The organism is Pseudomonas sp. 22085, from assembly GCF_052045815.1.
Taxonomy (GTDB): Bacteria; Pseudomonadota; Gammaproteobacteria; order Pseudomonadales; family Pseudomonadaceae; genus Aquipseudomonas; species Aquipseudomonas glycinae.
Genome location: NZ_JBQEQA010000030.1, coordinates 1 through 55,486, shown reverse-complemented (window position 1 = coordinate 55,486; position 55,486 = coordinate 1). Strand labels below are relative to the sequence as shown.

At 60.6% G+C, this 55,486-nt stretch carries 54 protein-coding genes and 4 tRNA genes (1 of these 58 cut by a window edge); 31 read left to right on the top strand and 27 right to left on the bottom strand.

What is annotated here, in order from left to right; genetic code table 11:
- The 3 genes from ACTJK7_RS27325 to ACTJK7_RS27315 form a co-directional block, all read right to left on the bottom strand.
- Positions 1-54, bottom strand: partial view of a PA4570 family protein gene (locus tag ACTJK7_RS27325; RefSeq protein WP_039771721.1) — the start only. 204 nt of this gene lie to the left of the window's left edge; only the first 54 of its 258 coding nucleotides appear in the window; it begins with the start codon at positions 52-54; its stop codon lies beyond the left edge, outside the window.
- A gap of 207 nt (positions 55-261) precedes the next feature.
- Positions 262-603 carry a zinc ribbon domain-containing protein YjdM gene (locus tag ACTJK7_RS27320; protein ID WP_007950963.1) on the bottom strand — a complete coding sequence of 114 codons (342 nt, stop codon included), beginning with the start codon at positions 601-603 and terminating at the stop codon, positions 262-264.
- Between the two features lie 125 nt (positions 604-728).
- Positions 729-1,697, bottom strand: coding sequence for a polyprenyl synthetase family protein (locus tag ACTJK7_RS27315; protein ID WP_007950962.1), 969 nt, complete (start codon positions 1,695-1,697; stop codon positions 729-731).
- Between the two features lie 241 nt (positions 1,698-1,938).
- Here ACTJK7_RS27315 and rplU point away from each other — a divergent pair, with 241 nt between their 5' ends.
- The 5 genes from rplU to ACTJK7_RS27290 all read left to right on the top strand — a co-directional run bounded on the left by rplU (position 1,939) and on the right by ACTJK7_RS27290 (position 5,691).
- Positions 1,939-2,250: a 50S ribosomal protein L21 gene (gene rplU / locus ACTJK7_RS27310; protein WP_003228361.1), complete on the top strand. Its 312-nt coding sequence runs from the start codon at positions 1,939-1,941 to the stop codon at positions 2,248-2,250.
- A gap of 35 nt (positions 2,251-2,285) precedes the next feature.
- Positions 2,286-2,543, top strand: a complete 258-nt coding sequence (gene rpmA / locus ACTJK7_RS27305) for a 50S ribosomal protein L27 (protein ID WP_003228360.1) — start codon at positions 2,286-2,288, stop codon at positions 2,541-2,543.
- 193 nt (positions 2,544-2,736) lie between these two features.
- Positions 2,737-3,960 (top strand): Obg family GTPase CgtA, encoded by a 1,224-nt coding sequence (gene cgtA / locus ACTJK7_RS27300; RefSeq protein WP_039771717.1) that lies wholly within the window; start codon positions 2,737-2,739, stop codon positions 3,958-3,960.
- Between the two features lie 137 nt (positions 3,961-4,097).
- Positions 4,098-5,216, top strand: coding sequence for a glutamate 5-kinase (gene proB / locus ACTJK7_RS27295; RefSeq protein WP_323150555.1), 1,119 nt, complete (start codon positions 4,098-4,100; stop codon positions 5,214-5,216).
- A gap of 10 nt (positions 5,217-5,226) precedes the next feature.
- Complete coding sequence (locus tag ACTJK7_RS27290; RefSeq protein WP_323150556.1) at positions 5,227-5,691, top strand: CreA family protein; 465 nt, start codon at positions 5,227-5,229, stop codon at positions 5,689-5,691.
- A gap of 123 nt (positions 5,692-5,814) precedes the next feature.
- On the opposite strand, the gene rpsT is transcribed toward ACTJK7_RS27290, so the two are convergent.
- Positions 5,815-6,087: a 30S ribosomal protein S20 gene (rpsT, locus tag ACTJK7_RS27285; protein ID WP_011336008.1), complete on the bottom strand. Its 273-nt coding sequence runs from the start codon at positions 6,085-6,087 to the stop codon at positions 5,815-5,817.
- A gap of 252 nt (positions 6,088-6,339) precedes the next feature.
- Here rpsT and murJ point away from each other — a divergent pair, with 252 nt between their 5' ends.
- From murJ to ispH, 6 genes are all read left to right on the top strand, one after another.
- Positions 6,340-7,878 carry a murein biosynthesis integral membrane protein MurJ gene (gene murJ, locus ACTJK7_RS27280; protein WP_440780343.1) on the top strand — a complete coding sequence of 513 codons (1,539 nt, stop codon included), beginning with the start codon at positions 6,340-6,342 and terminating at the stop codon, positions 7,876-7,878.
- A gap of 129 nt (positions 7,879-8,007) precedes the next feature.
- Positions 8,008-8,946, top strand: a complete 939-nt coding sequence (gene ribF, locus ACTJK7_RS27275) for a bifunctional riboflavin kinase/FAD synthetase (protein ID WP_007959537.1) — start codon at positions 8,008-8,010, stop codon at positions 8,944-8,946.
- 13 nt (positions 8,947-8,959) lie between these two features.
- The gene (gene ileS, locus ACTJK7_RS27270) at positions 8,960-11,791 is read left to right on the top strand and encodes an isoleucine--tRNA ligase (protein WP_108563284.1); all 2,832 of its coding nucleotides are present in this window, start codon (positions 8,960-8,962) and stop codon (positions 11,789-11,791) included.
- The gene (gene lspA, locus ACTJK7_RS27265) at positions 11,784-12,296 is read left to right on the top strand and encodes a signal peptidase II (RefSeq protein ID WP_108563283.1); all 513 of its coding nucleotides are present in this window, start codon (positions 11,784-11,786) and stop codon (positions 12,294-12,296) included. Before ileS ends, lspA begins: the two co-directional genes overlap by 8 nt.
- A 7-nt stretch (positions 12,297-12,303) precedes the next feature.
- On the top strand, positions 12,304-12,741 hold the full coding sequence (gene fkpB, locus ACTJK7_RS27260; RefSeq protein ID WP_170928297.1) for an FKBP-type peptidyl-prolyl cis-trans isomerase: 438 nt from the start codon (positions 12,304-12,306) through the stop codon (positions 12,739-12,741).
- A gap of 155 nt (positions 12,742-12,896) precedes the next feature.
- The gene (ispH, locus tag ACTJK7_RS27255; RefSeq protein WP_039771704.1) at positions 12,897-13,841 is read left to right on the top strand and encodes a 4-hydroxy-3-methylbut-2-enyl diphosphate reductase; all 945 of its coding nucleotides are present in this window, start codon (positions 12,897-12,899) and stop codon (positions 13,839-13,841) included.
- Here the strand turns inward: ispH and ACTJK7_RS27250 are convergent.
- Positions 13,813-14,367, bottom strand: coding sequence for a GspH/FimT family pseudopilin (locus ACTJK7_RS27250; RefSeq protein ID WP_108563282.1), 555 nt, complete (start codon positions 14,365-14,367; stop codon positions 13,813-13,815). The genes ispH and ACTJK7_RS27250 overlap by 29 nt on opposite strands.
- 127 nt (positions 14,368-14,494) lie before the next feature.
- On the opposite strand from ACTJK7_RS27250, the gene ACTJK7_RS27245 reads away from it, so the two are divergent.
- From ACTJK7_RS27245 to thiO, 7 genes are read left to right on the top strand one after another with little or no spacing between them, the layout of a single operon-like run.
- On the top strand, positions 14,495-14,968 hold the full coding sequence (locus ACTJK7_RS27245; RefSeq protein WP_108563281.1) for a GspH/FimT family pseudopilin: 474 nt from the start codon (positions 14,495-14,497) through the stop codon (positions 14,966-14,968).
- A complete protein-coding gene (pilV, locus tag ACTJK7_RS27240) occupies positions 14,965-15,414 on the top strand; it encodes a type IV pilus modification protein PilV (RefSeq protein WP_064382101.1) in 450 nt (149 codons plus the stop codon). The genes ACTJK7_RS27245 and pilV overlap by 4 nt, the downstream gene beginning before the upstream one ends.
- Positions 15,411-16,124 (top strand): PilW family protein, encoded by a 714-nt coding sequence (locus tag ACTJK7_RS27235; RefSeq protein ID WP_064382100.1) that lies wholly within the window; start codon positions 15,411-15,413, stop codon positions 16,122-16,124. The genes pilV and ACTJK7_RS27235 overlap by 4 nt, the downstream gene beginning before the upstream one ends.
- Before the next feature lie 9 nt (positions 16,125-16,133).
- The gene (locus ACTJK7_RS27230; RefSeq protein WP_064382099.1) at positions 16,134-16,613 is read left to right on the top strand and encodes a pilus assembly PilX family protein; all 480 of its coding nucleotides are present in this window, start codon (positions 16,134-16,136) and stop codon (positions 16,611-16,613) included.
- Complete coding sequence (locus ACTJK7_RS27225; RefSeq protein ID WP_323150557.1) at positions 16,600-19,692, top strand: pilus assembly protein; 3,093 nt, start codon at positions 16,600-16,602, stop codon at positions 19,690-19,692. The genes ACTJK7_RS27230 and ACTJK7_RS27225 overlap by 14 nt, the downstream gene beginning before the upstream one ends.
- Positions 19,693-19,707: 15 nt before the next feature.
- On the top strand, positions 19,708-20,109 hold the full coding sequence (locus ACTJK7_RS27220; protein WP_064382097.1) for a type IV pilin protein: 402 nt from the start codon (positions 19,708-19,710) through the stop codon (positions 20,107-20,109).
- 57 nt (positions 20,110-20,166) lie between these two features.
- Positions 20,167-21,267, top strand: a complete 1,101-nt coding sequence (thiO, locus tag ACTJK7_RS27215) for a glycine oxidase ThiO (protein WP_108563279.1) — start codon at positions 20,167-20,169, stop codon at positions 21,265-21,267.
- Positions 21,268-21,409: 142 nt separating this feature from the next.
- On the opposite strand, the gene ACTJK7_RS27210 is transcribed toward thiO, so the two are convergent.
- From ACTJK7_RS27210 to ACTJK7_RS27195, 4 genes are all read right to left on the bottom strand, one after another.
- The gene (locus ACTJK7_RS27210; protein ID WP_108563278.1) at positions 21,410-22,756 is read right to left on the bottom strand and encodes a sigma-54-dependent transcriptional regulator; all 1,347 of its coding nucleotides are present in this window, start codon (positions 22,754-22,756) and stop codon (positions 21,410-21,412) included.
- A complete protein-coding gene (locus tag ACTJK7_RS27205) occupies positions 22,753-24,342 on the bottom strand; it encodes a sensor histidine kinase (RefSeq protein WP_108563277.1) in 1,590 nt (529 codons plus the stop codon). Before ACTJK7_RS27205 ends, ACTJK7_RS27210 begins: the two co-directional genes overlap by 4 nt.
- Positions 24,332-24,565: a PP0621 family protein gene (locus ACTJK7_RS27200; RefSeq protein WP_011335992.1), complete on the bottom strand. Its 234-nt coding sequence runs from the start codon at positions 24,563-24,565 to the stop codon at positions 24,332-24,334. The genes ACTJK7_RS27205 and ACTJK7_RS27200 overlap by 11 nt, the downstream gene beginning before the upstream one ends.
- Before the next feature lie 125 nt (positions 24,566-24,690).
- Positions 24,691-25,707, bottom strand: coding sequence for an outer membrane protein assembly factor BamD (locus tag ACTJK7_RS27195; RefSeq protein WP_007959566.1), 1,017 nt, complete (start codon positions 25,705-25,707; stop codon positions 24,691-24,693).
- Positions 25,708-25,859: 152 nt separating this feature from the next.
- On the opposite strand from ACTJK7_RS27195, the gene rluD reads away from it, so the two are divergent.
- From rluD to ACTJK7_RS27155, 8 genes are all read left to right on the top strand, one after another.
- Entirely contained in the window at positions 25,860-26,822 is a 963-nt protein-coding gene (gene rluD, locus ACTJK7_RS27190) for a 23S rRNA pseudouridine(1911/1915/1917) synthase RluD (protein WP_011335991.1), read from the top strand.
- Positions 26,819-27,541 (top strand): peptidoglycan editing factor PgeF, encoded by a 723-nt coding sequence (pgeF, locus tag ACTJK7_RS27185; RefSeq protein ID WP_108563276.1) that lies wholly within the window; start codon positions 26,819-26,821, stop codon positions 27,539-27,541. Before rluD ends, pgeF begins: the two co-directional genes overlap by 4 nt.
- A 130-nt stretch (positions 27,542-27,671) precedes the next feature.
- Entirely contained in the window at positions 27,672-30,236 is a 2,565-nt protein-coding gene (gene clpB, locus ACTJK7_RS27180; RefSeq protein ID WP_011335989.1) for an ATP-dependent chaperone ClpB, read from the top strand.
- Between the two features lie 298 nt (positions 30,237-30,534).
- Positions 30,535-30,610, top strand: a tRNA-Asn gene (locus tag ACTJK7_RS27175).
- Positions 30,611-30,619: 9 nt separating this feature from the next.
- Positions 30,620-30,696: transfer RNA gene (locus ACTJK7_RS27170), tRNA-Pro, on the top strand.
- 5 nt (positions 30,697-30,701) lie between these two features.
- Positions 30,702-30,777: transfer RNA gene (locus ACTJK7_RS27165), tRNA-Lys, on the top strand.
- A gap of 97 nt (positions 30,778-30,874) precedes the next feature.
- Positions 30,875-30,951 (top strand) — tRNA-Pro (locus ACTJK7_RS27160).
- A gap of 159 nt (positions 30,952-31,110) precedes the next feature.
- Complete coding sequence (locus tag ACTJK7_RS27155) at positions 31,111-32,736, top strand: methyl-accepting chemotaxis protein (protein WP_440780347.1); 1,626 nt, start codon at positions 31,111-31,113, stop codon at positions 32,734-32,736.
- A 73-nt stretch (positions 32,737-32,809) separates the two neighbouring features.
- Here ACTJK7_RS27155 and ACTJK7_RS27150 read toward each other — a convergent pair whose 3' ends face one another.
- From ACTJK7_RS27150 to ACTJK7_RS27130, 5 genes are all read right to left on the bottom strand, one after another.
- Positions 32,810-33,217, bottom strand: coding sequence for an HvfA family oxazolone/thioamide-modified RiPP metallophore (locus tag ACTJK7_RS27150; protein ID WP_108563274.1), 408 nt, complete (start codon positions 33,215-33,217; stop codon positions 32,810-32,812).
- A 210-nt stretch (positions 33,218-33,427) separates the two neighbouring features.
- Positions 33,428-34,726, bottom strand: coding sequence for an NAD(P)/FAD-dependent oxidoreductase (locus ACTJK7_RS27145; protein ID WP_440780348.1), 1,299 nt, complete (start codon positions 34,724-34,726; stop codon positions 33,428-33,430).
- 63 nt (positions 34,727-34,789) lie between these two features.
- A complete protein-coding gene (locus tag ACTJK7_RS27140; protein WP_003228304.1) occupies positions 34,790-34,963 on the bottom strand; it encodes a DUF3094 family protein in 174 nt (57 codons plus the stop codon).
- Between the two features lie 51 nt (positions 34,964-35,014).
- Positions 35,015-35,542 (bottom strand): MOSC domain-containing protein, encoded by a 528-nt coding sequence (locus tag ACTJK7_RS27135; RefSeq protein WP_440780349.1) that lies wholly within the window; start codon positions 35,540-35,542, stop codon positions 35,015-35,017.
- Positions 35,539-36,165, bottom strand: a complete 627-nt coding sequence (locus tag ACTJK7_RS27130; protein WP_007959580.1) for a DUF1780 domain-containing protein — start codon at positions 36,163-36,165, stop codon at positions 35,539-35,541. Before ACTJK7_RS27130 ends, ACTJK7_RS27135 begins: the two co-directional genes overlap by 4 nt.
- Before the next feature lie 130 nt (positions 36,166-36,295).
- Here ACTJK7_RS27130 and ACTJK7_RS27125 point away from each other — a divergent pair, with 130 nt between their 5' ends.
- From ACTJK7_RS27125 to ACTJK7_RS27115, 3 genes are all read left to right on the top strand, one after another.
- The gene (locus tag ACTJK7_RS27125; protein ID WP_108563272.1) at positions 36,296-36,763 is read left to right on the top strand and encodes an FAD/FMN-containing dehydrogenase; all 468 of its coding nucleotides are present in this window, start codon (positions 36,296-36,298) and stop codon (positions 36,761-36,763) included.
- On the top strand, positions 36,760-37,449 hold the full coding sequence (locus ACTJK7_RS27120) for an energy-coupling factor ABC transporter permease (protein ID WP_011335984.1): 690 nt from the start codon (positions 36,760-36,762) through the stop codon (positions 37,447-37,449). Before ACTJK7_RS27125 ends, ACTJK7_RS27120 begins: the two co-directional genes overlap by 4 nt.
- Before the next feature lie 65 nt (positions 37,450-37,514).
- Entirely contained in the window at positions 37,515-37,730 is a 216-nt protein-coding gene (locus tag ACTJK7_RS27115) for a hypothetical protein (protein WP_064382081.1), read from the top strand.
- A 6-nt stretch (positions 37,731-37,736) separates the two neighbouring features.
- On the opposite strand, the gene yacG is transcribed toward ACTJK7_RS27115, so the two are convergent.
- The 5 genes from yacG to pilB are packed head-to-tail and all read right to left on the bottom strand — an operon-like array spanning position 37,737 to position 42,348.
- Positions 37,737-37,937 (bottom strand): DNA gyrase inhibitor YacG, encoded by a 201-nt coding sequence (yacG, locus tag ACTJK7_RS27110; RefSeq protein WP_011335983.1) that lies wholly within the window; start codon positions 37,935-37,937, stop codon positions 37,737-37,739.
- Entirely contained in the window at positions 37,934-38,557 is a 624-nt protein-coding gene (gene coaE, locus ACTJK7_RS27105) for a dephospho-CoA kinase (RefSeq protein ID WP_064382080.1), read from the bottom strand. The genes yacG and coaE overlap by 4 nt, the downstream gene beginning before the upstream one ends.
- Positions 38,554-39,426, bottom strand: coding sequence for a prepilin peptidase (locus ACTJK7_RS27100; RefSeq protein ID WP_064382079.1), 873 nt, complete (start codon positions 39,424-39,426; stop codon positions 38,554-38,556). The genes coaE and ACTJK7_RS27100 overlap by 4 nt, the downstream gene beginning before the upstream one ends.
- A gap of 1 nt (position 39,427) precedes the next feature.
- On the bottom strand, positions 39,428-40,645 hold the full coding sequence (locus ACTJK7_RS27095; RefSeq protein WP_440780352.1) for a type II secretion system F family protein: 1,218 nt from the start codon (positions 40,643-40,645) through the stop codon (positions 39,428-39,430).
- Positions 40,646-40,647: 2 nt separating this feature from the next.
- Positions 40,648-42,348, bottom strand: a complete 1,701-nt coding sequence (gene pilB, locus ACTJK7_RS27090) for a type IV-A pilus assembly ATPase PilB (protein ID WP_108563271.1) — start codon at positions 42,346-42,348, stop codon at positions 40,648-40,650.
- Between the two features lie 226 nt (positions 42,349-42,574).
- Between pilB and ACTJK7_RS27085 the strand changes: the two genes are divergently transcribed.
- Entirely contained in the window at positions 42,575-43,012 is a 438-nt protein-coding gene (locus tag ACTJK7_RS27085; protein ID WP_064382076.1) for a pilin, read from the top strand.
- Positions 43,013-43,310: 298 nt separating this feature from the next.
- Positions 43,311-43,667, top strand: a complete 357-nt coding sequence (locus ACTJK7_RS27080; protein ID WP_011335977.1) for a BON domain-containing protein — start codon at positions 43,311-43,313, stop codon at positions 43,665-43,667.
- Between the two features lie 166 nt (positions 43,668-43,833).
- Here ACTJK7_RS27080 and ACTJK7_RS27075 read toward each other — a convergent pair whose 3' ends face one another.
- The 8 genes from ACTJK7_RS27075 to ACTJK7_RS27040 form a co-directional block, all read right to left on the bottom strand.
- A complete protein-coding gene (locus ACTJK7_RS27075; protein ID WP_064382075.1) occupies positions 43,834-44,130 on the bottom strand; it encodes a DUF2845 domain-containing protein in 297 nt (98 codons plus the stop codon).
- Positions 44,130-47,081, bottom strand: coding sequence for a DUF748 domain-containing protein (locus ACTJK7_RS27070; RefSeq protein WP_323150565.1), 2,952 nt, complete (start codon positions 47,079-47,081; stop codon positions 44,130-44,132). The genes ACTJK7_RS27075 and ACTJK7_RS27070 overlap by 1 nt, the downstream gene beginning before the upstream one ends.
- Positions 47,082-47,190: 109 nt before the next feature.
- Positions 47,191-48,207, bottom strand: coding sequence for a class I SAM-dependent rRNA methyltransferase (locus tag ACTJK7_RS27065; protein WP_064382073.1), 1,017 nt, complete (start codon positions 48,205-48,207; stop codon positions 47,191-47,193).
- Positions 48,208-48,289: 82 nt separating this feature from the next.
- Positions 48,290-50,227, bottom strand: a complete 1,938-nt coding sequence (gene acs / locus ACTJK7_RS27060; protein WP_440780353.1) for an acetate--CoA ligase — start codon at positions 50,225-50,227, stop codon at positions 48,290-48,292.
- A gap of 114 nt (positions 50,228-50,341) precedes the next feature.
- Positions 50,342-52,006 carry a glucose-6-phosphate isomerase gene (gene pgi, locus ACTJK7_RS27055; RefSeq protein ID WP_064382071.1) on the bottom strand — a complete coding sequence of 555 codons (1,665 nt, stop codon included), beginning with the start codon at positions 52,004-52,006 and terminating at the stop codon, positions 50,342-50,344.
- A 348-nt stretch (positions 52,007-52,354) separates the two neighbouring features.
- Positions 52,355-53,215, bottom strand: coding sequence for a pantoate--beta-alanine ligase (gene panC / locus ACTJK7_RS27050; protein WP_108563268.1), 861 nt, complete (start codon positions 53,213-53,215; stop codon positions 52,355-52,357).
- A complete protein-coding gene (gene panB, locus ACTJK7_RS27045) occupies positions 53,212-54,012 on the bottom strand; it encodes a 3-methyl-2-oxobutanoate hydroxymethyltransferase (protein WP_011335970.1) in 801 nt (266 codons plus the stop codon). Before panB ends, panC begins: the two co-directional genes overlap by 4 nt.
- A gap of 306 nt (positions 54,013-54,318) precedes the next feature.
- The gene (locus ACTJK7_RS27040) at positions 54,319-55,281 is read right to left on the bottom strand and encodes an IS110 family transposase (RefSeq protein WP_440779566.1); all 963 of its coding nucleotides are present in this window, start codon (positions 55,279-55,281) and stop codon (positions 54,319-54,321) included.
- Between the last annotated feature and the right edge of the window lie 205 nt (positions 55,282-55,486).

Sequence of the window (55,486 nt, the reverse complement as noted above, 5' to 3'; positions counted from 1 at the left end):
GATCCTGAGGTACGGGTGCGGGCGGTCCAGCCAGGCGTCGATCAAATAAGTCATGGGTCTCATCTCCATTGAAAGGGTTTCAATGAGAATAATTCTTATTCGTCAAATAGCAAGCGCCTATTGGCGGTTTGTGATTTTTTGCGGGTAAAGATTGCGTAAGGTCAAAACGGCTGGCGTTTGGCTACTGCGTGGATTGGCTGGGGATTGCGGGGGAGGGCGAAGCTCCATCCCACGGCGGGCGCGGGATGGAAGACAGCAGACTCAGACTTTTCTGACGAACTCGGATTTGAGTTTCATCGGGCCGATGCCGTCGATCTTGCAGTCAATGTCATGATCGCCATCGCACAGGCGGATGTTCTTGACCTTGGTGCCGACCTTGACCACCAGCGAGGTGCCTTTCACTTTTAGGTCCTTGATCACGGTGATGGTGTCGCCGTCCTGCAGGACGTTACCCACCGAATCTTTCTTCACGGCATCATCGGACGCCACTTCGGCTTCACCGCCGGCAGACCACTCGTGGGCGCACTCCGGGCACACCAGTTGGGTGCCGTCTTCGTAGGTGTATTCGGAATTGCATTTCGGGCAGGGTGGCAACGTGCTCACTAAGGCTCCTTGGAGAGGGGATCGCTAAAAGTCGCACATTGTATAGGGTTTTAACCGCTGATGGCAGGCAACAAAAAACCGCAGGCTCCAACGGAGGCTGCGGTTTTTTGATGACGCGATGCTGATCAGTGCGTGCGGGCGACCGCGAACTCGCTCAGCTCAACCAGTGCATCGCGGTATTCGCTGGCTGGCAGCGCGTCGAGGCACTTGATCGCGCGAGCCACGTAATCACGGGCCAGTTGCGCGGTGTATTCCAGCGAACCGGAGGCTTCCACGGCGATGCGGATGCTTTCCAGGTCTTCGATCCCGCCTTTCTGGATCGCCTGGCGTACCAGGGCGGCTTGCTCCGGCGTGCCTTCGCGCATGGTGTAGATCAGCGGCAGGGTCGGCTTGCCTTCGGCCAGATCATCACCGACGTTCTTGCCCAGGGTTTCGGCGTCGCCCTTGTAGTCGAGCAGGTCGTCGACCAGTTGGAACGCCACGCCCAGGTGATCACCGAAGGTGCGCAGGGCTTCGCTCTGTTCGGCGGTGGCACCGGCCAGCGCCGCGGCGCTGTGGGTCGAAGCCTCGAACAGCATCGCGGTCTTGCCGCGGATGACTTCCATGTAGGTTTCTTCGGTGGTGCTGGCGTCGCGAACCTTGGACAGCTGCAGCACTTCACCTTCGGCGATGATGCGCGTGGCCTGGGACAGAATCTTCATTACCGGCATCGAGCCCAGTTCGACCATCATCTCGAACGAGCGCGAGTACAGGAAGTCGCCGACCAGTACGCTCGGAGCATTGCCCCACATGGCGTTGGCGGTCGAACGGCCACGGCGCATGCCGGACATGTCGACCACGTCGTCATGCAGCAGGGTGGCGGTGTGCAGGAATTCGATGGTGGCGGCCAGCAGGCGCATGTCGTCGCCTTCGCGACCCAGGGCCTTGCCGCACAGCAGCACCAATAAAGGACGCAGGCGTTTGCCGCCGGCCGACGTGATGTAATCGCCGATTTTCGATACCAGCGGCACTCGGGAAGTCAGCTGCTTCTTGATGATGCCGTCGACGGCGCTAAAATCGTCCGCCACCGCGCGGTAGAAAGCTTGGGGTTGCATCAGCGACAGGTGCTCCAGAAGGGTTGCGCGGCATGCTAGGACCCGCGTCCGGGCCTGTCAAGGCGCGATGGACGGCCCCTTGCATGACTTCGAAGGCTTGCGTACAATCGCGCACCCTGAACTTCCTGGGCAGCACCTGCCTTACGCAATTGCACTTGGGCCGTTCCAGCCCCATGCAGCCATGCCAGCCAATACCTCTTCTTATAAAGAGCTGGGTGAGCAGGATTATCGGAGAAATACCATGTACGCAGTAATCGTTACCGGCGGTAAGCAATACAAGGTCGCTGAAGGTGAATACCTGAAGATCGAAAAACTGGAAGTCGCCACCGGCGAATCCGTGACTTTTGACCGCGTTCTGTTGGTCGCCAACGGCGACGACGTGAACATCGGCGCACCTGTTGTTGCTGGCGCAACCGTCAAGGCTGAAGTGATCTCCCAAGGTCGTCACGATAAAGTCCGCATCATCAAGTTCCGTCGCCGTAAGCACCACATGAAGCGTATGGGCCACCGCCAGTGGTTCACCGAGATCAAAATCACCGGTATTCAGGCTTAATTACAGCCTAATTCCTCACTAGGAGAATTGAACTCATGGCACACAAAAAAGCTGGTGGTAGTACCCGTAACGGTCGCGACTCAGAAGCCAAACGCCTTGGCGTGAAGATGTATGGCGGCCAGGTCATCAAGGCCGGCAACATCATCGTGCGTCAGCGCGGCACCCAATTCCACGCTGGCTACGGCGTTGGCATGGGTAAAGATCACACCCTCTTCGCGAAAATCGAAGGCGTGATCAAGTTTGAAGTAAAAGGCGCCTTCGGTCGTCGTTACGTGAGCGTTGTCGCAGCCTAACTGCGAGAGTGCTGGAGAAGCCCTGTCTTGCGACGGGGCTTTTTCGTTTGTGGAGTGAGTCTCTTGCAAAGCTGTTTGTATGGGCTGCCGGCGTGCGATGCAGGTCGTGGATTGGGGTCGCTGCGCTCATTTTTGCAAGAGTCTTATGTCTTGATTGTTTTTCGGCTCGTCCGTATGGCGAGAGGCGTTGGTTATGAAGTTTGTTGATGAAGTATCGATCCGCGTAAAGGCTGGCGACGGCGGCAATGGCTGCATGAGTTTCCGTCGGGAAAAATTCATTGAAAACGGCGGTCCGAACGGTGGTGATGGCGGTGACGGCGGTTCCATCTACATGATGGCCGACGAAAACCTCAACACCCTGGTGGACTACCGTTACACCCGGCACTTCGATGCTGAGCGTGGCTCCAACGGCGGCAGCACCGACTGCACCGGCAAGAAGGGTGAAGACCTGATCCTGCGCGTGCCGGTCGGCACCACCGTGATCGACTCCGCCACCCAGGAAGTCATCGGCGACCTGACCAAGGCCGGTCAGAAACTGATGGTGGTTCAAGGTGGCTGGCACGGTCTGGGTAACACTCGTTTCAAATCCAGTACCAATCGTGCGCCGCGCCAGACCACGCCGGGCAAGCCGGGCGAGCAGCGCGACCTGAAGCTGGAAATGAAAGTGCTGGCCGACGTTGGCCTGCTGGGCCTGCCGAACGCCGGTAAAAGTACCTTTATCCGTTCGGTGTCGGCTGCCAAGCCGAAAGTCGCCGATTACCCGTTCACCACTCTGGTGCCGAACCTCGGTGTGGTCAGTGTTGACCGCTGGAAGAGTTTCGTCATTGCCGACATTCCGGGTCTGATCGAAGGTGCTTCCGACGGTGCCGGCCTGGGGATCCGTTTCCTCAAGCACCTGGCACGTACCCGTCTGTTGCTGCACCTCGTGGACATGGCGCCGCTGGATGAAAGCAGTGCGCCGGACGCCGCTGAAGTGATCGTCAACGAGCTGATCAAGTTCAGTCCGTCGCTGGCCGAGCGTGATCGCTGGCTGGTGCTGAACAAGTGCGACCAGATCCTCGAAGAAGAGCACGAAGCGCGGGTCAAGGAAATCGTTGATCGTCTGGAGTGGACCGGTCCGGTCTACGTGATTTCGGCCATCGCCAAAGAAGGCACCGAGCGCCTGACGCGCGACATCATGCGTTACCTGGAGGATCGTGCCGATCGCCTGGCCAATGATCCGGCCTACAAGGAAGAGCTGGCCGATCTCGATCAGCGCATCGAAGACGAAGCTCGTGCGCAGTTGCAGGCGCTGGATGACAAGCGTGCCCTGCGTCGCAGTGGCGTGAAGTCGGTCCACGATATCGGTGACGATGATTGGGACGAAGAAGATGTGGATGACGAAGACGGTCCGGAAATCATTTACGTGCGTGACTGATTCGTTGCAGTAAACTTAAGCGCCGCTCAATCGAGCGGCGTTTTAGTATCTGGAAATCGATTGTTGGTCACGAAGAATCACGAATAACGTCACGGGCAGAGCCAGGTCGCGCTGCCCTCAAGCTAAGGTTGAAGATGATGCGGAGCAAGGTGACAGGTGCGCAGCGTTGGGTCGTGAAGATCGGCAGCGCTTTGCTGACAGCGGATGGCAAAGGGCTGGATCGCGCGGCAATGGGTGTCTGGGTCGAGCAGATGGTGGCTCTGCATGAGGCTGGCGTCGAGCTGGTCCTGGTGTCCTCCGGGGCGGTGGCGGCGGGCATGAGTCGCCTGGGCTGGACCGCGCGACCCAGTGCGATGCACGAGCTCCAGGCTGCCGCTGCAATCGGTCAGATGGGCCTGGTGCAAGCCTGGGAATCGAGCTTTGCCGAGCATGGCCGGCACACCGCGCAGATTCTTCTGACTCATGACGACCTGTCCGATCGCAAGCGTTACCTGAACGCCCGCAGCACCTTGCGTGCGCTGGTCGAGCTGAAAGTCATCCCGGTGATCAACGAGAACGACACCGTGGTCACTGACGAAATCCGCTTCGGCGACAACGACACGCTCGCGGCGCTGGTGGCCAACCTGGTCGAGGCCGATCTGCTGGTGATCCTGACGGATCGCGACGGCATGTTCGATGCCGATCCGCGCAATAACCCTGGCGCGCAGCTGATTTACGAAGCGCGCGCCGATGATCCGACACTGGATGCAGTGGCGGGCGGCACCGGCGGTGCGCTGGGGCGTGGCGGCATGCAGACCAAGTTGCGCGCGGCGCGTCTGGCGGCGCGTTCCGGGGCGCACACCATCATTGTCGGCGGGCGTCTGGAGCGGGTGCTTGATCGTCTGAAGGCGGGTGAGCGGATTGGTACGTTGCTGTCGCCTGAGCGCGGCATGCTCGCGGCGCGCAAGCAGTGGCTGGCCGGGCATCTGCAAACTCGCGGCACGCTGGTGCTGGATGATGGTGCGGTCTCCGCGTTGTCCCAAGGCAACAAAAGCCTGCTGCCGGTGGGCGTCAAACTGGTTCAGGGCAGTTTCCGTCGTGGCGAAATGGTGGTTTGCGTAGCGCCGGACGGTCGTGAGATCGCTCGTGGCCTGGCCAACTACAGCGCGCTGGAAGCACAAAAAATCATCGGTCAGTCGTCGGATGCGATTGTCGGTTTGCTGGGTTACATGGCTGAGCCGGAACTGGTTCACCGTGACAACCTGATTCTGGTTTGAGGAAAACGCGATGCGCATGGCAAAAGGATTGTTGGGCATGTTGATGGCGCTGCCGTTGCTGGCCTCGGCCGAGGAAATCGGTCAGGTGTCGACAGTGTTCAAGTTTGTCGGGCCGAACGACCGGATCGTGGTCGAGGCATTCGATGATCCGAAAGTCGAGGGTGTGACTTGCTATCTGTCGCGCGCCAAAACGGGCGGTGTGAAGGGTGGGTTGGGTCTGGCCGAGGATCGTGCCGAGGCGTCCATTGCTTGCCGTCAGGTCGGGCCGATCAACTTCAAGGGTGAATTGAAGGATGGCGAAGAGGTGTTCAAGGAGCGCACTTCGTTGGTGTTCAAGACCATGCAGGTGGTGCGCTTCCTCGACAAGAAGCGCAATACGCTGGTGTATCTGGTCTACAGCGATCGTTTGATCGAGGGTAGCCCGCAGAATGCGGTGACGGCGATCCCGATTTTGCCGTGGGCGTCGGCTCATTAATCGCGCATAAAAAAAAGAGGAGCCGGTTGGCTCCTCTTTTTTGCCTGTGATTTGCTGGAGTGAGGACAAATCGCAGGCAATAAAAAACCGACCCTGAGGTCGGTTTTTTAATGATTACGTCGCTTAGGCAGCAGCTTTCAGTGCCTTGACGTGACCATTCAGACGGCTCTTATGACGAGCAGCCTTGTTCTTGTGGATGATGCCTTTATCGGCCATGCGGTCGATAACTGGCACAGCCAGAACGTATGCAGCTTGAGCTTTTTCAGCGTCTTTTGCGTCGATGGCTTTAACTACATTCTTGATGTAGGTACGAACCATGGAACGCAGGCTGGCGTTGTGGCTGCGACGCTTCTCAGCCTGTTTTGCACGTTTTTTGGCGGAAGGTGAGTTGGCCACCGTCGAGCTCCTCGAAAGACTTTTTAGGAAATAGCAAACAAAATAGGCCGCGAATCATGCCGATGAAGAGATGTCTTGTCAAGGGCGCTTGAGACGTTCCGCTAAGTGGTAGGTATAAAGAGGCGGGATATTTATTTCCGGCGCTTGACCTGTAAACTCGCGAGCTTTGGCTCTGTGCTGTTGCGGCGCGGAGTATCGCACAAGTAGGCGCATTGTTCGCCTGCTGTTTATCGACAGGCACACATTCCTTCAATGAATCTGCTCAAATCGTTGGCCGCCGTCAGCTCTATCACGATGCTTTCCCGGATTCTCGGGTTTGTTCGCGACACGCTCATTGCCCGCACCTTCGGCGCCGGAATGGCGACCGACGCCTTCTTTATCGCCTTCAAATTGCCCAATCTGCTGCGCAGGATCTTCGCCGAGGGGGCATTTTCCCAGGCTTTTGTGCCGATTCTGGCCGAATATAAAAGCCAGAAGGGCGAAGAAGCGACCCGCACCTTTATTGCTTACGTTTCCGGTCTGCTGACGCTGGTTCTGGCGCTGGTCACTGCGTTGGGCATGATCGCCGCGCCCTGGGTGATTTGGGCCACGGCACCGGGTTTCACCGATACGCCGGAAAAATTCCAGCTGACCTCCGATCTGCTGCGAGTGACCTTCCCTTATATATTGCTGATTTCCCTGTCCTCGCTGGCGGGTGCGATCCTCAATACCTGGAACCGTTTCTCGGTGCCGGCATTCGTGCCGACCCTGCTCAACGTCAGCATGATCGTGTTTTCGCTGTTCCTGACGCCGTATTTCGAGCCGCCGGTCATGGCCCTCGGTTGGGCGGTGCTGGTCGGTGGCCTCGCGCAGTTGCTCTATCAACTGCCACACTTGAAAAAAATCGGCATGCTCGTGCTTCCGCGCCTGAATCTTCGCGATACCGGTGTCTGGCGGGTGATGAAGCAGATGTTGCCGGCGATCATCGGCGTCTCGGTCAGCCAGATTTCCCTGATCATCAACACTATTTTCGCCTCGTTCCTGGTGGCGGGCTCGGTGTCCTGGATGTATTACGCCGACCGCCTGATGGAGTTGCCGTCCGGTGTACTCGGTGTGGCGCTGGGCACGATCCTGCTGCCGACACTGGCCAAGACCTACGCCAGCAAGGATCGCCACGAATACTCGCGGATTCTCGACTGGGGCCTGCGCCTGTGCTTCGTGCTGGTATTGCCATGCGCGCTGGCGCTGGGGATCCTGGCCGAGCCGTTGACGGTTTCGCTGTTCCAGTACGGCCAGTTCAGCGGTTTTGACGCGGAAATGACGCAGCGGGCATTGATTGCCTACTCTGTTGGTCTGCTCGGCATTATCGTGATCAAAGTGCTGGCGCCCGGCTTTTATGCGCAACAGAACATTCGCACACCGGTAAAAATCGCAATCTTCACGCTGGTGGTTACTCAGCTGTTCAACCTGGTGCTGATCGGTCCGCTGGCACACGCCGGCCTGGCACTGGCGATCAGTGCCGGTGCCTGCCTTAATGCCGGGTTGCTGTTCTATCAACTGCGCAAACAACAGATGTATCAACCGCAGCCGGGCTGGCTGAAGTTCGGTTTCAAGCTGTTGGTCGCGGTGGCGGTGATGTCGGTGGTGCTGTTGATAGGCATGCATTTCATGCCCGCGTGGGATCAGGGCCACATGCTTGAGCGCTTCCTGCGTCTGGGTGCATTGGTAGTTGCTGGCGTGGTCGCCTATTTCGGCATGTTGCTGCTGCTTGGTTTCCGCCTGCGCGACTTCAATCGCAAGGCCTTGAGCTGAGGTTTCACCCTTGAAAAGCGGGCGCGAGCCGGCAGTTTTGTCGGCTCGTTCACTTTGGGTTACGGTGTTGCCTGTCGTCGGCCGTCGGGTGTGGTTATAATCGGCCACTTTATGAGCAAGAAGCGCGTTATGCAGCTGGTTCGAGGCCTCCACAATCTGCGCCCCCAGCATCGGGGCTGCGTCGCCACTATTGGCAACTTTGACGGTGTTCACCGCGGTCACCAGGCCATCCTGGCCCGACTGCGTGAGCGTGCGCTCGAGTTGGGCGTACCCAGCTGCGTGGTGATTTTCGAGCCGCAGCCACGGGAATTCTTTGCCCCGGAGACCGCTCCGGCGCGTCTGGCCCGGTTGCGCGACAAGCTGCAACTGTTGGCTGCCGAAGGCGTCGACCGGGTTCTGTGCCTGGCGTTCAACCAACGCCTGAGCAAGCTCAGCGCCAGCGAGTTCGTTGATACCATCCTGGTTGATGGCCTCGGCGTGCAGCATCTGGAGGTCGGTGACGATTTCCGCTTCGGTTGCGACCGTCTCGGCGATTTCGATTTCCTGTTGCAGGCCGGGCAGGTCCACGGTTTTACCGTGGAAGCGGCGCAAACCGTCGAGCTGGACGGCATCCGCGTCAGCAGCACTCAGGTGCGCAACGCGCTGGCCGCCGCCGATTTTGCCTTGGCCGAGCGCCTGCTGGGTCGCCCGTATCGGATTGCCGGTCGCGTGCTGCACGGCCAGAAGTTGGCCCGCCAGTTGGGTACGCCCACGGCGAATATTCAACTCAAACGCCGTCGCGTGCCGTTCACCGGGGTTTACCTGGTCGACGTCGACATCGACGGCAAGACCTGGCCCGGCGTCGCCAATATCGGCGTGCGGCCCACGGTGCAAGGTGATGGCAAGGCCCACCTTGAAGTCCATCTTTTAGATTTTGCCGGCGATCTGTATGACCGGCGTTTGACGGTGGTTTTCCACCAGAAGCTGCGTGAAGAGCAGCGTTTCGCCTCCCTGGAGGCATTGAAAACGGCGATCAGCGCGGATGTCGCCGCCGCCCGTGCACTAGCCGCACCTAGCGCCCATCGCTAATGAAGAGCCTTAAATGACCGACTATAAAGCCACGCTAAACCTTCCGGACACCGCCTTCCCAATGAAGGCCGGCCTGCCACAGCGCGAACCGCAGATCCTGCAGCGCTGGGACAGTATTGGCCTGTACGGAAAGTTGCGCGAGATTGGCAAGGATCGTCCGAAGTTCGTCCTGCACGACGGCCCTCCGTACGCCAACGGTACGATTCACATCGGTCACGCACTGAACAAGATTCTCAAGGACATGATCATCCGCTCGAAGACCCTGTCGGGCTTCGACGCGCCGTATGTCCCGGGCTGGGATTGCCACGGCCTGCCGATCGAACACAAGGTTGAAGTGACTCACGGCAAGAACCTGGGCGCGGACAAGACCCGCGAACTGTGCCGTGCCTACGCCACCGAGCAGATCGAAGGGCAGAAGACCGAGTTCATCCGCCTCGGCGTGCTGGGCGACTTCGCCAATCCGTACAAGACCATGAACTTCAAGAACGAGGCCGGTGAAATCCGCGCCCTCGCCGAAATCGTCAAGGGCGGTTTCGTGTTCAAGGGCCTGAAGCCTGTGAACTGGTGCTTCGATTGCGGTTCGGCCCTGGCCGAGGCGGAAGTCGAGTACGAGAACAAAAAGTCCTCGACCATCGACGTCGCGTTCCCGATTGCTGACGAGGCCAAGCTGGCTGCTGCGTTCGGTCTGCCATCGCTGGCCAAACCTGCTGCCATCGTGATCTGGACCACCACCCCGTGGACCATCCCGGCCAACCAGGCGCTGAACGTTCACCCGGAATTCACCTACGCCCTGGTCGACATCGGCGACAAGCTGCTGGTGCTGGCTGAAGAGCTGGTCGAATCCTGCCTGACCCGTTACGGCGTCGAAGGCACTGTATTGGCGACCGCTCCGGGTTCGGCGCTGGAACTGATCAATTTCCGTCACCCGTTCTACGACCGTTTGTCGCCAGTGTACCTGGCCGACTACGTGGAACTGGGCGCCGGCACCGGCGTGGTTCACTCCGCTCCTGCCTACGGCGTGGACGACTTTGTGACCTGCAAGAAATACGGCATGGTCAACGACGACATCCTCAACCCGGTACAAAGCAACGGTGTTTATGCACCGTCGCTGGAGTTCTTCGGCGGCCAGTTCATCTGGAAGGCCAACCCGGCCATCGTCGAGAAACTCACCGAAGTCGGTGCGCTGCTGCACACCACCGAGATCGAACACAGCTACATGCACTGCTGGCGTCACAAGTCCCCGCTGATCTACCGCGCCACTGCGCAGTGGTTCATCGGCATGGACAAAGAGCCAGTCGGCGGCGACACCCTGCGCGTACGCTCGCTCAAAGCCATCGAAGACACCAAGTTCGTTCCGGCCTGGGGCCAGGCGCGTCTGCACTCGATGATCGCCAACCGTCCGGACTGGTGCATCTCCCGTCAGCGCAACTGGGGCGTGCCGATCCCGTTCTTCCTGAACAAGGAAAGCGGCGAACTGCACCCACGCACCGTCGAGCTGATGGAAGAAGTCGCCAAGCGCGTCGAAGTCGAAGGCATCGAAGCCTGGTTCAAACTCGACGCTGCCGAACTTCTGGGCGATGAAGCGCCGCAGTACGACAAGATCAGCGATACCCTCGACGTCTGGTTCGACTCGGGCACCACCCACTGGCACGTCCTGCGCGGTTCGCACCCGATGGGCCACGAGACCGGTCCGCGTGCCGACCTGTACCTGGAAGGTTCCGACCAGCACCGTGGCTGGTTCCACTCTTCCTTGCTGACCGGCTGCGCCATCGACAATCACGCGCCGTACCGCGAGCTGCTGACTCACGGCTTCACCGTCGACGAGACGGGCCGCAAGATGTCCAAGTCGCTGAAAAACGTGATTGAGCCGAAAAAGATCAACGACACCCTGGGTGCCGACATCATGCGCCTGTGGGTGGCCTCGACCGATTATTCGGGCGAAATCGCCGTGTCGGACCAGATCCTGGCCCGCAGCGCCGATGCCTACCGTCGTATCCGCAATACCGCACGTTTCCTGCTGTCGAACCTGACCGGTTTCAACCCGGCCACCGACATCCTGCCGGCCGAAGACATGCTGGCGCTGGATCGTTGGGCCGTGGACCGGGCCCTGCTGCTGCAACGCGAATTGCAGGAAAACTACGGCGAATACCGTTTCTGGAACGTCTACTCGAAGATCCACAACTTCTGCGTGCAGGAGCTGGGTGGTTTCTATCTGGACATCATCAAGGATCGCCAGTACACCACCGGCGCCGACAGCAAGGCCCGTCGTTCGTGCCAGACCGCGCTGTTCCACATCTCCGAAGCACTGGTGCGCTGGATCGCGCCGATCCTGGCCTTCACCGCCGACGAGCTTTGGCAATACCTGCCGGGCGAGCGCAACGAATCGGTGATGCTCAACACCTGGTACGAAGGCCTGACCGAGTTGCCGGAAGGCTTCGAGCTGGGTCGCGAGTACTGGGATCGCATCATGGAAGTGAAGGTGGCGGTCAACAAGGAAATGGAAATCCAGCGCGCGGCCAAGGCCGTCGGTGGCAACCTGCAAGCCGAAGTGACGCTGTTCGCCGAAGACGCGCTGACCGCCGACCTGGCCAAACTGAGCAACGAGCTGCGCTTTGTCCTGATCACCTCGACTGCCACTGTTGCGCCGTTCGTGCAGGCTCCGGCCGACGCTGTGGCCACCGAAGTCAGCGGCCTGAAGCTGAAGATCGTCAAATCCGCCTTCCCGAAATGTGCCCGTTGCTGGCACTGCCGCGAAGACGTCGGCGTGAACCCGGAACATCCGGAAATCTGCGGCCGTTGCGTGGACAACATCGATGGCACCGGCGAGGTTCGTCACTATGCCTAATGCCGTTGGCCGTTTCGGACGGCTGAGCTGGCTCTGGTTGAGCTTGCTGGTTCTGGTCATCGACCAGGCCAGCAAGTTCTACTTCGAAGGCAAGCTCGAGATGTTCCAGCAGATCGTGATCATCCCTGATTACTTCAGCTGGACACTGGCCTACAACACCGGCGCAGCCTTCAGCTTCCTCGCGGACAGCTCGGGCTGGCAGCGCTGGCTGTTCGCCCTGATCGCGATTGCGGTCAGCGCAGTGCTGGTGGTCTGGCTCAAGCGCCTGGGCCGCAACGAAACCTGGCTGGCCATCGCGCTGGCGCTGGTGCTGGGCGGCGCACTGGGCAACCTTTATGACCGCATTGCCCTGGGCCATGTGATCGACTTCATTCTGGTGCACTGGCAGAACCGCTGGTACTTCCCGGCGTTCAACTTCGCCGACAGCGCCATCACCGTTGGTGCGGTGATGCTGGCACTGGACATGTTCAAAAGTAAAAAAACCGGAGAAGCCGTTCATGACTGAACAGGTATTGGCTGAGCAACGCATCGGCCAGAACACGGAAGTCACCTTGCACTTTGCATTGCGCCTGGAGAACGGCGACACGGTCGACAGTACCTTCGACAAGGCACCGGCGACCTTCAAGGTCGGCGACGGCAACCTGCTGCCTGGCTTCGAGGCGGCACTGTTCGGTTTCAAGGCTGGCGACAAGCGTACACTGACCGTAGAGCCGGAAAACGCCTTCGGCCAGCCGAACCCGCAAAACGTGCAGATCATTCCGCGTTCGCAGTTTGCGGACATGGAACTGTCGCCGGGTCTGCTGGTGATCTTCAACGATGCGGCCAATACTGAGCTGCCGGGTGTGGTGAAAGAGTTCGACGACGCGCAAGTGACCGTCGACTTCAACCACCCGCTGGCTGGCAAGACGCTGACCTTTGACGTGGAAATCTTCTCCGTCAAAGCGCTCTGAGTAACACAGCAGAACCCCTGTGGGAGCGGGCTCGCTCGCGAATGCTGACTGACATTCAACATAAAAGTTGTCTGACACACCGCTTTCGCGAGCAAGCCCGCTCCCACAGGGATTGCAATGATCCATTTTCTTGCGCGCAAGACACGAGGCACCGCATGCAAATCAAACTCGCCAACCCCCGTGGCTTCTGCGCCGGCGTGGACCGGGCGATCGAAATCGTCAACCGCGCCCTGGAGGTCTTCGGGCCGCCGATCTATGTGCGTCACGAAGTGGTGCACAACAAGTTTGTGGTCGAAGACCTGCGCAGTCGTGGCGCGATTTTCGTCGAGGAACTCGATCAGGTACCGGACGACGTTATCGTGATCTTCAGTGCCCACGGCGTCTCGCAAGCCGTGCGCACCGAAGCCGCCGGCCGTGGCCTGAAAGTGTTCGACGCTACCTGCCCATTGGTGACCAAGGTACACATCGAAGTCGCGAAATACAGCCGCGACGGCCGTGAATGCATCCTGATCGGCCACGCCGGTCACCCGGAAGTCGAAGGCACCATGGGCCAGTACGACGCCAGCAATGGCGGTGCGATCTACCTCGTCGAAGACGAGAAGGATGTCGCCGAGTTGCAGGTGCGCAACCCCGAAAAACTGGCCTTCGTCACCCAGACCACGCTGTCCATGGATGACACCAGCCGTGTCATCGATGCGCTGCGTACGCGTTTCCCGGCCATTGGCGGGCCGCGCAAGGACGATATCTGCTACGCCACCCAGAACCGTCAGGACGCGGTCAAGCAACTGGCCGACGAATGCGACGTGGTGTTGGTGGTGGGCAGTCCGAACAGTTCCAACTCCAACCGCCTGCGTGAGCTGGCCGAGCGCATGGCCACGCCGGCCTACCTGATCGATGGCGCCGAAGACCTGCAGAAGAGCTGGTTCGACGGTGTCGAGCGTATCGGCATCACCGCCGGTGCCTCTGCCCCGGAAGTCCTGGTACGTGGCGTGATCCAGCAGTTGCAGGCCTGGGGCGCCACCGGCGCCGACGAACTGGCCGGGCGTGAGGAGAACATCACGTTCTCGATGCCTAAAGAGCTGCGCGTACGCTCGATCTGATCGCTTTATCCTTTCGGCACAGCGCCTGTTCAGCCTTTTGGCTGGCCAGGCGTACGCGACCGGTCGCCGCCAGCACCACCTGGAGCTGGCTGACCGGCTCGCGAGTCGAGCACAGATGTAACGTCCCCGCCTGAAACTTGCGGTCCGGCACCAGTGGCTGGCCCAGGCTGCTGAACCGTATGTACCGGCTCACCAGCCAGTTGCCGACAATCGGTATCCGTCCGTCACTCGCCTGCTCGATCAGCAATGGATTACCGGCATCAGCCGGCCCCTTTCCGCTGAGATCCAGAATGATCCGCCAGCCCTGGCCCCAGTCACCGTTGATGCCATGAATCACCACGCTCTGATTGCGCGTGATGGCCATGCTCCGGGCATTACGAATCCCGTCGAGCAAAGACTGCGCGGCCTGCTGCCGCCGGTTTGATTCGGTGAGGTCCGCCAGCGCCGGACTGACCAGCGACAGAACAATTGCGCCGATCGCCAGTCCCATAAGCAGTTCGACCAGACTGAAACCCTGTTGCGGCATGTGCGCCTCCTCCCTGGATTGTGCACGGCGGCGCAATCCGTGCGCCGCACGCGGTAAATCAACCGGCGCATGCCGGTCGAATGTTCTAGGTTTGTACAGGTATAGCCGACGGCAACGGAGGGCATCGATGGATCATCGTACAAAAGGTTTCACGCTGATCGAGCTGTTGGTGGCGGTCGCGGTGTTTGTGATCCTGATCACGATGGCGGTGCCGGCATTCACCCGTTCGGTGCAGGGCAGCAAGGCCGACACCGAGGTCGGCGACCTGCAACGGGCCCTCAATTACGCCAGGCTCGAGGCGATCAACCGGGGCGTCACAACCCGCTTGCGGCCGAGCGCCGGCGGCAGTGTCTGGACCGGCGAACTGTCGGTCTACGACAGTACTGGCACTCCGGCCAATGTATTGCGGGTTGTTCCAGCCATGAGCAGCGGCGCGACTCTGACGCTACCCTCTGGAGTGACCGCGCTGGATTTCAACAATCTGGGCGGGCTGGCGGCACCGTCCACGGCGGTGGTCATCAGTTACGTGCTGGGAACGCAAAGCAGGACGCTGAACGTGTGTCTGAACGGACGAATTCAATTGGGTGGAAGTTGCGGATGAGGGCAGGGAGCAAGCACGCACAGGAGGGCATGACGCTGATCGAAGTGCTGGTCGCGTTGTTGATTCTGACGGTCGGGTTGCTGGGCGCGGCGGCGGTTCAGCTCAATGCGCTGAAGTACACCGACAGCTCGCGCATGACCAGCCAGGCGAGTTTCATCGCCTACGACATGATGGACCGGATCCGCGCCAACTCGGGCGCCGACTACACCGTCACACCGCCGACCACGGGCAACCTGAGTGTCGCCCGGGATCAGGATCTCTACGACTTCACCACCAATATCGTCAATTTCGGCGGCCCGACCGCCACCGGCAGCATCACCCTCAATCAACGCGTGTACACCATCACCATCACCTGGAGTGACGCGCGCGCCACCAATACGAGTAGTGCGCCCCGCAGCTTTGTGCTGACCAGTCGCGCCGCGGTCGATCCGGTGGCCACGCCATGAAGCGCCAAAACCTGGGCTTCGGCCTGATCGAAATGCTGGTCGCCCTGGCGCTGGGTCTGATCGTGGTACTCGGCGTGGTGCAAATCTTCCTGGCGGCGAAAAACACCTATGTCAGCCAGAACAGCGCCGCCGCCATGCAGGAAGATGCGCGGTTCGTGTTGAGCAAGATGATCCAGGAGCTGCGCATGGTGGGTATGTTCGGCTGCCTGGGCACGATTACCGATTCCAGCTCGGCGGGAGATTTCAATGCGGCCCAGATCACGCCGATCAGTTGGGACAACGCCAATCTCAAACTGACCCTGGTCACCGCCGATGTCGGCAGCGCGGGCGGGACGCCGACCTGGACCGTGGTCTCCGATTGCCGCAACAGCGCCACGGCTTATACCGGTGCGCGGGTGGCGGCGACAGGACAGATTGCGTTTCCGATCCGTCGGCTGGTCTACAGCTTCAGCAACAACCAGATTCTGATGGGCACCGGCAGCGGCAACCCCGCCCAGCAGGTGCTGGTGAACAATGTCAGTGCATTCACCGTGACGTTCGGTCTGGCGAGTTCCGCGACCGATGTCGCGGCGTCCACCTACAGCGCCAACCCCGGTGATCCGGCGCGGATCCGTAGCGTGCGCCTGAGCCTGACCCTCACTGACCCGAACAACCGGGTCCGCGATCAAACCTTCAATGTGGTTGCCGCCTTGCGCAACCGCTTGCAGTGAGGGGGGGCGATGAACGTTTCTCTTCATAGGCGACGGTCCCAGGGCGGCATGGTGTTGCTGGTCAGCCTGGTATTTCTGCTGCTTCTGACGGTGATCGGCCTGTCATCGATGCAAAGCGCCAACCTGCAGGAAAAAATGGCCGGCAGCGTGAGTTTGCGCAATCAATCGTTCCAGACTGCCGAGGCAGCGTTGCGCATCGGCGAAAGCGCGGTGCAACTGGATGGCTACGCGCTGGCGGTGTGCGCCAGCCCTACCCAATGCGCGCCGCCGGCGGAGTCCTCGGTGGTCAGCGCGGCAGGGTTCAACTCCACGTCGGGCGTGACCTGGATCGCCGCCGGCAGCGGGTTCTACGGGGTGCAGAACATCGGCACGACCCTGACGGCGGTGAACGTGCCGAGCAATACTTCGGCGACGTTGTACCGGGTCACGGCCGTGGGCATCGCCGGCACTTCGCGCAGTGTGGTGGAGAGTGTCTATGCGAAGTATTGAGCGACGCTTCAAATGGCTGTCGCTGCTGCTCGGCATGCTGACCGGGCTCTATCTGGCGGCACCGGCGTATGCTTTCACGCCGTCCGATTCGCCGCTGTTGAGCGCGGCCGCCGTGCCACCGAACGTCATGTTGATGATCGACGACTCGGGCAGCATGAACAGCATCATCTACGCGACGGGTTTTGATCCGGCCGTGGATCGCACGCCGGCCCGCCAGTGCAACGCGGTCATCGGCCTGTGCCTGAGCTCGACCGCCATTACCGGCGATACGATCTTTCTTTCGAGCCTGCCGACCTCCGGCTGCTCCGGCGGTGCCTATGCGTTCTACAACAACAGCCTGACGCCGCTCTGCCTGAAGCTGCCGGATCCGGTGGGCAGCGGCAACACTCGCTATTCGGCGGATTACATTTCCTATGTGGTGGGACTTGCCATCAGCAACGGAACGCGCGATTTCACCACCGGAGCCATTCCCAACGATTACCGGATCAACGTGGCGCGCAACGTTTCCACCGCACTGGTTACCAGCAATCGCAACCTGCGCATGGGCCTGGCCACCTTCAACCCGGCCACCAGCAACAACCCCGGCAACGGCGGTTTCATTGCGCGCTCCATCAGCGACCTGTCACCGGTCAGCGGCAGCGTGACCCAGGCCCAGGCCGACACCAACTACAACGCACTGATTTCCTCGATCAACGGCCTGAGCGCAGTGGCCAACACGCCACTGGCCGAGACCTATTACGAAATCACCCGCTACATGCGCGGGATGGCGCCGTACTACAACAGCACGCCGAGCACCTACACCAGCCCGATCCAGTACCGCTGCCAGAAAAACTACGGGGTGGTCATCACCGACGGCTTGCCGACCTACGACCGCACCTTCCCGAACAACGACCCGCTGGGCGGCAGTCGCTTGCCGAACTGGGACGGCATCAACAATGACGGTGACAACCTGAACGGAGACGGCGAGGGCGATACGCTGTATCTGGACGATATCGCCAAGTTCGCCTTCGACATCGACATGCGTTCCTCCGGCACCGACGCGGCGGGCAAGAGCTGGAACGCGGTGGATTTCCCCAGGCAGAACATGAACACCTACACCGTGGGCTTCACCGCTTCCAACGACATGCTTTCGGACGCCGCCGATTACGGACAGGGCCGCTACTACCAGGCTACCGACAGCGCCGGCCTGAATGCCGCGCTGTCCTCGGCACTGAGCGATATCACCTCCAAGGCCGGCTCCGGCGGCAGCGGTGTGGCCAGTGGCACCACGCTCGCGAGCGGCACCAGTTACTTCCAGACCAGTTATGACCCCAGGGACTGGCGCGGCACGATCAAGTCCTTTGGTTTTACCTCGGCCGGGGCGGTCAACACCTCGGCGGTATTGTGGACCACCGACACGGCCATCGTGCCCGGCGCCACCGCCCCGACCTACCAGTCGTGGAACACCCTGAACAACGCGGCGGTGACGCTGGCCTACGGCAACTTCTCCCCGGCCCAGCAGACTATTCTCAGCCAGGGTTTGCCCACCGGTATCAGCGGCATCGACCTGGTCGAATGGAGCAAAGGCACCAACAAGACCGGGCTCAAAGTGCGCAGCGTATTGCTCGGGGACATCATCAACTCACCACTGGTGCTGGCTTCGCCCACGGAAAAAACCGCCTCCGATCTGGCCGGTGACACCAGCTACAGCACCTACCTGACCACCAAGGCTTCGAACATGAATGCCAGCCTGGTGGTGAACGCCAACGACGGTTTTGTCAGTGTCATCAACTCGGCCAATGGTACCCGACGCTATGCCTACATGCCGTCCAGCGTATTGCCCTCGCTGCGCCTGATTGCCGATCCGAACTACGTCAACGGCGTCAGCCACAAGTTTCTGGTGGATGGTCAGCTCGGTGTATTCGACGCGCAATTCGGTACGGCGTGGAAAACCCTGGCCATCGGCGGCACGGGCGCCGGCGGCAAGACTTTCTACGGGCTCCAGTTGTTCGACGCCTCGGCGGGCAACGTCATCCGTGCCTTGTGGGAGATCAGCGCTCCGGCCACCGCCAGTACTTCCAACGCATTTAATGATCTGGGTTACGCCTATGCCCGTCCGGAAGTGGCACGCTTGGCCGATGGTCGCTGGGCGGCATTCATTGCCAACGGTTACGGCAGCAACTCCGGGGTGGCGGCGCTGTATGTGCTGGATGTGCGTGACGGCTCGCTGATCAAGAAAATCGTCATCGACAGTACGGAAACCACCAACGGTTTGTCCTCGGTGAAGCTGCGGGTCAATTCGCAGAACGTGGTGCAGGCGGCGTATGGCGGTGACTTGAAGGGACGGTTGTGGAAGTTCGACCTGAGCGCCACGTCCTCCGACAGCTGGGGCGTAGCGTTTTCCGGCAAGCCGTTGTTCACCACGGCCGGCGGGGCGACTCAGCCGATCACCGCGCAACCGTTGCTGGCGGACAACGCTCTGGGCGGCAAACAGATTTTCGTCGGCACCGGCAAATTCAACGAAGCCGCCGACAAGACCAACAAGGATTTGCAGGCGTTCTATTCGGTGTGGGACGCCGATGGCGGGTCGGGCCAGATCACGGTCAGCAGTTTGCAGGCGCAGGCGATTACCGGGGTGTTCTCCGGCAGTACCGGACAGTTCGTCACCACCAGCCAGAACGACACGACGTATCCGGCGGAGAAGGGCTGGTACCTGCCGCTGGTGTACAACAACGCATTGACCGGCGAACGGGTGATCAACCAGGCCAGTCTGGTGCTGGGACGAATCGTGTTCACCACGGCCAGTGTCGATACCACCGACCCGTGTTCCAGTTTCGGTACCGGCAAACTGATCGAACTCGATGCGTTCAGCGGTAAGATGCTCAACTACGCGGTGCTCGATACCAACGCCGATGGCGTGGTCGACAGCAACGACACGATTTCCAGCGGCGTGGTGTTCACCGGCGGTATCCCGACCCTGAACGCCATCGTCAACGGTGCATCACGCAAGGTCGTGAACGATTCCAGTGGCGGTATCACCACCCTGGTGGAAAAATCCGGCGGCGGCAGCCGTCGTATCATGTGGCGGCAAATTCAGTAAGCGAGATTTCGAGGCATGCGCAGATCCAACCGAGGTTTCACCCTGATCGAGATCATGATCGTGATTGCGATAATCGGGATCATCATCACCATTGCCGCACCGAGCTATACCGAATATCTGAAGAAGGGCCGTCGCGCCGAGGTGGTATCGCTGCTGTCGGAGCAGGCGCAGACTCTCGAGCGCTTCTACACCAGAAACAATGCTTACACGGGCGTCACCGGTCTCAGCACGGGTAATGATTTCTACACCATCACCCCGACCATCGCTGACCAGACCTTTGTGCTGACCGCGACCCGCAAGGCCGGCACCAGCATGGCCACTGACAAGTGCGGCGATTTCACCCTCACCAACACCGGTGTCAGAAGCATGAACAACGCGACCACCGGGCTGACCACCAAGGATTGCTGGGGCCGCTGAGCCGCTTTATTTCGGGCGCCATTTGCGCCCACTGTCTTTTTTACGGTTGGATCAAACATGACCAGGCAACAGCAAGTGGTGATTGTCGGTGGCGGGGTGATTGGCCTGCTCACTGCGTACAACCTCGCCTCCGAGGTCGGCAGCGTGGTGCTGCTGGATCGTTCGAACGTCGGCCAGGAATCGTCCTGGGCCGGCGGCGGTATCGTCTCTCCGCTGTACCCGTGGCGCTACAGCCCGGCCGTCACCGCGCTGGCGCACTGGTCGCAGGATTTTTATCCACAGCTGGGCGAGCGCCTTTTTGCCGATACCGGGGTCGACCCCGAAGTGCACACCACCGGCCTGTATTGGCTGGACCTGGATGACGAAACCGAAGCGCTGGCCTGGGCCGCGCGGGAAAACCGTCCGCTGCGGGCTGTGGATATCTCGGCGGCGCATGATGCGGTGCCGGTGCTCGGTGGCGGTTTTTCCCGGGCGATCTACATGGCCGATGTGGCCAACGTGCGCAATCCGCGGCTGGTGAAGTCTTTGAAAGCGGCGTTGCAGGCGCTGCCGAATGTGACGATTCATGAGCAGTGTGAAGTCAGCGGGTTTGTCCGTGATGGCGAGCGGGTGGTGGGCGTGCAGACCTCCACGGGTGTGATCACCGGTGATCAGGTCGTTCTAACCGCAGGGGCGTGGAGCGGCGAACTGCTCAAGAACCTGGACCTGTCGCTGCCGGTGGAACCGGTCAAGGGCCAAATGATTCTCTACAAGTGCGCGGCGGATTTCCTGCCAAGCATGGTGCTGGCCAAGGGGCGCTACGCGATTCCGCGCCGTGACGGGCATATTCTGATCGGCAGTACGCTGGAGCACGAAGGCTTCGACAAGACCCCGACGGACAGCGCGCTGGAAAGCCTCAAGGCCTCGGCAGTCGAGTTGTTGCCGGCGCTGGCCGATGCCGAAGTGGTGGGGCATTGGGCCGGGCTGCGACCGGGTTCACCGGAAGGCATTCCATACATTGGCCGGGTTCCGGGGTTTGACGGTCTGTGGCTGAACTGCGGGCATTACCGAAACGGGCTGGTGCTGGCGCCGGCGTCCTGTCAGTTGTTTGCCGACGTGATGCTGGGGCGCGCGCCGATCATTGATCCGGCGCCGTATGCACCGGCCGGACGGATCTAGTCAGTTTTTTAGCGGTGCCTGATAAATCGCTTTCGCGGGCAAGTCGAATCGTCGCACCGCCGCTCCCACAGGGTACGGCGCTTTACTCAAAAGTTGAGCGCGGCACAAAACTGTGGTAGCGGGCTTGCCCGCGAAGGGGCCCTCAGTCCAGCCCGAGCTTCTTGAGCCTGTAGCGCATCGACCGAAACGACAGACTCAACCGCTGCGCCGCCGCCGTGCGATTCCAGCGGGTCTCTTCCAGTGCCTGCAGAATCAGTTTGCGCTCGACGCTCTCAAGATAGTCTTCGAGGTTGTCGATCCGGGTGAGATCTGCGACCCCGCCCTCGGCGGCACCGTTGCCCTCACTCAGGCGTAAATCCTCGGCCTCGATCGTGTGGTTTTCACACAGGGTGTGCGCCCGTTCGAGCACGTTCTCCAGTTCCCGCACGTTACCCGGAAAGCGGTAGTTTTTCAGCGCCTCAAGGGCATGGGGATGAAGACGTGCCGCCGGTTGTCCGGTGCCATTGGCGAGGCGCCTGAGTACATGGCCGGCCAGTGCTTCGATGTCCTCGCGACGTTCGCGCAGGGACGGCACACGCAGTTCGATCACGTTCAACCGGTAATACAGATCCTGACGAAAGCGCTCGGCAGCCACTTCCGCGTCGAGGTCCTTGTGCGTCGCGCAAAGGATGCGCACATCAACCACGGTTTCCTGTTGACCGCCGACGCTGCGCACGGCTTTTTCCTGGATCGCCCGCAGCAGCTTGACCTGCATCGGCAGCGGCAGGTCCGCCACCTCGTCAAGAAACAGCGTGCCACCGTGGGCTGCCTGAAACAGTCCCGGTTTATCCTCCACCGCACCGCTGAAACTGCCTTTGCGGTGGCCGAAGAATTCGCTCTCCATCAGCTCTGAAGGAATCGCCCCGCAGTTCACCGGCACGAATGGCCGGCTGGCGCGCGGGCCCTGTTCATGAATCAGTCGGGCCACCAGCTCCTTGCCGCTGCCGGACTCGCCACTGATGTAGACCGGTGCCTGGCTGCGAGCCAGTTTGTCGATCTGTTTGCGCAGGTTGCGCATCGGCGGCGATTCGCCAAGCAACCGGCGGTCGATCGAGGTGCAGACATTACCCGCCGGCGGCATGCGCAACGCCGAGCCGACCAGCTCGCGCAGACGCGTCAGGTCCACCGGTTTGGTGAGGAAGTCGAAAGCCCCGGCCTTCAGGGCGTTGATCGCCGTTTCCAGGCTACCGTAGGCGGTAATCATCGCCACCGGCAGTTGTGGATAACGTTGCTGGATGTGCTGCACCAGCTCCAGGCCGGTGCCGTCGGGCAGGCGCATGTCGGTCAGGCACAGATCGAAACTCTCGCGGTGCAGCAGCGCCTGGGCTTCTGCGAGATTGCGTGCGCTGAAGGTGTCGAGTTTCATCCGTCCCAGGGTGATTTCCAGGAGTTCGCGGATATCCGGCTCGTCGTCGACGATGAGGATTTTTTGCCGTGGGCTCGTGTTCAACTTTGTTTCCGTCCGTGAGCAAAGGTGATGCGAAAGCAGCCGCCGCCTTGGCGTGATTTGAAGTCTAGGCGCGCTTGATTGCTTTCGCACAGCTCACGGGACAGATAAAGCCCAAGGCCGGTGCCCTGGCTGCTGGTGGTAAAGAACGGTTCGAACAGGTGAGCCTGCTGATCCAGCGGCACGCCGGGGCCGTTGTCCTGCACTTCGAGCACGGCCAGCGTGCTCTCGGGGTCGATGGACAGCGTCAGCCAGACCTCGGCCGGATCGTGCAAAAGGGCGCTGTGGCGCCAGCCATTGCGTAACAGATTGTCGAGAATCTGCGTGAGCTGGCCGGGATCCATCAGGGTGCGAAAATCCCCCGGGCCGATGTGCAGGTGAATATGCTGGCGCTCGCCAGCCTGTTCGCGACTCTCGTCGACGAACTGCTCCAGCCACGGCTTGAGATCCAGCCGTTGCGGCGCGCTCTGCTGACGGCGGGACAGTTGCAGGACGTTTTCGATGACTCGGTTCATGCGCTGGGAGTGGTCTTGAATGATCTGCGTCAGACGCCGATCCGCGCTGTCGAGTTCCTCGGACTCCTGCAACAGCTGTGCAGCATGACTGATGGCCCCCAGCGGATTGCGGATTTCATGGGCGATACCGGCGGTCAGTCGGCCCAGCGCAGCAAGTTTCAATTGCTGGGCCTGTTGGGCGATCTGGGCGAGGTCTTCGAGAAACACCAGGGTTTGACGGTTCGGACTTTGTTCCAGGGCGATGAAGCTTGGTTGCAGCTCCAGGCCGTTGCCGGCGATTTTCAGGCTTTGCGGGCGCAGGGTCGGGTTGTTCAGCCACAGTTGCAGGCGTTCGACCAGCGCGCTCGAGTGCTCATCGATCAAGTCACCCTCAAGGTGCGTTTGTCCCAGCAGGGCCTTGGCGCTGTGGTTGGCCAATTGCACCCGGCGCTGTTCGTCGAGCACCAGAATGCCGGTGCGCATGCGTTGCAGGATCAACGCATTGAGGGCTTCGAGCCCCACCACCTCGCTGGCGCGCAGTTCGGCCAGGTTCTCACTGACTTCAAGACGGCGGATCAACCCTTGCACCAGCAGCGAGGCGGCGAAGCACAAGGCGCCGAGGGTGCCGGCCTGCAGATAGTCGTTGGCGCTCAAGGGGTGGCTGAAACTCAGCACAAAGCTGAGCCCGACGATGCCGAGGGTGGCGATGGCGGCGATCAGCAAGCCGATGCGTCGTCGCAGCAAGGTGTTGCTGATGGCCACTGAGACGATCAGCAGGTTGCCAATCGCGCTGGCCACGCCGCCCGCGGCATAGAACACGGCGCACAGCAGCAGGATGTCGACCAGTGCCAGAGCGAACAGCTGGGCAGGGCGGTGGATGTTCTCGAGGAACACCACCAGCAGGATATTCAGCACCAGGTACAACCAGCTGCCATTGCGCAGCCACTCGTCGTTGGCCGAGGTCAGCAGGCGGTTGTCCATGTTGCTGGAGATCAGCAGCACCAGGGTGATGCCGACACTTAAACGGTACAGATGATAGAGGCGCAGCAGTCGCTGGGCCTGTTTGCTGTCGGCGTTGTCGGCCTCAGCGATCACTGGAGCCGGGGCCTTGCTCAAGGTGAGCCTGGCTGCAATACCACTGTTGTTGAAGGTTCAGCGCGCGGTCACGGGGCAGGTGCACGCCGCAATGGGCGCAGCGCACCATCGGCGCGGCATCCTGTTCGCGAGGCGATCGGTTGGACGAGGCGGGGGCCTTGAATTTGCGCCACAACCAGACAGCGGCGGCGATCAAGGCAATCCAGAACAGTAAACGAAGCATGATGGGCGGCTTTTCGGCTAATGATTCGGCAGTTTAGCCAAGGACCCGAAAGGCGCACAGCCCAATCACACGCCGCAATAAAAAGGGAGATCCGAAGATCTCCCTTTTTGGCATCACCGAAGTGATCAGTCGAACAGACCGAAGGTCATGTAGCTGAAGATGGAACGGTCGCTGTCGCTCGACTCCGGTTCCGGCTCTTCGATCACGTCGCCGTTTTCGTCTTTCGGCTTGAGCTCGTTCGGGATCGCGTCTTTCGCGTCCTGGAACTGCTTCTGCACGTCCTGGTTGGCGCGGGTCTCTCCCGGCGGCAGCGGCGGACGGGATTCGATCAGGCCCAGGGTGGCCTTGCTCAGGAACGAACGGTTGTCGGCTTCGGCAACGCGAGGCACGAACTGACCGTCCTGCAGGCTCGGGTGGTTCGGGTAGTTGAGCTTCAGGGTTTCCAGACTGGTGGCCGCCAGTTCGTCCAGATGCAGGCGCTGGTAGGCTTCGGTCATCACCGCCAGGCCGTCACCGACCGATGGGGTTTCCTGGAAGTTTTCCACTACATAACGGCCACGGTTGGCAGCAGCGACATAGGCCTGACGGGTCAGGTAGTAGTCAGCCACGTGGATTTCGTACGCGGCCAGCAGGTTGCGCAGGTAGATCATGCGCTGCTTGGCGTCCGGCGCGTAGCGGCTGTTCGGGTAGCGGCTGGTCAGCTGGGCGAACTCATTGTAGGAGTCGCGAGCGGCACCCGGGTCACGCTTGGTCATGTCCAGCGGCAGGAAGCGCGCCAGCAGGCCGACGTCCTGGTCGAACGAAGTCAGACCTTTCAGGTAGTAGGCGTAATCCACGTTCGGGTGCTGCGGGTGCAGACGAATGAAACGCTCGGCGGCGGACTTTGCAGCTTCCGGCTCGGCGTTCTTGTAGTTGGCATAGATCAGTTCCAGCTGCGCCTGATCGGCATAGCGACCGAACGGATAACGCGACTCCAGAGCCTTCAGCTTGGCTGTGGCGCTGGTGTAGCTGTTGTTGTCCAGGTCCTGTTGAGCCTGCTGGTACAGCTCGGCTTCACTCAGGTTTTCGTCTACGACTTCCTTCGATGAGCAAGCAGCGGTCAATGCGAGGATGGCGATCAGCAGCAGGTGTTTCACTTGCATGGCGGCTTGCGTCCCTATGACGGCCGCTGTCTTGGGCGGGGCCGTCCTGTTATGATGAGCGCCCCGTTGAAAAGCCCCGGGGCAAAAGACGCCGTATTTAACCACAAGCGCGCAGCCGAAACCAAAGGCTGTAGCCGACGCCCAGTCCGAGCATGTCCGATAAAATTGAACTTCGCGCAGAGGTGCCGTCCGAATTGGGCGGCCAACGCCTCGATCAAGTCGCCGCCCAACTCTTCGCCGAGCACTCGCGCTCGCGCCTTTCCGCCTGGATCAAAGAAGGTCGCCTGACTGTGGACGGGGCGGTCATCCGCCCGCGCGACATTGTTCATGGCGGTGCCATCCTTGAGCTGACTGCCGAGCAGGAGGCCCAGGGTGAATGGGTCGCTCAGGACATCGAACTCGACATCGTCTATGAAGACGACGACATTCTGGTGATCAACAAGCCTGCGGGCCTGGTGGTTCACCCGGCTGCCGGTCATGCTGATGGCACCTTGCTCAACGCCTTGCTGCACCACGTGCCGGACATCATCAATGTCCCGCGCGCCGGTATCGTGCATCGTCTGGACAAGGACACCACCGGTCTGATGGTGGTGGCCAAGACCATCCAGGCGCAGACCAAGCTGGTCGCCCAGCTGCAAAGCCGCAGCGTCAGCCGGATCTACGAGTGCATCGTGATCGGCGTGGTCACCGCCGGCGGCAAGATCAATGCTCCGATTGGCCGTCATGGCCAGCAGCGCCAGCGCATGGCGGTGATGGAAGGCGGCAAGCCTGCTGTCAGCCACTACCGCGTGCTGGAGCGTTTCCGTTCCCACACCCACGTTCGGGTGAAGCTGGAAACCGGTCGTACCCACCAGATTCGCGTGCACATGGCGCACATCAACTTCCCGTTGGTCGGCGACCCGGCATACGGCGGTCGTTTTCGCATTCCCCCGGCCGCGAGCCAGACAATGGTCGAATCCCTCAAGCACTTCCCGCGTCAGGCCCTGCATGCGCGGTTCCTTGAGCTGGATCACCCGACCACCGGTGAGCGCATGAGCTGGGAATCGCCGCTGCCGGAAGATCTGGTGTGGCTGCTGACCCTGCTCAAGCAGGATCGCGAGGCATTCGTCGGATGAACTGGCTGACGCCGGACTGGCCCGCGCCGGCCAGCGTCAAGGCCTGTGTCACCACCCGCGAGGGCGGCGTCAGCGAGGCGCCGTTCGACAGCCTCAACCTGGGCGATCATGTCGATGACCGCCCGGAGGCTGTTGCCGAAAACCGTCGGCGTCTGACCGAACACTTCTCTATAAAGCCTGCCTGGCTGCAGCAAGTGCACGGGATTGCCGTGGCGCATGCGGATCCGTCCGTGGTGGCCACGGCGGATGCCAGCTGGACGGCAACCCCCGGTATCGCGTGTGCAGCAATGACTGCCGATTGCCTGCCGGCGCTGTTCTGCGACCGGGCCGGTACTCGCGTGGCAGCGGCTCATGCGGGTTGGCGTGGATTGGCGGCCGGCGTGCTGGAAGCCACCCTCGACAGTCTGGATGTGCCCGCCGAAGACGTTCTGGTCTGGCTCGGCCCGGCCATCGGCCCGCAAGCCTTCGAAGTGGGTCCGGAAGTCCGGGAAGTCTTCATCAATCAATTGCCCGAGGCCGAGACAGCCTTTGTCCCGAGCCACAACGCCGGCAAGTTCATGGCTGACATCTATAAGCTGGCGCGGCTGCGTCTGGCAGTCCGCGGTGTCAACGCTGTTTATGGTGGCGGTTTCTGTACAGTGACCGATCCGCGCTTCTTTTCCTATCGCCGTGCGCCTCGCACTGGTCGCTTCGCCTCCTTAGTCTGGCTTACCCGCTAGACTCTCTGATCTGCATCAACTCCCTGACGCTTGAATCTTCCAGAATCGACCGCATCTATAGCGGTATCTGGCAGGTTTCTTTATTCAGGATGGTTTTTTAGGTCCGGCCTGCTCAAAAGGAAGGTGACCCATGCGTATAGACCGTTTAACCAGCAAATTGCAGTTGGCGTTGTCCGATGCCCAATCCCTGGCTGTCGGCCACGATCATCCTGCCATCGAGCCGGCGCATTTGATGCAGGCCATGCTTGAACAGCAGGGTGGTTCGATCAAGCCCCTGTTGATGCAGGTGGGCTTCGACGTCAACAGCTTGCGTAAAGAGCTGACCAAAGAGCTCGATCAATTACCGAAAATCCAGAACCCGACCGGCGACGTCAACATGTCGCAGGATCTGGCGCGTCTGCTCAACCAGGCCGACCGTCTGGCCCAGCAGAAGGGCGATCAGTTCATTTCCAGCGAGCTGGTGCTGCTCGCCGCGATGGACGAGAACAGCAAGCTCGGCAAGTTGCTGCTCGGCCAGGGCGTGAGCAAAAAGGCGCTGGAGAATGCAATCAACAACCTGCGCGGTGGCGAGGCGGTCAACGACGCCAACCACGAAGAGTCGCGTCAGGCGCTGGATAAATACACCGTCGACCTGACCAAGCGCGCCGAAGAAGGCAAGCTTGACCCGGTGATCGGCCGTGACGACGAGATCCGTCGCACTATTCAGGTGCTGCAACGCCGCACCAAGAACAACCCCGTGCTGATCGGCGAGCCTGGCGTGGGTAAAACCGCGATTGCCGAAGGTCTCGCGCAACGCATCATCAATGGTGAAGTGCCGGATGGCCTGCGCGGCAAACGTCTGCTGTCCCTCGATATGGGGGCGCTGATTGCCGGTGCCAAGTATCGCGGCGAGTTTGAAGAGCGCCTGAAAGCGCTGCTCAACGAATTGTCGAAGCAGGAAGGGCAGATCATTCTGTTCATCGACGAACTGCACACCATGGTCGGCGCCGGCAAGGGCGAAGGCTCGATGGACGCCGGCAATATGCTCAAACCGGCCCTGGCCCGTGGTGAGTTGCACTGCGTCGGCGCGACTACGCTGAACGAGTACCGCCAATATATAGAGAAGGACGCGGCCCTCGAGCGACGCTTCCAGAAAGTGCTGGTGGACGAGCCGAGCGAAGAAGACACCATCGCGATCCTGCGTGGCCTCAAGGAGCGTTACGAGGTTCACCACAAGGTGGCGATTACCGACGGCGCGATCATCGCGGCGGCCAAGCTCAGCCATCGCTACATCACTGACCGACAGCTGCCGGACAAGGCGATCGACCTGATCGACGAAGCGGCCAGCCGCATCCGCATGGAGATCGACTCCAAGCCGGAAGTGCTGGATCGTCTGGAGCGGCGCCTGATTCAGCTGAAAGTTGAATCCCAGGCGCTGAAGAAAGAGAGCGATGACGCGGCGAAGAAACGTCTGGAGAAACTCCAGGAAGAAATCGATCGCCACGAACGTGAGTACTCGGATCTGGAAGAAATCTGGAACTCGGAAAAAGCCGAGGTCCAGGGCTCTGCGCAGATTCAGCAGAAGATCGAACAGTCCCGTCAGGAGCTGGAAGCCGCGCGCCGTAAAGGCGACCTGAACCGCATGGCCGAGTTGCAGTACGGGGTGATCCCGGATCTGGAGCGCAGCCTGCAAATGGTCGACCAGCACGGCAAGAGCGAAAACCAGTTGCTGCGCAGCAAGGTGACCGAAGAAGAGATCGCCGAAGTCGTCTCGAAGTGGACCGGCATCCCCGTGTCGAAAATGCTCGAAGGCGAGCGCGACAAGCTGATGAAGATGGAGAGCCTGTTGCATCAACGCGTGATCGGCCAGGACGAAGCGGTGGTGGCGGTTGCCAACGCGGTGCGACGTTCGCGCGCCGGGTTGTCCGACCCGAATCGCCCGAGCGGCTCGTTCATGTTCCTCGGCCCGACCGGGGTCGGTAAAACCGAGCTGTGCAAGGCGCTGGCCGAGTTCCTCTTCGATACTGAAGAGGCGATGGTGCGGATCGACATGTCCGAGTTCATGGAGAAACATTCCGTGGCGCGACTGATCGGGGCTCCACCGGGCTACGTCGGCTACGAAGAGGGTGGTTACCTGACCGAAGCGGTACGGCGCAAGCCTTACTCGGTGATCCTGCTGGATGAAGTCGAGAAGGCGCATCCGGACGTGTTCAACATCCTGCTGCAAGTGCTGGAGGATGGTCGTCTGACCGACAGCCATGGCCGCACGGTGGACTTCCGCAATACCGTGATCGTCATGACCTCCAACCTCGGTTCGATGCAGATCCAGGAACTGGTCGGTGATCGTGAAGCACAACGGGCAGCGGTGATGGATGCGATTTCCACCCACTTCCGTCCGGAGTTCATCAACCGCGTTGACGAAGTGGTGATTTTCGAGCCATTGGCGCGGGATCAGATCGCGGGCATCACCGAGATCCAGCTGGGCCGTCTGCGCAACCGTCTGGCCGAGCGCGAGCTGAAGCTGGAACTGAGCCCTGAGGCGATGGACAAGCTGATTGCCGTCGGTTACGACCCGGTCTATGGCGCACGGCCGCTGAAGCGGGCGATCCAGCGCTGGATCGAGAACCCGTTGGCGCAGTTGATCCTGTCGGGACGCTTCATGCCGGGCGAGACCGCAACCGGAGTGGTGGAGAACGACGAGATCACGTTCAACTGACACCTGCCGGTGGTGAAGTAAGGAAGGCCTCGCACTGCGAGGCCTTTTTTTTCGCCAGGCTGTTGAACTCAAAGGAAAAGGCTTGTAAAGTGCGCCCCGCAGTCAGTCACCAACACGGTTTCAGCTCACTGAGCAGAAATCTGAAATAAGTTGCAAATCATTAACTTGAAAGCAATTTAGGGGGTTGACAGAGGTGTTCTAGGTTGTAGAATAGCGCGCCTCAGACACACGAACGCAGCGATGCGAAAACGATGTCGAGAAGCTGCAAGTTTCACCGTTGTAAATTGAAATATGTAGTTCCGTGATAGCTCAGTCGGTAGAGCAAATGACTGTTAATCATTGGGTCCCAGGTTCGAGTCCTGGTCACGGAGCCAATTTCAAACCGGGGTATAGCGCAGTCCGGTAGCGCGCCTGCTTTGGGAGCAGGATGTCAGGAGTTCGAATCCCCTTACCCCGACCATTTTTGGGTCGTTAGCTCAGTTGGTAGAGCAGTTGGCTTTTAACCAATTGGTCGTAGGTTCGAATCCCACACGACCCACCATTTTTGAAACCAGGTAACACTGGGATCGAATCTTAAGATCAGAGGCCAAAAGCGCTGATCGAAGAAGGCGATCTTTGAAAGGTCGCCTTTTTTTTACCGGGGTATAGCGCAGTCCGGTAGCGCGCCTGCTTTGGGAGCAGGATGTCAGGAGTTCGAATCCCCTTACCCCGACCATATTAAAAATCCTCGTATCGAAAGATACGGGGATTTTTTTTGCCCTCCGGAAATGTTTCATTCAAGTCGTCATACAACTTGCCGATAGCCCGCTAACGAAAGGGGCCTGCCATTGATCGCCCCTTGAATCCGGCCAATACAAGAAAAAGGGCGTTCGTCATGTTGCTTCGTCAGTTGAATATTGCTCCCCGTGCCGCCTTGGGCTTCGCCCTGATCGCGGTGCTGGTGGCATTGCTGGGGGTGTTTGCGCTGGGACAGATGTCGAGCATCCGCGACAGTGAAGTGGCAGTGGAGACGCAATGGCTGCCGAGCATTCGCGGCGGTGACGAGATTCGCGAGATCATGTTGCGCATCCGCACCATCTCCCTGCGCATGGCGCTGGATCAAGATCCGGCCAACATCGCCACGTACCGCAGCCAGATGGATACCCGCGACAAGGAGCTGAGCGAGAAAATCGCCGCTTACGACCGGCTGGTGACGACCCCGGAAGGTCAGCAGTTGTATGAACAGTTCAAGAAAACCTTCGCAGCCTACCGTACCGGGATCGCTCAGTCGTTCACCCTCGCCGAGCAAGGCAAGCGTGACGAGCTGACCAAGCTGCTGCTGGTCGACATGAAAACCGTGGTCGACGGCTCCGGCAAACAACTCAACGACCTGGCGGATCTGTTCGCCCGTCAGGTCGCCGCTGAAAGCCAGAACTCTGCCGCCCACTACGAAACCTCGCGCACTATCGTGACCTTATTCATCGCTCTGGCGGCGCTGGCGACGGTGGCCCTGGCCATGTTGCTCACCCGCAGTATCGTCCGCCCCCTGAGCGCCGCCGTCGACGCTGCCGAGCACGTCGCCAGAGGCGATCTGACTCGCCCGATCGAGACCCACGGCAACGATGAAGTCAGCCGCTTGCTCATGGCGTTGGCGACCATGCAGCAGAACCTGCGCGAAACCCTGCAGGGCATCAGCGGCTCGGCCACGCAACTGGCGACTGCTTCCGACGAACTGAGCGCGGTGACCCACGACAGCACGCAAGGGCTGCAACAGCAGAACAACGAAATCGAACAAGCCGCCACCGCCGTCAACGAGATGACCACCGCGGTCGAGGAAGTCGCCCGCAATGCGGTGTCGACGTCCGACGCCACCCGCCAGTCCAGTGAGTCGGCACAGTTGGGCCAGGAGCGGGTCAGCGAAACCGCCAGCGCCATCAACGCCTTGGCCAGCGAAGTCGAGCACACTGGTGAGCTGGTGCAATCGCTGGCCAACCAGTCGCAAGACATCGGCAAGGTGCTGGACGTGATCCGGGCGATCGCCGAGCAGACCAACCTGCTCGCGCTTAACGCCGCCATCGAAGCAGCACGGGCCGGGGAGAGCGGGCGCGGGTTTGCCGTGGTCGCCGATGAAGTCCGGGCGCTGGCTTATCGCACGCAGCAATCGACCCAGGAAATCGAGCAAATGGTGCAGGGCATGCGCAATGGCTCGAGCCTGGCGCTGGAGTCGATGCAGGCCAGTGCCTCGCGAGCGGCCACCACGCTGGTGCTGGCCGAGCGGGCCGGTGAGGCGTTGCAGACGATCACGGCCTCGGTACACGAAATCCACGAGCGCAATCTGGTGATCGCCAGCGCCGCCGAAGAGCAGGCGCAAGTGGCGCGGGAAGTGGATCGCAATCTGGTGAACATACGCGATCTGTCGGTGCGTTCGGCGGCCGGTGCCGATCAAACCAACGCGTCGAGCCATGAACTGTCGCAACTGGCCAACGCCCTGCAAGGCATGGTGCGACGCTTCCAGCTGTAATCGTGCAGGCGTGAAAAAGCCGCGCTTCTCGTCAGAGAAAGCGCGGCTTCGTTTTATCGGGCAGGCTGAGAAATCAGGCACCGTCCTGGTCTTTCAGGTGTTCGAACAGACCTTTGGGCATTTTCTTGCCGTTGGCTTCGAAGTTGGCTTTGACGTTGTTGTACGCCTCTTGCTCGTCGATGAAACCGTCGTGGTTGGTGTCGATCTTGTCGAAGTCGGACTTCGGAGCAACTTTCAGAAACTCGGCGCGCGAAACCTTGCCGTCGCCATCGGTGTCGGTCTTGGCCATCGACGCATCGCCGCATTTGCCTTCACCGCATTTGCCTTCCGGGGTTTTCACCGAGGTCTCGGCCGAAGCGACCATGTAGCCCTGGGCCAGCGGTTGCGCGGCAAACACCGAGCCGGACAGCATCAGACCGCCGGCCAGGACGGCACTGACCAGGCCAAGGGAGTTTTTGCCGATTTTCGAAGTACGGGACATTGCATTCTCCTTCGGTTGCACAGCGCAACCACACGTTAAGGGCGATCAAGCCGGAGCAGGTGTGCTCGGGTGTGGCCATTAAGCGGTGGCGGTGTATCGCGTCTGTGTCCGGGAGCGGGGCGTTTGTAAGCGAAGGTGGGGAACGCGGGGGGCAGATACAGTAGAAAACAAAACTCCGTGAGGGCGGGCCCGCCCCCACGGTGTTTTACATCAGTGCAGCTTCAGGCGCGGCTCGGTGCCGCGTCCGATCTTGCTGCCGAGCATCAGCATCGCCGTGCGAAACGGCCCGTACAGCGCCATCTGGTGCATGCGGTACAGCGACACGTAAAACATCCGCGCCAGCCAGCCTTCGAGCATCACGCTGCCGGTCAGGTTACCCATCAAGTTACCCACAGCTGAAAAACGCGACAGCGAAATCAGCGAGCCGTAGTCGGTGTACTTGTACTCCGGCAAGGGTTTGCCTTCGATCCGCAGTTTCAGCGATTTGGCCAGCAGCGACGCCTGTTGGTGGGCAGCCTGGGCCCGTGGCGGAACGTTGCGATCCGAACCCGGTTGCGGGCAGGCGGCGCAGTCACCGAAGGCGAAGATGTTTTCGTCGCGGGTGGTCTGCAGCGTCGGCAGCACTTGCAGCTGATTGATGCGGTTGGTTTCCAGCCCGTCGATGTCTTTGAGGAACGCTGGCGCGCGGATCCCGGCGGCCCAGACTTTCAGGCTGGCCTTGATCTCGTTGCCATCGGCGGTGATCAGGCTGTCGGCGGTGACCTGGCTGACCGACGCGTTGGTCATCACGTTGACCCCGAGTTTCTCCAGGGTCTTGTGCACCGGCCCACTGATTCGCTCCGGCAGTGCTGGCAGCACCCGTGGCCCGGCTTCGATCAGGGTGATGTGCATGTTTTCCGGCTTGATCCGGTCCAGACCGTAGGCGGCCAGCTCATGAGCGGCGTTGTGCAGCTCGGCCGCCAGCTCGACGCCCGTGGCGCCGGCGCCGACGATGGCCACGCTGATCTGCTGGACCGCATCGGTCTGCCCGGCGTGGGCACGCAGATAGTGATTGAGCAGTTGCTGGTGGAAACGCTCGGCCTGCTTGCGGGTGTCGAGGAACAGGCAGTGTTGCGCGGCGCCTTGGGTGCCGAAGTCGTTGGTGGTGCTGCCGACCGCGATCACCAGCGAGTCATAGGGCACTTCTCGCGCCGGCACCAGCTCAACGCCGTTTTCGTCGTAGGTGGCGGCCAACTGGATCTTCTTCTGCTCACGATCGAGCCCGCTCATGCGCCCCAGCTGAAACTCGAAGTGGTTCCATTTGGCCTGGGCGACATAGTTGAGTTCGTCTTCGGAGGAGTTCAGCGATCCGGCGGCCACTTCGTGCAGCAGCGGTTTCCAGATGTGCGTGAGGTTCGCGTCGACCAGCATGATGCTGGCGGTGCCGCGTTTGCCCAGGGTCTTACCCAGACGGGTAGCCAACTCCAGACCGCCGGCGCCGCCGCCGACAATGACAATACGATGGGACATAGGGATAGCTCGCAAGGTTTTGAAAGGAAATCGGTGCAGCTAACCGAGCGAGCGCGATGCAGCTCATAGCGTCAGGTAACTGATTAAACGGCTCAACAGGCCCAGACCAATGGTCACTGCCAGCACCAGCACCAGGAGCATCCACGGCCGGAATGGCCGGCGCTCGACACGGTGTTGGGACAACTGCAGGTACTCTTCGACATGCTTCTGGTCTTCGGGGTTCAGGCGGCTGGTCATAAAGGCCTCGTCAGGTAGACGTTACTGAATGAGAACACGCTACAGCGGTTTTCAACCGGGATTGAACGCAGCATAGCCACTGTCCGGGACCGGTTCGACAGACACACTGTCCCCGAGGCGAATGATCCCGCTTTGTAACACTCGCGCGGTGATTCCGCCATGCCCGCGCACGGCCTGGAACGTTCCCGGGCCAAGGTTGTTTTGCAGACGCGCACACGGCTGGCACCAGCCTGTGGTTTCGAAAATTGCCTGACCAATGCGAAAGCGCCGCCCCTTGAGGCTGAACAGGTTGATCCCGCTTATAACGAGATTGCGTCGCAGATCTTCAGGCGTGACCGGTTGTTCGGCCGACCGGCCCATCAGGCCGCTGATCACGGCCAGATGTTCCCATTGAATCAGCGTCACCTGCCGCGCACTGCGCACACCGGTCCGCGCGTGGTCGCCGGTGAGCCCGGCTTCCAGCCGCGCTTCCACGGCGTCGAGCGCGAGCATCGGCCCCCGTGATTCGGGGCGCACGCCAATCCAGCGCACGCTTCCGGTCTGCGGAACATCGGCGATCAATTGTTGAAGTGGCGTCACAGGCTGATCCCTACATCGAACACGATACTGCGCCCCAGATTGCCGCGCAGGAAGTCCGGCGCGTCGGGATGGGCGAACAGCACCCGTGCAAAGGTCGGCCCGACCAGCGACAACGAGCGCCAGCCCTGACGCAGGTATTCGGTGGGCGGCGGAAAGTGGCTATTGAGGTCGAGCACTTCGCGCTTGAGGCTGGCGAAGGCAATGATGTCCAGCTCGCCGAGATCCATGCCGCGTTCCTTGTAGTTGTGCGCTTTCTTGCGCAAGGTCGGCGCCAGTCTCAGCAGAAATTCATTGGCCGGAATCCGCCGCGGCTTGGCTTCACGCCGCACCAGTTGGCTGAGGGAAAACGCACTGCGCCGACGTTGCAGCTCATCGCGCCATTCGTCGTTCAGCCGACGACCTTCATCGAGGACGAAAAACACCTCGAAATTGGCGTCGCGAAACAGCACGTCCGGCGGCTCACCGGCCGGGGCGAATTCGTCGGCGCGATAAGGAATGTTCAAGCCTTGCAGCAGGCGCTGGCAGACCCAACGCTCACGCTCCCATTTGCGGGCATTGGACAGAAAGGCGTTGGCTTGCTCGGCCGCGATGGTCAGCAGGCGTAAATAATCTGAGTCATCCATAGGCCCAAGCTTAGCGTTCAATTGCGACAAGCAGAAAGCGTTCGCGCGGCAAAGTGCATCAGTAGGCAGTCCGGAGGGGCGGTGTAGACTGATGGCACCGTGTATCAACGTCGAATGAAAGGGGCTGAATGTGAAATTTCGCTGGCTGTTGTTGTTCGCTGTCGTTCCGCTGTGGGCCCATGCGCTGGAAATCGGCGAGCGGCTGGTACCCTGGACGCTGTTGGATCAGTACGATCAGCCGTTCACTCTCGATAACTCCACTACGACGCTGTTGGTGGCGCGCGACATGGACGGCGCGAAACTGTTCAAGCAAGCCATGGCGGATCAGCCCAAGGGCTATCTGGAGGCGCGGCATGCGGTGTTTGTCGCCGATATCCAGCGCATGCCGGCGCTGATCGCGAAGATGTTCGCCGTTCCGGCGATGCGTGACTACAGCTATCGAGTGCTGCTTGATCGCGAAAGTCGCGTGGCCTCTCGCTACCCCGGGGCCGAAGGTGCGGTGCTCTGGTTGCAGCTCAAGGACGGGCGCTTGCTGGCCCGGCACGAATACACCCAGGTGGCGGAACTGCGCGAGGCGCTGGAGCAGGCGCGCCCATGATCGGCGCCGAGTTGCTGTCGTCCGCAAGCCTGCTACTGGGGTGGCTGGTTTACTTGCCAGTGGTGATTTGGGCGATCTGCCGCGCACCATGGGTCGAACTGTTCAGCGACAGCCGCCGTCAGCACTTGCTGTTCGGCACGGTGTTCGCGTTGTTTCTGCTGTGGCTGGTACGCAGGGATTTCGATACCGGCGTGTCTTACCACTTCATTGGCATGACGGCAGTGACGCTGCTGCTGGACTGGCCGCTGGCGATCGTCGGCGGACTGGTGGCGCAACTGGGACTGGTGCTGTTGGGGCGTCAGGATCTGGTGGCTGTCGGGGTCAACGGCGCCTTGCTGATCCTGTTGCCGGTGCTGATCACCGAATGCGTGGCGATCCTGGTCGAGCGCGCCCAGCCACGCAATCCGTTCGTGTACATCTTCTGTTCAGGCTTTTTCGCCGCGGCGCTGTCGGCGTTGTTCTGCCTGACGCTGAGCCTGACGTTGCTGTGGTACGACGGCCTATTTGCCATGCCGGAATGGCTGGAAGATTTCATCGGTTACCTGTGGTTGCTGATTTTTCCCGAAGCCTTCATCAACGGCATGGTGGTCAGCGCGTTGGTGGTGTTCTGCCCGGAATGGCTGGAGACCTTCAACCGCACCCGCTACCTTTCGGCGCCGTGGAAGGACGACGATCCCAAGTCTTGATCCACATCAAATCCACTCTGCGCGCGGCATTTCATGCTCGGCCAAATTCCTTCAGGAGCAGCGGCATGAGCGTGTACGAGTGGGCGAGGCAGGAAACCCGGCAGAGTCTGGAGATGGCGCAGGAGGTGGGGTTCGATCCGGGCCTGAGCCTGCGCGCCTTGCTCAGTGCGGTGGTGCAGCAGAGCAAGACGGTGCGCAACGCCGAAGACCTGGCCGACGAGTTGCGTTTTCTGGCGGAAAACCTCGACGACGATCAGGACTACGGCTTCATGCGGCCCTGAACGGGATCAGTGACGCGGGTCGAAGTCGCCGGAAAACAGTTCGTCCTCGGCATCCGGGGCCACCGGAATCTTGTGTTCTTCCGACGCCCAGGCGCCGAGGTCGATCAGCTTGCAGCGGTCCGAGCAGAACGGACGGTATTTGTTTTCCGGGGTGAATTCCACGGGCGCGCCGCAGGTCGGGCAGTTGACGGTTGGGGTCTGGCTCATGATTGGCCTCCGGATAAGGTCAGGTAAAAGTGATGCAGGCGCTCGACCTCGCTGTGCAGCCAGGCGAGGTCGCGGTCGTTGACCACCACGTCGTCGGCACGGCTGACGCGGTCTTCGCGGCTGGACTGGGCCTTGAGGATCGCCTGGACCTGCTGTTCGCTGGTCTGGTCACGCTGCAAGGTGCGTTCGATCTGCAGTTGTTGCGGGGCGTCGATTACCAGAATTCGCTGGGTCATCGCGTATTGCCCGGATTCGATCAGCAGCGGCGAAACCAGAATCGCATAAGGCGATTTTGCCAGCGCCAGGTGATGGGCGATTTCTTCGGCGATCAACGGATGCAACAAGGCTTCGAGCCAGCGCCGTTGCTCCGGCACCTCAAAGATCAGTTTGCGCAGGGCTGCACGATCCAGCGTGCCGTCGGCCTGCAACACACCGGGGCCGAAGTGTTCGGCGATCTTCGCCAGCGCCGGACGGCCCGGTTCGACCACCCAGCGCGCCGCGTGATCGGCGTCCACCACGTGGACACCAAGATCGATGAAGTGCTGGGCAGCGGCACTTTTACCGCTGCCGATGCCGCCGGTCAGGCCGAGAATCCAGGGTTTTTCCACAGGGGTATTCATTTCAAACCGACAAACTGCCAATAGAAGCCGGTTATTTGACCACCCCAGAGCAAGGCAATCCAGCCGGCAATTGCCAGATACGGGCCGAAGGGGATCGGCGTCGAGGTCTTCTGGTCGCGCAGCTTGAGCAAAATCACCCCGAGCACGGCGCCCACCAGCGAGGACAAGAGGATGGTCAGCGGCAGAATCTGCCAGCCGCCCCAGGCCCCGAGCAGCGCCAGCAGCTTGAAATCGCCGTGACCGATGCCGTCCTTGCCGGTGATCAGCTTGAACAGCCAGAACACCGTCCACAGCGCCATATAGCCCAGCACTGCGCCCCACAGTGCGTCGTGCAGCGATACGAACAGCTCGAAGCTGTTGACGATCAGTCCCAACCACAGCAGCGGCAGCACCAATACATCGGGCAGTAACTGATGTTCGGTGTCGATCAGACTCATGGCCAACAGGCCCCAGGTCAGCACGATCAGCAGGCACGCCGGCCAGCCGAAACCCAGGTACCAGGCAATGAATGCCGAGAGCAGGCCGCAGGCCAGTTCGGTGAGCGGGTAGCGCTTGCTGATCGGGGCGCTGCAACTTGAGCAGCGCCCGCGCAGGAACACGTAACTCAACATCGGGATGTTTTCCCACGCGCGGATCCGGTGGCCACAGTGCGGGCATTGCGAGTGCGGCAGCATCAGGTTGTAGGTGGGCAATGGCGATTCACCGGGCAGGCCCAGTACATCGTGAGCCTGCTGGCGCCATTCGCGCTCGAGCATTTTCGGCAGGCGCCAGATCAATACGTTGAGGAAACTGCCCACCACCAGCCCCAGCAGGAGGGCGGTGAAGACAAAGGCCAGCGGATAGAGACTGAAGAGTTCGTCGATAGGCATGTCAGATCGCTGAGCCGAGTTGGAAGATCGGCAGGTACATCGCCACCACCAGACCGCCGACGATCACCCCAAGCACCACCATGATGAACGGCTCCATCAGGCTGGTGAGGTTGTCGACCATGTTATCCACCTCGTCCTCATAGAACCCCGCGACCTTGTCGAGCATATCGTCCAGCGCGCCGGACTCTTCGCCGATGGCGGTCATCTGCACCGCCATGTTCGGAAAGATGCCGGTGGAGCGCATCGAGAAATTCAGCTGCATGCCGGTGGAAACGTCCTGGCGGATACGCAGCACGGCGCGCTTGAACACCACGTTGCCGGTGGCCCCGGCCACCGAATCCAGCGCTTCGACCAGTGGCACGCCGGCCGCGAAGGTGGTCGACAGGGTCCGGGCAAACCGCGCCACGGCGGACTTGTACATCAATGTGCCCACCAGCGGCAGCTTGAGAAACCAGGCGTCGCGCCGGTCGCGCAGGGCCTGGGATTTTTTCAGGGCATGGCGGGTACCGAAAAAACCGGCCACCAGCAAACCGAGAATTGCCCACCACCATTGCTGCATGAATTCGGACAGGCTGATGACCATCAAGGTGAAGGCCGGCAGTTCGGCACCGAAGCCGGAGAATACCGCCTGGAACTGCGGCACTACCTTGACCAGCAGAATCCCGGTGACCACCGCCGCCACCAGCACGACGGCGGTCGGGTAGGTCATGGCCTTCTTGATCTTGGCCTTGAGGCTTTCACTCTTTTCCTTGTAGGTCGCAACCCGCTCCAGCAGGGTGTCGAGGGCGCCGGACTGCTCGCCGGCATCCACCAGGTTGCAGTACAACTCGTCGAAATATTGCGGCTTCTTGCGCAGCGCGGCGGCGAAACTGTTACCGGCGGCGACCTCCTGTTTCTCCTCGTCGACCAGTTTGCGCATGGCCGGGTTTTCGAAGCCTTCGCCGATGATGTCGAACGACTGCAACAGTGGCACACCGGCCTTCATCATGGTCGCCATCTGCCGGGTGAACAGGGCAATGTCCTGGGCCTTGATGCGCTGGCCGAAGCTCAGTAGCGAAGCGGACTTCTTGCGTACCTTGCCGGGGTTGATGCCCTGCTTGCGCAATTGGGCCTTGACCAGCGCGGGGTTCTGGCCGCTCAACTCGCCGGTCACCTTGCTGCCTTTGCGGTCCGTGCCTTCCCAGGCGTAGACGCTGATTTTTGCTGCCTTGACCGCCATGTTCAGTCCTTGGTGACCCGGTTGATTTCTTCAAGGCTGGTAATGCCTTGCATGGCCTTGATCAGGCCCGATGTGCGCAGGTCGTTGAATCCGTCCCGACGCATCCGGGCATCGATTTCCAATGAATTGCCCTCGGCCATGATCAGCCGTTGCAGCTCGGGGGTGTTCTTCACCACTTCATAAATCCCCACGCGTCCCTTGTAACCACCGTTGCAGTGATCGCAACCGGCGGGCTCATAGATCGTGAAACTGCCGATGCGTTCCTCGGGGAAGCCTTCCTTGATCAGGGTCCCGCGGGGGATCTCGATGGGTTTCTTGCAATGGCTGCAGAGTTTTCGCGCAAGACGCTGGGCAATGATCAGGCTCACCGAGGTCGCAATGTTGAAGCCGGGAATGCCCATGTTGTGCAGGCGAGTGAGGGTTTCCGCCGCGCTGTTGGTGTGCAGGGTGGACAATACAAGGTGCCCGGTCTGGGCGGCCTTGATCGCGATTTCGGCGGTTTCGAGATCGCGGATCTCGCCGACCATGATCACGTCCGGGTCCTGACGCAGGAACGAGCGCAGGGCCTGGGCAAAGTCCATCCCTTGGCGCGGATTGACGTTGACCTGGTTGATGCCTTCCATGTTGATCTCCACCGGGTCTTCGGCGGTGGAGATATTGATGTCGACGGTATTGAGGATATTCAGCCCGGTGTACAGCGAGACGGTCTTGCCCGAGCCGGTGGGACCTGTCACCAGAATCATGCCCTGGGGCTGTTTGAGGGCGGCCATGTACAGGTCTTTCTGCTCCGGCTCGTAGCCGAGGGCATCAATGCCGATCTGGGCGCTGGAGGGGTCGAGGATTCGAATCACCACTTTTTCGCCCCAGAGGGTGGGCAGGGTGTTGACCCGGAAATCGATCGACTTGCTTTTCGACAGACGCATCTTGATCCGCCCGTCCTGAGGTTTGCGTCGTTCTGAAATGTCGAGGCTGGCCATGACCTTCAGCCGCGCGGCAATACGCCCGGCGAGCTGAATCGGCGGCTTCGCCACCTCCCGCAGAATGCCGTCGGTGCGCACCCGCACCCGGTAGTTTTTTTCGTAAGGCTCGAAGTGCAGGTCGGACGAGCCGCTCTTGATCGCGTCCAGCAGCATCTTGTGAACAAAACGCACCACCGGGGCATCGTCGGCATCGATGCCGCCGAGCGTGTCCTGTTTGCTGTCGTCGACCGACTCGATGTCCAGCCCGTCGAGGTCGACATCGGCCATTTCCTCCAGTCCGGTGGCGTGGGTGTCGAAGAATTTTTCGATGGCGTCGGTGAGCTTGTCGTCCTCGACCAGAATGGCTTCGGTGCTCAGCCCGGTGCTGAACTGGATGTCATTGATCGCCTGATGATTGCTCGGGTCGGAAATCCCCACGAACAGTTTGTTGCCGCGCCGCCAGAGGGGCAGGGCGTGGTGCTGGCGCACCAGTTTTTCGCTGACCAGGCCCTTGGGCTGAGTTTCCCTGTCGAGACAGTTGAGGTCGAGAAATGCCATGCCGAAATGCTCCGAGGCAATCTCGGCGACCTGCCAGCTCTTCACCAGTTTGTTCTGCACCAGGTAGCTGACCAGCGACAGGCGATTGCGCTGCGCCTGTTGCCAGGCTTGCTGGGCACTCTTTTCCGTGAGCAATTCGGCCTGGACCAGTTGTTTGGCCAGACCGCTCAGAGCGATGTCATTCATGGGGTTTCCACGTGCTTGCCGTTCATGACTTATAGCCTAGTCAAGTGACAGCGCCAAACACGCGGGGTGCAGGTGACAAAAAGTGTCAGATAGTGCGGCTACGGGGTGTAGGAAACGGCACGGCGTCCGGATGATGCCCGGCAGACCGGGGCTGCAAGCGCTTGGCACGGGCTGTGCTGAGTACTTTCCAGATCATGAGATTCCGACTCATGCATGGAGCGTGTCTATGAACAAACAACAAGGTTTCACTCTGATCGAGCTGCTGATCGTCGTTGCGATCATCGGTATTTTGGCCACTGTGGCGCTGCCCCAGTATTCCAAGTATCAGGCGCGGTCGAAGGTGACGGCGGGGTTGGCCGAGATCAGTGCGATGAAGGTGCCGTTCGAGGACACCATCAACCAAGGTACCGCTCCGGATATAACCAATGTGAATGGCGGTACAGCCGCCACCTCCAACTGTACGTTGACGGTTACAGGCACCGCGGCGACTGGCGCTGGCACCATTACATGTACGCTGGTTAATGCACCAGGTCCGGTGCTGGGTAAAACCATTACGCTCACCCGCTCTGGCGCGGCCACCGGTGCCACGTCGGGTGTCTGGACATGTGCTTCTACGGTCAACAATGAATACGCGCCGAGAGGTTGCCCTGGCAGCGGCGCTTGATTCTCAAGCGATACAGCAAGAGATGCCCTGCTTTGCGGGGCATTTTTTATGGCGCGAGACTTCACAAAAGCTTCAATAATTTCAGGGTGTTAGGAACTTTCCGAAAAGCCGCAACTTGCATGTAAATATTGGCCATGTCATGCAAATTGCATGATTCCGGAAATTTCTGTTTTGGTTAACTTGTTGAATTTAAAGGATATTTTTAATTCGAAAAAGTTGGCACAGTGTTCGCAATTACCTCGGTAACCCTGCTGACAAGACAACCAGCAGACTTTCCAGAAAAACAGGAGTTACTCGTATGAAGAAGTTCGCTATCACTGCCGCTGCTGCTACCGCGCTGACCCTGACCATGGCCTCCGGTGCATTTGCTCAATCGACTCAGACCACTCAGGCGCCAATGACCCTGGCTGCCGGTGAAGTCACCAAGGCTAAAGAAGCTACTTCCGATACCTGGATCACTACCAAAGTCAAAAGCGACCTGGTAACCGAAAAAGGCATTCCTGGTACCGACATCAAAGTCGAAACCAACAAAGGTGTGGTTTCCCTGTCCTCTGACGTAGCGATCACCGAGGCTCAGAAAACCACCGCCGTGAACATCACCAAGAAAATCAAAGGCGTGAAAGCGGTCTCCGCTGACGGCCTGAAAGCCGAGTAAGGCAAGACTTCTCGCCTGGACCGGGAGAAGACGCGACAGGCGGGCCGAGCAATACGTCTGCCGCACTTTAGAGTTCATGCGAACGGCCACACGGATTGTGGCCATTACAGGCCCCGGCACATGTGTCGGGGCCTGTTCTATTTCAGAGGAGGAAAAAGCGCGGAGGTCAGTTGCCGCGTTTGCTGTTGATCTGCTTCAGGCGACTGCCTTCAAAGCGCAGGTATTGATACATGCCGTTGCTCGGGCCGTAGGTCCATTCCTCGACCTGAAACTCTTCGCGACGGTTGGCGCTGCGTTTGTAACCGAGCAGATCGCGACTGACCGGCTCGCCGCATTTTTGCAGCACCTCGCTGGCACGGTCGCCTAGGCTCACCAACTGGCTGCCGCAACGCAGGGTATCGGACGCCGCAGCCTGGCTGGCGATCAACGTCAGCCCCAGTGCAGCCAGCCATTTGCAGTTCATCACTCGGCATCCAGATGCATTTGCGTCACCACGCGGCCGTCGCTCTCCGCTTCGCCGAGATTGGCGTCGATGAAGTACACGCGATCGTCGGCCAATTGGCCTTTGTCCACCAGGTAGTCCTTGATGCTGCTGGCACGGTCCTGACCGAGCTGGCGCAGCAGCACATCGCTGGAACTCCAGAACTTGATCACGTCGGCGCGCATTTTCGCGGTGCGCTCTTCCTTGCCCAGATCCTTCCATTCGGCCGGTGGCTGGGTTTTCAGGCGAGTGCGATAGATGCCCTCAAGCAGCGGGCCTTTTTCGTTTTCCGGTACCTGGATCAGCGAAGCCTGAGCCGGCACCTTGTCGCCGCGGCGCTGGAGCATCTTGTAGTAGTTGTACTGGTATTCACGTTCCAGGCGCTGTTCGGCGAGCAACGGGCCATCACTGCTTTTTGCCGCCGTGCCTTCGATTTCCAGGCGCAGGGCGGGACGCTCCTTCAGCGCTTGTGACAGTTTCACCAGCGCCGCTTCGGCATCTTTGCTCAGGTCGCTGGAACCCGGTGCGAAGGACACGGTGCCGAGGTCTTCCGAGCCGCCACCGCTGACAAGACCGCCAATCAGCTTGAACGGTGCGGCGGCGGCCTTGACGATCAGGTTGCGCAGGGTCTGCCAGACAATCGGCATGACGCTGAATTGCGGGTTGTTCAGGTCACCGGTGACCGGCAGTTCGATGGAGATCTTGCCATCGACGTCCTTGAGCAGGGCGATCGCCAGTTTCAGCGGCAGGCTCACGGCATCCGGGCTGTCGACTTTCTCACCCAGTTGCAACTGCTCGACCACCACTTTGTTCTCGGCCTTGAGCTGGCCTTTGGTGATCAGGTAATGCAGGTCGAGGTTGAGCCGGCCCTTGCGGATCCGGTAGCCGGCGAACTTGCCGGAGTATGGCGTCAGGGTTGTCAGCTCTACCCGTTTGAAGCTGGTAGCAATATCGAGGCTGGCCATCGGGTCGAACGGGTTGACCGCGCCCTTGATGGTCACTGGCGCATAGCGGTCGACCTTGCCCTTGATGTCGACACTGGCCGGTTTCGCCTGACGGCTGTCGATGGTACCGATCTGGCCGTTGAGCTGCTGAACGGCGGTGGCGAAGTTCGGGGTCAGGCTGAAGTCGGCGAAGTTGGCCGAGCCGTCGTTGATCGCGATGCCGCCGATGTGAATACCCAGCGGTTTGTCATTGCTCGCCGGTTTCGCCGCGGCGGTCTTCGCCCCGGAATCGGCCGGCTGCGGGATCAGCAGGTCGTCGATGTTGGTGGTGCGGTCATCGTTGATCATGAACCGTGCATACGGCTGGAACAGGTTGACCCTGTCGATCGACAGGCTGTCGCCGTGCTGATAGTTCAGGCCTTCGACCACCACCTGCTGCCATTTGAGGAAATCGCGGGTTTTCAGGGTGTCGAGGGTGTGCAACTGATCGATCTGAGCACGACCGGTGACGCTGAGGGCCAGCGGGTCAGTGCTTTTCAGGTTCACTTTGAGGTCGCTGCCGAGCATGCCGCTGCGCAGTTCGAGACGAATGAACGGGTTGATGTAGGACTGTGCGACCCGCAGGTCGATGTCCTGGGTTTTCACGTTGAGCTGTGCGGTGACCGGGGCCAGGTTGACCACGCCGTCAGCGCTGATCCTGCCTTGCTTGCCAAGGCCGGAGTCGAGCCTGAGGTTGAAGGGCGAGCCGTTGAGGCTGTCGAAATTCTGCAGATCGACGTTCAGCGGCGTGACATCCAGCGTGACTTCCGGCTTCGCCGAGCGGTCGGCCAGATGCACTTTGTAGTCACGCAGTTGCACGTCCTTGACCAGCACTTGCCACGGCTTGCTCGGCGCGGTCGGCTCGGGTTTCGGCGAGTCGGCGGCCGCCGGGGTGCTTTTCGGCTCCGCTGCAGCTTTGGCAGCGGGTTTCGATGGTTGGCTGGCGAACAGTTTTTGCCAGTCCAGTTGGCCGTCCGCTTCCAGCGCCGCCCAGGTTTCCAGTTTCTGACTGCGGATCTTGCCGACCACCACTTGCTGCTTGGCCAGGTCCACCGTGGTGTCGCTGACGTCGAGACGTTCGAGTTTCGCCAGCGGGCGTCCGTCCGGTGCCTTGATGGCGAACGGCGCGATATTGACCGCCACATTGCTCAGCAGCAGTTCGGTTTCCTTGGACAGGTTGAGCTTGTAATCGGTGCTCAGGCTGACGACCCCGTTTTCCAGCACCAGTGGCACGGCATCACGCACGTAGGGCCAGAAGGCTTTCATCTGGCCGTCGGTGATCTTGAGGGTGCCCTCGGAGGCGATCGGGATCAGGCTGAAGTTGCCTTTCCAGTCGATCTGCCCACCGGCCGGGCCGATCGCGACGAGCGTCATGTCGGCGTTGTCTTCGGGCAGGGTGCTGAGGTTTTTCAGCTCGAAGTCGAGCTTGTCGTAAAGAAATTCGATCGGCTCGCTGGGGCGCGCATCCACGAAGTGCAGGTTGCCGCCGGCCAGCTGGATCCGGTCGATGCGCAGCGGAAACGGTTTGGCGTCGGGATCGGCCGGGGTTGGCTCGCTCGCGGGGAGCTTGAACAGGCCGAGGAGGTTGAGCTGACCGTCCTTGGCGAACAGGATCTCGGTCCTGGATTTTTCCAGTTCGATGTCGGACAGATGCAGGGCCTTGGTCCACAGGCTGTCGAGTTGCAGGTTGGCGTACAGACGTTCGAAGCCGACCTGTTCCTTGCCCGGCTCGCCGATCACCAGGCCCCACAGCGTGAGTTCCAGGCTGAACGGGTTGAGTTCGATACGCTGCAGATGCGCGGGGACCGTGGCGTAGTTGGCCAGTTGCTGGTTGGCCACCCTGAGTGCAATGCCCGGCAGAATCAGGAACCCCAGCAGGCTGTAGAGGGCCAGAGCAGTCAACAGGGCGCCAATCGCGCGAATCAATCCTTTGGGCATGTGCGGCTTCATCTGTCTGAATCGGAGTGCCTTGGAGTATGGCACGCGATTCCGGTTCCGAAGCAAATGCCGGCGCTCAGGATTGTTCAGATTTTTCCGTGGGAAATTTCCTGCATTGCTTTTAAAGCTGGAGGATCAGGGTCTTCAGCGGTGGCTGCTGATCCAGCGACGGGAAGTCCCGACCCGGTGTCATCACGCTCCATTCTCGTACCGGTCGCCCGGCTTTTTCGGCGCAGCGCAGCACCTGCTCGCGCCAGTCGTCCATGCTGACTTTCGCCAGATTGTTGCAGCAAATCAGCACGCCATTCTCGGCGGTGGTCAGCAGGGCTGGCTTGAGCAGGCTTTGATAATCACGCAGCAGGTCAACGGTGCCGAAGGCGCTCTTGGCCCATGCGGGTGGGTCGAGCAGCACCAGATCGTACTGGCGCTGTTCGAGGCGCTGATAGCTCGGCAATTTCTGCCCGCGACGCTGGCTGATCGGCAGGCCGGCCAGTTGGCGGATCGCCGGGAAGTAGTCGGACTGGATGAATTCCATGGTCGGCAGTTGCGGATTGAGCTGACCGTTCTCGCGCCCCACCGCCAGATTGCCCTCGGCGAAATCCAGGTTGCACACCTCGCGCGCACCGCCGGCCGCTGCGCTGAGACCGACGCCGCAGGTGTAGGCGAACAGATTGAGCACACTTTTACCCTTGGCGTGATCCTTGACCCAGCCGCGGGTGTTGCGCAGGTCGAGGAACAGCAGCGGATCCTGCCCGGCGTGACGTCCGCGCACGCGATAGTTCAGGCCCCATTCGTGGCCGACCAGATCGGCCAGCGCGGCGTCGTCGGCGCGGTAGACGCTGTCTTCACGATCGATCCGCGAGTTGCCACGGGAGCGGTCGTTGTAGACCAGCAGGGTTTCCAGACCAAGAGTCTGGTTGACCATGGTGTGCAGTTGCAGCAGGTCTTCACGCGCCAGGGTCTGGTGGAAACTTTGCACCATCAGTTGCGGGCCGTAGCGGTCGATGGTCAGGCCGCCGGCACCTTCCTGGCTGCCGTGGAACAGCCGATAGCAGTCGGTGCCCTGACTGTGCAGCTCGGCGAGCAGATCCTGGCGTTGGTCGAGGGCGGCGCGCAGCGCCAGGTTTAAGGAAGACATGCGGGCGCCTTGCTGGAGGGAATCGGGGCGCGGGAGTTTAGCAGCAACTTGGCGGCAAGCGGCGAGCTTCAANCCGCTGCTCCTATTGGTTCAAGCGTTTATCGATCAAGCCCTGCACCACGCTCGGATCCGCCAGGGTTGAGGTATCGCCGAGGCTGTCGAGCTCGTTGCAGGCGATCTTGCGCAGGATCCGCCGCATGATCTTGCCCGAGCGGGTCTTCGGCAGTGCCGGGGCCCACTGGATAAGGTCCGGTTTGGCGAAGCTGCCGATTTCCTTGCTGACGTGGGCCAGCAATTCTTTCTTCAGTTCATCGTTGGGCTCGGTGCCATTCATTGGTGTGACGAACGCATAAATCCCCTGACCTTTGACGTCGTGGGGATAACCGACCACGGCGGCCTCGGCGATGCTGTCGTGCAGCACCAGCGCGCTCTCCACCTCGGCGGTGCCGATGCGATGGCCGGAGACATTGATCACGTCATCGATGCGCCCGGTGATCCAGTAATCGCCGTCCTCGTCCCTGCGGGCGCCGTCGCCGGTGAAGTAGTAACCGGGATAGGGCTTGAAGTAGGTGTCGACCATGCGCTGCGGATCGCCGTAGACGCTGCGGATCTGCGCCGGCCAGCTCGACTTGATCGCCAGCACGCCGCTGCCAGCGCCTTTGATTTCCTTGCCGTGCTCATCGAGCAGCACCGGTTGCACGCCGAACATCGGCTGGGTGGCGCAGCCCGGTTTGATCCGTTGGGCGCTGACCAGCGGGCTGAGCATGATGCCGCCGGTTTCGGTCTGCCACCACGTATCGACTATCGGGCAGCGTTGTTCGCCTACGACGTTGAAATACCATTCCCACGCTTCCGGGTTGATCGGCTCACCGACACTGCCGAGCAATCTGAGGCTTTGTCGCGACGTTTCCTGCAAGGGGCCGGCGCCTTCACGCATCAGTGCGCGCAGGGCGGTGGGGGCGGTGTAGAAGATGTTGACCTTGTGTTTGTCGATCACCTGCCAGAACCGCGAAGTGCTCGGGTAGCTCGGCACGCCTTCGAAGATCAGGGTGGTCGCGCCGTTGGCCAGCGGGCCGTAGACGATATAGCTGTGGCCGGTGACCCAGCCGACGTCGGCGGTGCACCAGAACACTTCGCCATCGCGGTAGTCGAGGACGTACTTGAAGGTCATCGCCGCTTGCAGCAGGTAACCGCCGGTGGTGTGCAGCACGCCCTTGGGTTTGCCGGTGCTGCCGGAGGTGTAGAGGATGAACAGCGGGTCTTCGGCGTCCATCGGTTCCGGCGGGCAATCGTTACTGACGTCGTGCACGGCCTGGTGATACCAGAGGTCGCGGCCTTCGACCCAGTCGACTTTATTCTGGGTGCGCTCGACCACCACGACGGTGCTGACATTCGGGCAACTCTGCAGAGCCTTGTCGACGTTCTGTTTCAGCGGCACGAATTTGCCACCGCGCACGCCCTCGTCGGCGGTGATCACAGTGCGGCAGTCGGCGTCGAGAATGCGGTCGCGCAATGAGTCCGGGGAGAACCCGCCAAACACCACCGAATGAATCGCGCCGATCCGCGCGCAGGCGAGCATCGCGTAGGCGGCTTCGGGGATCATCGGCATGTAGATGCAAACCCGGTCGCCTTTCTTTACGCCACGGCTTTTCAGCACGTTGGCCAGGCGGCAGACGTGGTGATGGAGTTTGCTGTAGGTGATTTGTGTCGATTCGGCGGGGTCGTCGCCTTCCCAGAGGATGGCGGTCTGATCGCCACGCTTTTCCAGATGACGGTCAATGCAGTTGTAGCTGACGTTCAGCTTGCCACCGGCGAACCAGGCGGCTTCGCCGGTCTTCAGGTCATAGCGCTGGACGGTCTGCCACGGTGTGCTCCAGTCGAGGAAGCGTGTGGCCTGTTCGGCCCAGAAGGTGCTGGGGTGTTCAATGGATTCGCGGTACAGGCGCTGGTAGTCGTCCTGACTCAACTGTGCAGCCCGGCGGACGGCATCGGCTTTGGGGAACGTGCTGATATCGAACATGACGGTTCCTTATTCTTGTTGTGCGACAAGGATAAAGATGCGCCGAGAGCGTGGAGGGTTCAATACCTGTAAACAAACACCCCCTCATGGCGAGGGGGTGTATTCAAGGCTGGATCAGCCGCGGTGACGGCCGCGGAAGTAGTTGATCAGGCCCTGGGTGGACGCGTCTTCAGCGGCGGTTTCTTCGCTGCCGACCAGACGGTTGTAGACGCCCTTGCCCAGTTCCTTGCCCAGTTCCACGCCCCACTGGTCGAAGGCGTTGATGCCCCAGACCACGCTTTGCACGAAGACTTTGTGTTCGTACATCGCCACCAATGCACCGAGACGACGCGGGCTGATGCGCTCGACCACCAGGGTGTTGCTCGGACGGTTGCCCGGAATCACCTTGTGCGGTGCGAGTTTCTGCACCTGGTCTTCGCTCATGCCCTTGTCGCGCAGTTCGGTTTCGGCTTCCGGCAGGGTCTTGCCGAGCATCAGCGCCTGGCTCTGCGACAGGCAGTTGGCGTACAGCCACTGATGGTGGTCGGAGACCGGGTTGAAGCTGACGATCGGCACGATGAAGTCCGCCGGGATCAGTTGGGTGCCCTGGTGCAGCAGCTGGTGATAAGCGTGCTGACCGTTGCAACCGACGCCGCCCCAGATCACCGGACCGGTATCGGTCGACACCGCGGTGCCGTCCTGACGTACGCTCTTGCCGTTGGATTCCATGTCCAGCTGTTGCAAGTGCTTGGTGATGTTACGCAGGTAGTGGTCGTACGGCAGGATCGCGTGGCTTTGCGCGCCCCAGAAGTTGCCGTACCACACACCGAGCAGGGCCAGCAGCACCGGCATGTTCTGTTCGAATGGCGCGCTCTGGAAATGCTGGTCCATGGTGTAGGCACCGGACAGCAGTTCCTTGAAGTTGGACATGCCGATGGCCAGCGCGATCGGCAGACCGATGGCCGACCACAGCGAGTACCGACCGCCGACCCAGTCCCACATCGGGAAGATGTTCTCTTCGCGGATACCGAAGGCCACGGCTGCCGCGTTGTTGCTCGATACGGCGATGAAGTGGCGATACAGCTCGGCTTCCGAACCGCCCTGAGCCAGGTACCAGGCACGGGCGGCCTGAGCGTTCTTCAGGGTTTCGAGGGTGTTGAACGATTTCGACGAAACGATGAACAGCGTGGTCTCGGCGCGCAGTTTTTGCGTCAGCTCGTGGAACTCGCTGCCGTCGATGTTCGCCAGGTAATGGCAACGCACGCCTTTCTGGGCGTAGGACAGCAGGGCTTCGGAGACCAGCTCGGGGCCGAGGAACGAGCCACCGATGCCGATGTTCACCACGTCAGTGATCGGCTTCTCGGTGTAACCGCGCCACAGACCGTCGTGGATGCGGCCCACGAGATCGGTGATCTGGTTCAGCACCTTGTGTACTTCAGGCATCACGTTGACGCCGTTGACCGACAGCTTGTCGCCGACCGGGCGACGCAGGGCGGTGTGCAGCGCCGGGCGGCCTTCGGAAGAGTTGACGATTTCGCCATCGAACAGCGCCTTGATCGCGCCTTTGAGATCGACTTCATTGGCCAGACCCACCAGCAGGTTGCGGGTCTCGGCGTTGATCAGATTCTTCGAATAGTCGAGAAACAGTCCGCAGCTGCTGAGAGTGAACTGATTGAAGCGCTGCGGATCGGCGTTGAAGGCTTCGCGCATGCTGAAATCCTGCATGGCTTGGCGGTGATCTTTCAACGCTTGCCAGGCAGGCAGAGCGGTAACGTCATGAGGAGTGCGGTAGTACGCCATCGCTGCGGTTTTCCTTTTTACTTGAACGGCCTTTTGAACACTGAAAAGACCTCCCCGCCATGTTTGGGCGAGGGGGCAACTGCGTCGACACGATTACTTTGGCGCAGGGCGAATACAGTAAACCCAGCGCCGCGATCTGTCTTGGCTTTGTCTGACCTGTTTTCGGTACTTTTTTAACATTGATAACAGACGGGGCCGACAAACGGCGGGTAATGCGAGCAGTCCCTGCTATTGGTGTCGAGTCGAACGGCGGGAGTTTGCCCGATGGGCAGGTGCTCAGCAATACGGTCTGGAAGTGCGTGCAAACGCTGTGGGAGCGGGGGGGGCTCCCACAGCGTTTGCCGGTGTTCAGGCGGGGGTATCGAGATTCAAGTGCAGGTTGTCGATCAACCGGGTGGAGCCTAGGAAGGCCGCGACCAGAATCACCAGATCGCGATCCTCGGCCGTTGCCGGACGCAGGGTCAGGGCGTGGCGGATTTCCAGATAATCCGGACGCAGGCCGGCAGCTTCCAGTTGCTGGCGTTGCGCCTGGATCAGGGCAGGGAAGTCGCGCTCGCCCTGCTTGATCGACTCGGCAATGCTGCTCAGGGTGCGATAGACCACTGGCGCCACGGCGCGCTGTTCTTCACTGAGGAAACCGTTGCGCGAGGACAGCGCCAGACCGTCGGCTGCGCGTACGGTCGGCTCGCCGATGATCTGGATCGGCATGTTCAGGTCGTGTACCAGCGCGCGGATTACCGCCAATTGCTGGAAGTCTTTCTGGCCGAAGATCGCCAGGTCCGGCTGGACCATGTTGAACAGTTTGCTGACCACCGTCGCCACACCTTCGAAGTGCCCCGGACGGCTGGCGCCGCAGAGTCCTTCGGACAGTTGCGGCACGCTGACCCGGGTCTGACCGGCCATGCCGTCGGGATACATTTCTTCGACAGTCGGGGCGAACAGCAGATCGCATCCGGCTTCCAGCAGTTTTTCCTGATCTGCCGCCAGGGTACGCGGGTATTTGTCGAGGTCTTCGCCGGCGCCGAACTGCAGCGGGTTGACGAAAATGCTCGCGACCACAAAGTCCACGCGCTGAGTGGCTTTGGTGATCAGGGCAATGTGGCCGCTGTGCAGGTTGCCCATGGTCGGCACGAAGCCGATGCGCTTGCCTTCACTGCGGGCGCGCGCCACGGCGGCGCGCAGTTCACGTACGGTTTTGACGGTGTTCATGCAGAGAATCCGTGTTCGATCCCGGGGAAAGTGGTGGCTTTGACTTCACTGACGTAAGCCTTCAGCGCGGACTGGATGCTGTCCTGACCCTGCATGAAGTTCTTCACGAATTTTGGCACACGGCCGCTGATCGACAGACCGAGCATGTCGTGCAGTACCAGCACCTGGCCGTCGGTGTCGCTGCCAGCGCCAATGCCGATCACCGGAATCTTCACCGCTTGGGTGATTTCAGCCGCCAGTTCGCTCGGCACGCATTCAAGCAGCAGCATGGCCGCGCCGGCCTGCTCCAGGGAGATCGCGTCGGCGCGCATCTGGCGTGCCTGGTTCTCGTTGCGACCCTGCACTTTATAGCCACCGAGAATGTTCACGGCTTGCGGGGTCAGGCCCATGTGAGCGCAGACCGGCACGCCGCGTTCGGCCAGCAGGCGGATCGAGTCCGCCAGCCACAAGGCGCCTTCGACCTTGACCATGTGCGCGCCAGCCTGCATCAGCAGGGCACTGTTGGTCATGGTTTGCTCGAGGGTGGCGTTGGCCATGAACGGCAGGTCAGCCAGGATCAGGGCATCAGAGTTGCCGCGTTTGACGCTGGCAACGTGGTAGGCCATTTCTGCGGTGGTCACCGGCAGGGTGCTGTCGTGACCCTGCAGGACCATGCCGAGGGAGTCGCCCACCAGCAGCACTTCGACACCGGCCTCGTTGCAGGCGTGGGCGAAGGTCGCGTCATAGCAGGTCAGCATGGTGATCTTTTCACCTTTCTGCTTGAGGCTCTGGAGCGTGGTCAGGGTGATGGCTGGCATGTAAGAAATCCTCGTTCAGGCGCTCTGGAAACTACTGCGAGTAACGCGCGTGATTCGTCATCTATTCAGGCGCACGCTCTTTTGTCGTGCTTATAAGGCCTGGATTGCGCCCTTGTATGCCGGGTTGGCGGCAGCGGGACGCCTATAGTCGTGATGAGGCCTCAGGAAGTCAATTGCATGTGTTACCGCATTGTTACGAGGGGAGTGTTACCGGCGTTACTGATGCGATTCAGCGGGCCGGCGGGCCTGATCTGCGGGGTTTTGTCCTACAAAACCCGGGATTTGGACAGGTCGATGTGGGAGATTCTATGTTGCAGGGGAACCCTGCAACCTTAAATTGGGTTGGTATTCGCTCTGATTTTTCATGAGGGCGAATGCCACCCGGCAAAGCTTACGGGCGAGGATGACCAAAGCCTGAGTTCTGGCTAGACCTCTTGCCAGATAGGATTCATAGAACGGTTTCCAAACAGGGGACCGACAAGCTGCCATAGCTGCATTGTGTGCAAGACGCCGTAATTCTCCGTCACCTTTTTTGCTCAAGTGGCGAGGACTGTGTTTCTTGCCTGAGTCCTTTGCCTTCAAATCCATTCCCAGAAAGGCGATGAACGCATCGGCGCTGGCGAACTCACCTCGCATATACGTAGTTGCCAAGCCCGTTGCCGTGAGTTCACCAATCCCTTCAATCGCTTTGCAGCGTCTGATGTTTTCGCTAATGCCGGCCTCTTGGCTGACTTTGCGGAGTAATTCCTGAATGGCTTGATCAAGCTGTTTGAAATGCTCCAACCCACGGGCCAAAAGATCTTCAAGGAGAGGTTCGTTTGACCAGCTCAGCATGATACTGACTCGGGCCTTCATCAGCTGCGCACGCTTGTTAAGCAGACTTTTCAACACCGTGTAGTGCCGTGGTGGTGGGCTCCAGACCCGCAGCCGGTGCTGTTCACTGGTTAGATAACGCGCCAGAAGACGTGCATCACAAGGGTCGGTTTTTGCACGCTGACCGATGCTTTCGCGGTAATGGCTCACCCGGTAAGGGTCCACGACGTAAACCCGATGCCCCATACCATGGGCCAGTTCGGCCGTGTCCAGGTGGTAGAGATTAGTGGCTTCCAGAGCGATCGAGCTTTGTGCGGGCAAGGTCTTCAGCCAACGACCTACAGACGTGCGGTCATTGTTGATGACCTGGGTAATTTCCAGATCTTCGCGATAAACAACGATTTCGGCCTTGGCCACATCGACACCAATCACCGTTGGCGAGGTAAGGATTGTCATGACGAATCCTCGGAGCTAGGGTTTAAGAGCTTGTCGGGGTCTACCGTAGCGCTGGCTTGCCTCTATCGTCGGTTTTACCGATGAATTCCTTATCGGCGCTTTAGGTAGAAAGGGCGGGACGAGAAGTCTCCCACGGTCCGTACTGGCTAGAGTCGGAATCGAGCTTTTAGTCCCGCCCACCCCTTCAAGTCTAAACATACAAGCG

Bases quoted from the DNA above. Each gene is read 5' to 3' on its own strand.
- ACTJK7_RS27115 (WP_064382081.1), top strand. From the start codon at position 37,515: ATGAGCGTGTACGAGTGGGCGAGGCAGGAAACCCGGCAGAGTCTGGAG.
- thiO (WP_108563279.1), top strand. From the start codon at position 20,167: ATGACCAGGCAACAGCAAGTGGTGATTGTCGGTGGCGGGGTGATTGGC.
- ACTJK7_RS27040 (WP_440779566.1), bottom strand. From the start codon at position 55,281: ATGACAATCCTTACCTCGCCAACGGTGATTGGTGTCGATGTGGCCAAG.
- clpB (WP_011335989.1), top strand. From the start codon at position 27,672: ATGCGTATAGACCGTTTAACCAGCAAATTGCAGTTGGCGTTGTCCGAT.
- ACTJK7_RS27070 (WP_323150565.1), bottom strand. From the start codon at position 47,081: ATGAAGCCGCACATGCCCAAAGGATTGATTCGCGCGATTGGCGCCCTG.
- ACTJK7_RS27130 (WP_007959580.1), bottom strand. From the start codon at position 36,165: ATGGATGACTCAGATTATTTACGCCTGCTGACCATCGCGGCCGAGCAA.
- ACTJK7_RS27145 (WP_440780348.1), bottom strand. From the start codon at position 34,726: ATGTCCCATCGTATTGTCATTGTCGGCGGCGGCGCCGGCGGTCTGGAG.
- pilV (WP_064382101.1), top strand. From the start codon at position 14,965: ATGAGGGCAGGGAGCAAGCACGCACAGGAGGGCATGACGCTGATCGAA.
- ACTJK7_RS27085 (WP_064382076.1), top strand. From the start codon at position 42,575: ATGAACAAACAACAAGGTTTCACTCTGATCGAGCTGCTGATCGTCGTT.
- ACTJK7_RS27245 (WP_108563281.1), top strand. From the start codon at position 14,495: ATGGATCATCGTACAAAAGGTTTCACGCTGATCGAGCTGTTGGTGGCG.
- ACTJK7_RS27120 (WP_011335984.1), top strand. From the start codon at position 36,760: ATGATCGGCGCCGAGTTGCTGTCGTCCGCAAGCCTGCTACTGGGGTGG.
- ACTJK7_RS27315 (WP_007950962.1), bottom strand. From the start codon at position 1,697: ATGCAACCCCAAGCTTTCTACCGCGCGGTGGCGGACGATTTTAGCGCC.
- ACTJK7_RS27155 (WP_440780347.1), top strand. From the start codon at position 31,111: ATGTTGCTTCGTCAGTTGAATATTGCTCCCCGTGCCGCCTTGGGCTTC.
- ACTJK7_RS27140 (WP_003228304.1), bottom strand. From the start codon at position 34,963: ATGACCAGCCGCCTGAACCCCGAAGACCAGAAGCATGTCGAAGAGTAC.
- acs (WP_440780353.1), bottom strand. From the start codon at position 50,227: ATGTTCGATATCAGCACGTTCCCCAAAGCCGATGCCGTCCGCCGGGCT.
- proB (WP_323150555.1), top strand. From the start codon at position 4,098: ATGCGGAGCAAGGTGACAGGTGCGCAGCGTTGGGTCGTGAAGATCGGC.
- ACTJK7_RS27095 (WP_440780352.1), bottom strand. From the start codon at position 40,645: ATGGCGGTCAAGGCAGCAAAAATCAGCGTCTACGCCTGGGAAGGCACG.
- ACTJK7_RS27080 (WP_011335977.1), top strand. From the start codon at position 43,311: ATGAAGAAGTTCGCTATCACTGCCGCTGCTGCTACCGCGCTGACCCTG.
- pgeF (WP_108563276.1), top strand. From the start codon at position 26,819: ATGAACTGGCTGACGCCGGACTGGCCCGCGCCGGCCAGCGTCAAGGCC.
- lspA (WP_108563283.1), top strand. From the start codon at position 11,784: ATGCCTAATGCCGTTGGCCGTTTCGGACGGCTGAGCTGGCTCTGGTTG.
- ACTJK7_RS27075 (WP_064382075.1), bottom strand. From the start codon at position 44,130: ATGAACTGCAAATGGCTGGCTGCACTGGGGCTGACGTTGATCGCCAGC.
- ACTJK7_RS27230 (WP_064382099.1), top strand. From the start codon at position 16,134: ATGAACGTTTCTCTTCATAGGCGACGGTCCCAGGGCGGCATGGTGTTG.
- ACTJK7_RS27100 (WP_064382079.1), bottom strand. From the start codon at position 39,426: ATGCCTATCGACGAACTCTTCAGTCTCTATCCGCTGGCCTTTGTCTTC.
- panC (WP_108563268.1), bottom strand. From the start codon at position 53,215: ATGAACACCGTCAAAACCGTACGTGAACTGCGCGCCGCCGTGGCGCGC.
- yacG (WP_011335983.1), bottom strand. From the start codon at position 37,937: ATGAGCCAGACCCCAACCGTCAACTGCCCGACCTGCGGCGCGCCCGTG.
- rplU (WP_003228361.1), top strand. From the start codon at position 1,939: ATGTACGCAGTAATCGTTACCGGCGGTAAGCAATACAAGGTCGCTGAA.
- ACTJK7_RS27150 (WP_108563274.1), bottom strand. From the start codon at position 33,217: ATGTCCCGTACTTCGAAAATCGGCAAAAACTCCCTTGGCCTGGTCAGT.
- rluD (WP_011335991.1), top strand. From the start codon at position 25,860: ATGTCCGATAAAATTGAACTTCGCGCAGAGGTGCCGTCCGAATTGGGC.
- panB (WP_011335970.1), bottom strand. From the start codon at position 54,012: ATGCCAGCCATCACCCTGACCACGCTCCAGAGCCTCAAGCAGAAAGGT.
- ACTJK7_RS27220 (WP_064382097.1), top strand. From the start codon at position 19,708: ATGCGCAGATCCAACCGAGGTTTCACCCTGATCGAGATCATGATCGTG.
- pgi (WP_064382071.1), bottom strand. From the start codon at position 52,006: ATGGCGTACTACCGCACTCCTCATGACGTTACCGCTCTGCCTGCCTGG.
- ACTJK7_RS27195 (WP_007959566.1), bottom strand. From the start codon at position 25,707: ATGCAAGTGAAACACCTGCTGCTGATCGCCATCCTCGCATTGACCGCT.
- murJ (WP_440780343.1), top strand. From the start codon at position 6,340: ATGAATCTGCTCAAATCGTTGGCCGCCGTCAGCTCTATCACGATGCTT.
- ACTJK7_RS27235 (WP_064382100.1), top strand. From the start codon at position 15,411: ATGAAGCGCCAAAACCTGGGCTTCGGCCTGATCGAAATGCTGGTCGCC.
- ACTJK7_RS27250 (WP_108563282.1), bottom strand. From the start codon at position 14,367: ATGCCGCAACAGGGTTTCAGTCTGGTCGAACTGCTTATGGGACTGGCG.
- ileS (WP_108563284.1), top strand. From the start codon at position 8,960: ATGACCGACTATAAAGCCACGCTAAACCTTCCGGACACCGCCTTCCCA.
- pilB (WP_108563271.1), bottom strand. From the start codon at position 42,348: ATGAATGACATCGCTCTGAGCGGTCTGGCCAAACAACTGGTCCAGGCC.
- ACTJK7_RS27225 (WP_323150557.1), top strand. From the start codon at position 16,600: ATGCGAAGTATTGAGCGACGCTTCAAATGGCTGTCGCTGCTGCTCGGC.
- ACTJK7_RS27200 (WP_011335992.1), bottom strand. From the start codon at position 24,565: ATGCTTCGTTTACTGTTCTGGATTGCCTTGATCGCCGCCGCTGTCTGG.
- coaE (WP_064382080.1), bottom strand. From the start codon at position 38,557: ATGAATACCCCTGTGGAAAAACCCTGGATTCTCGGCCTGACCGGCGGC.
- rpmA (WP_003228360.1), top strand. From the start codon at position 2,286: ATGGCACACAAAAAAGCTGGTGGTAGTACCCGTAACGGTCGCGACTCA.
- ribF (WP_007959537.1), top strand. From the start codon at position 8,008: ATGCAGCTGGTTCGAGGCCTCCACAATCTGCGCCCCCAGCATCGGGGC.
- ACTJK7_RS27290 (WP_323150556.1), top strand. From the start codon at position 5,227: ATGCGCATGGCAAAAGGATTGTTGGGCATGTTGATGGCGCTGCCGTTG.
- ispH (WP_039771704.1), top strand. From the start codon at position 12,897: ATGCAAATCAAACTCGCCAACCCCCGTGGCTTCTGCGCCGGCGTGGAC.
- cgtA (WP_039771717.1), top strand. From the start codon at position 2,737: ATGAAGTTTGTTGATGAAGTATCGATCCGCGTAAAGGCTGGCGACGGC.
- ACTJK7_RS27065 (WP_064382073.1), bottom strand. From the start codon at position 48,207: ATGTCTTCCTTAAACCTGGCGCTGCGCGCCGCCCTCGACCAACGCCAG.